We start from the raw sequence: 57,671 nt of genomic DNA, 5'->3' as shown, positions 1-57,671 counted from the left end.
GGCACGGCAATACCTGTTGCAGGCAAGGACATCGTCACCGTGGCAGACCACCATCTGGATATGGATCTGGACTGTGGGTTTTTGTCCCATATTGCCGCCGGACTCGCCGAGACGCAAAGAACGAGGGTGCGATGCAATCCATCGGCCTGGTGGGAACAGGACGTTCTGCACTGGATAACCAACGGTAATCTCGACGGGCCCTGGAACCACGAACAGATCATTGCAGCGGCGGATTCCGATCTGGCAGAGTTCATCTTTGATGTCGATTCCGTCCCGATTTCCGATCTGGAAACGGCCCTCAAAGACCGCCCTTTCAAATCTGCCGTGACAATCTCGGATCTATGTCGGTCCGAGGCTCTGATTCCACAGAAAGACCCAATACTTCTGGGGCATGACGCAACCGCCAGAACCCTGAAGCGGCTGGAAAGAGATATGACCGCCCGTCAAAAGAGAGGCTTGGCGGCGCTCGGGCATGCTCTTGATGCCGCGCGTGAAACCCCTTCGATGATCGCGTTAAAGCAACTGGGGCGAACAGCTGACTCTTTCGCCCCGAGTTGGAGAGGTGATTTTCTGCATGTCGATGCGCATTGCGTCGGCACGTTGGAAACTCCACTGCGCGCGGTGCAGGCACTGACCGACGCATGGAACATTTTGGAAAAGATCGGCTTTCGCGTGCCAAAGCCAAACCGTTTTCTGGAATTTGAACGGCGTTTCCTTGACCGATACGGTGACCGCGCCGTATTGCTGGGTCAGGCCGTGGATGCCGAAAGCGGGCTTGCATATCTCGGCATGCCGCTGCGAATGGATTTCGTTACAGGTACGGAGTCGTCAAGTGACGCCCCCAGGCAAAACCTTCAGGAATTTCCTCTGGAACCCGATTGGGACGCGCGCAAGTGGGTGCTTTGCGCGCAGGATATCGAGATCCTGCATGCCCGCAACACGGACCAGCCCCCTTTCGCCATCCAGGACGGCGTTCTTCTGAGCAAGGTAGGACGCAGTTCCGGGCACAACCCCGTCTGGACGGCCTATCCGGAAGGAATTTTTCCGGGCGGGCCCAAGGCGATTTTCGGCCGTTTCTCAAGGCGAAATCAGTTGATCGCAGACGCGTTGATGCAACACAGCCCCACGCGTGAAGAGGATTCGACAATTGTCGAAGCAGACATCCTGTGCGCCACGGACCCCCGGTCATCAAACATCCTGAGGCGCGCCAGCCTTTCCCGGTATGTCATCGAGATCCTCGGCGACAGCGGGTTACCGTCCGAACAGAGGATTCCGCTGCACGATCTGTGGATTCGTCACGATGGCAGTCGGCTCCGGCTGTTCTGGGGCAGCCAAGGCGTCGAGGTCATTCCACAGCTGCATGCTGCGCACCAAAGCCCTCCCGGGGCGCCCGCTGTCTATCTTCTGCTCATCGACATCGCCATGCACATGCGGCAACCGTCGGTGATCTGGTCGTGGCAATCGCAAAGCAATCGGAACCGGCTGCCCAGGGTCTGTGCTGGAAATGTGGTCCTTGCACCGCAACGGTGGCGGCTTTGTATCCCGACAGAGGTGGTCAGGTCAGGCAAAGCGGAATTCTGGCTGGAAGCAAACCGACAAAAACTGGAATTGCCGCGATATGTGGCCCCTACGGATGAGGCCAGCGACATGGCCACGCCATGGGATCTGGACAACCCTTTTTCCACTGCCAACCTGATCAAGACGTTGAAAAAAGGGCCGCTTTCGATCTGCGAGTACCTTCCGGCGCCCGAGGATTGGTGGATCGACTCGCCGCATGGTCGATTGGCCTCTGAACTGGTTTATGCCCCAGCAAAGCCCGTTGATACGTCCTTTGTCGAATACGATGCCAACCCGACCGCATGGCAACCGCTGGGGCACGGCACTGATGAGGCCGGATCATGGTTGTATCTGCGGCTTTTCGGGGATGCCATAAAGCTGGAACAGTTCCTGAAACTGCAATCGAACAGGTTGACGCTTTGGCAGAAACGCAACCTGATCGAGAACTGGTTCTTCGTAAGATATGCAGACCCGGAACTTGAACTGCGCCTCCGCATCAAGTTTTCAAACGATCATGACAGAGTTCTGAGGAACCGGGTGCTTGTTCACTTGCAGAAAACGGCCGGTGGATTGGTGGACAGGTTTCTTGTTGACGAATACCTGCCTGAAACGGCGCGCTACGGCGGAGAACTGGGGCTCGGCGCATGCGAGAGGATATTCGGCGCCGACTCGATCACTGCGCTTGACGTACTCAACGATCCGAAGATCAGCCGGTCCAGACGGTGGATGGCGTCAGCCGCCAGTATCGATGCCCTGTTCGAAGATTTGGAACTGCCCACAGGTGTTCGGCTGGCGATCTCCGAGCGCTGTTCACAAAACTACGGGGGCGGCCCGGCGTCGCGCCGGATTGCGCGTCGTGCTACTGGAAAGGAATGGAAAAGTGCATGCGTTGTTCTGAGTGAACTCGGTGTAGGCAAAGGCATTCATTCGCGGCCATCGCGCTGGAACGCTCGTGCGGCCAGGCTTTATCCGGATATTGGACGCCTTCAGCGAGAAGAACAGGATGGCCGGTTGGGAAACAGCTTGGCCGACCTTCTGGGAAGCCTCGCTCATATGTCCATCAACCGGATCCTCCACTGGGGAACCGCCGCGGAAGAGGCGGTCATCCACGAGGCGCTGTGTCGACATTATCGAACCAAATTGAACCACGGGTGGAAATCGCCCTAGGCGGCATGCTCATGGCAGCCGGTTGGAACCTGAACCCTCCGTCCGAAACATGGGCTGTCCACACATACCCCCTGCCCCTGAGTGAAGCATCCGGCGCATGAGGTAAGGAAACGTGGATCACTGCGCTTTTGACCGACAGCGGGACACCTCGGAACCTGGATCACACTTTTACAGCACGCGGCGTTTTGGGACCTGTCGACTTACCGCGTAACCTGCAAGCGCCGAAAGCGATTTTGCCACGCCGCCCCGTGGCACGGGGCTTAGCGCCGCTATTGCCTGATCGCGGTATTCTTCGGGCAATTGCTGCCTCTTGATATGGCGCGTGGCCGGAGAAAGCTCTGCCAAAAACCGCGCTGGGTCGCGGTGACTGAGGAAAGCACGGGCCGCTGCGCCCCCCGTTTGCCGCTGGGCTGCCTCGAGAACAGGCACGCTGAACAGGCCGCTCGAGAGGTCTGACGCAAATGGGGTGCTGCCCGGGGGGCGGTCCAGGGCAAGTTCATCCTCGGTCAGCAGGTAAGCCAGGCCAAGATTCTCGCCATAGTCGCGAAGGGCACCTGACAGATCGTTTTGTTCGGCAAGCATCGCACCGAGTTCGCAAGGCAGTCGGAAGAATGCAGCCATGCATTGCCGCATCTGCGCGATGCGCTTTTTGACAGCCATATCCGGGTGCCATGCAGTCCGAAGCTCGGACACTCGGCCTTCACAGGCCGAGGCCATGGCGCTCAGGATTGATGGCACCAGATCCGGGCAGTCCCGTGCGCCGACTTCGTGCGCCTTCGCCAAAAGGTAATCACCTGTGAGTATCCCAAGCTTGTCGCCCCAGTTGGCCGTGGCGTCGGCTGTTGCGGCCGCAGCCTCGATCCCTCGAATGCCGCTTTGGGCAAGAAACCCCAGATACGCGAGCTCCAGCGCCGTGGCCGCGGCACGACGTCGTTTTGCCTCAACATCACCCAGATAGGACGTCAGCAAAAGCAACAGCGAAGGTCGAAACGCAACCATGTCAGCCCGCTTGCCCGCGAAGGACATGCGCGTCAGAAACGGCCAATCGGTGCGTACGATGTGATTGAGGCGCGCACCCACATCGCGCAGGTCGTCCCCAAGCGGCATCTCGGGCACTCGCACAAGGGGCGACACATCGTCCAACATGGCGCTTTCCACATCACCGCCAGTGCCTTCAGGCACCAAAACGGCGCGGCGCAGCATGTTGTGGACCGGCTTTTCGCTTTCGAACGTATCGTCCAACACGCGCCAGATGAACTCGTATCGGCGGCTTGCGCGGTTCCCGAGCGTGAAGTACCCGGCAAAGCGATCCCCCAGCAGAAGCGCATAGTCTTCCGCCGCCACCCAGGGGCCTGCCCCGGTGCGGAGGCACCGATCAGTGGTTTGCGCCGCAAGCGCACCGGATTCCAGCGCAAAGCTAATTCCTTCGCCTGTAAACGGGCTGATAAGACCGGCGGCGTCCCCAACCAGCAACAGACCCGAATGGGCGGCGCGTTCCGGTGCGAAATCGAATCTCAGCGGTGCCCCCAAGGTCATGCCGGACAACTGAATGCCCGAATATTCCGGATAATCCTTGCGGAGCACGTCCAGAAATTGATCGAACAATGTCCTGACATTGGCATCAAACGCCCTGCAAAACAGCCCGACACCGACATTTGCAGTTCCCTTCCCCGTTGGGAACGCCCAGCCATAGGACGGCAACAAATACCGGTCCGTAACATCAGTCAACGGCAGCATTATTTCCAGCAGTGGCGGAGTGTCTCCGCAGCCATCGACATAACCGCGAAGCGCGGTGCCATAGCCTTGTTCCGGTGTTTCCCGCAATCCCGCTGCTTTCGCCAATCGAGACGCGGCCCCGTCTGCGGCGATGACAATGTACCCGGTCAGAACCGCTGTCGTGCCATCCTGCATCCGAGCGGTGACACCTGTGACAGTCCCGCTTTCATCCGTTACCAGATCGTCGGCGCGGCATTTCGGCAAGAAAGCCGCTCCTTCCGCGCGGGCCTGACGCAAAAGACAGTCATCCAGTATCAAACGGGGTACAACCAGCCCATAGTCGTCTTCTCCCTCGTATCGAAAATCCCGGTGGCCCCTGTTGCGCATATGGACACGCACACCTTCGACCTCCTGCTGATCTGTAAGCGCAGGTAGAATACCGAGACGTTTCAGCTGAGAGATACCGGACCGGGTGATCCCGTCTCCACAGCTTTTGTCCCGAGGGAAATCCTCACGGTCGATCAGAATGACCTTTCGACCTCTCCGCGTCAGCTCGATGGCGGCAGCGCTGCCGCCGGGCCCCGCACCGACAATGACGGCGTCCCATGTCTCGACCGCGGCCTCCGCAGGTGTCGCAAACGGCAGATCCTCGGCAAAAGGGCCGTAACCGTCCATGTCAGGCCCTCCTTTCGACCGAAAGCCGGGCGAGGTTTGCCAGCGAGGCGCGCAGCACATGATCATCCAGCCCCGAGATGACCTGTACGGCCGCTTCGGATTTGTCCCGCGCCAACTGTTCCGTGGCTTCAATCGCGCCCGAATTGCGAATGATTTCCACAGCACGCGAAATATCCGCATCCTGCATTTCAGCCAGCCTCAACCTGGCCCGCAATTCATCGGCGGCCTGTCCGTTCTGACCCAGGCACAGGAGCACCGGCATCGTATAGGCCCCTTCGCGCAGATCAGAGGCGGACCCTTTTCCAAGCTCCACGCTGCTTGCAATGTAGTCTAGAACATCGTCGCGCAGCTGAAATGCAAGGCCGAGGCACTTTGAATAGGTGATCAGTGCGTCTCGATCCTGATCACTTACGTCCGCCAACATCGCCCCCAACGATGCGGCGAGAACAAACAGCTCGGCCGTCTTGCCCTCGAGCATTTCAAGATGCTCTTCAATGGTCCAATCGGCGTTGTAGGCGTTTTCGGCTTCGCGCAACTGCCCCAGACACAGCGCAGCGCAGTGTTTGCCAGCCAGCTCAGAGGCCTTTGGGCTGATGGACTCCAACAGGTTTATTGCACGGGCCAGAATGAATGTTCCGGCGAAGCTGGCGATGGGCGAAGACCAGCGACGGTTCACGCTTTCCGCTCCACGCCGAAGTTCGGCCCGGTCCATGACGTCGTCATGATAGAGCGACGCCACATGGATCATTTCGACAGCCGCCGCCGCCTGAATTGCGCGGTTGCGGCCTTCTGTGTCGGTTAGGTTACGCGCGGTAAGCAGCAGAAGAATTGGCCGCAACCGTTTCCCGCCAGCCCCGATAAGCCAGTGGGCTATCTCTTCGAATCCCGGCTGGTCCGAGGCGACGGCATCCAACATGGATGCTTCAACCTGGGGTATCGTGGCCCGGACCTGTTCGTCTTGCAACCAGTCAGACATCCGCAATCTTGCGGAACTGCGCCAGCGTCTTCTGCAAACGCTTCGACCTGAGCGCCGCTTCGGAGTTCCTGATGAAACTGTCGTAGCCCTCGTGCAATGCTGCGGACTCGGCGCGAACGACAATCTCACCACGGTGGAAAGCGTCCATTACGGTCATCCTGCCTTCGGATATGGCCACAAGTGCTTCCGGTGAAATCGCGCCGACGCCCCGGCCTTTCCCTTTGCGCTTTTGGCTCGGGTTGATGAGAACTTCACCGCTCATCACCGAAACGTCGACCGACCCCATACCAAAAACACCAACCGTTGCACTGGCGCCCTCGTACTGCTTGACCAGTTCAGCATATTCCTTCTTGGCGTCCGCCTTGAAACCCGCCAAAGCATCTTCGGCCAGTTTTTCGACTGCCTTTGCACCCTCTTCCGGCTGCATCCGCTGTTCATAGTCTGCCACGTTCGTATCCTCCGTTCAAAAATATCCAAATCAGACCGAGCCGACCGCCGCCCGAGCATCCACACGCCCGGCGCCCTGCTGCGTGGTCGGTGCGCCGATATCGACGGCGGTGGCCATGAGAACTGCCTTGATGTCAGCCGGCAGCAGTGTCGGGTTTCGCTGCAACATCAGCGCCGCGACCCCTGCGACATGGGGGCAGGCCATCGAGGTGCCGCTGGCCTCGAGATGAAGCGGATCTATCACCGTCGCGCCGCCATTCATGTCATTGCCGGTCGCCGATCGCGATGCCACGATATCCACGCCGGGGGCGGTGACATCCGGTTTGTCGCGTCCATCCGGCGTTGGTCCGGGACTGGAGAAACCGGCCATGTTGTCGCTGTCATCGCTTGCGCCGACGGTAATCACGCTCTGCGCAATACCCGGACAGCGAATGCGCGTGTCATAAGTGCCGCAACTGTCATTGCCCTCGTTGCCCGCGGCCACCACAAAGGTCACCCCGGCGGTCGAAGCCGCATCAGCGGCGACACATAAAACGCATGTTCCGTCCGGATCGACCCAATTGCCGTTTCTGTGGGAAAAGCCCCAGGAATTGGAAAGAACATCCATCCCGTCTGCTACGGCCTGTTGGATTGCCGCAACGCAGTTGGGAGCGTTCCCGCTGCCAAACTGATCCAGCAGCTTGTAGTCGTGGATGACCGCCCCCGTGGCGACACCACGGAACGTCGCGCCGTTGCTGGCGACAACGCCTGCGCAATGCGTACCGTGCCCGTTCAAGTCGCCCAACCCCTCGCCGGTAAAATCCTGTTGGGTGCCGAAATTCCCGGCAAGTTCGGGATGTGTCTGGTCCACGCCCGTATCCAGAACGGCAACATCCACTTCGGCACCGTTGATCCCGCTGGCTTCCACGACATCGGCATTGATCAGCGGACGGCTGTTATCCAGGTCGACCAGGATCTGGTTTTTGCAATGAGCCATCTTCAGGACATCGGCGCGCCCTGCGATATCCGTAATGCGCTGATCATCGGCAAGGACAACCAGACTGTGAGTCAGCCAAAACGACCGCTCGACTTCAATCCCCCGCTCTTCAAAGCTTTTGGCGATTTTGCCCACCACGTCTTCACCATGGCGTCGGTGTTGCATGATCGAACGGCGGCGCTGGCGCCGGTCGAACGCACGGGGCGGGCGATCCGGCGATGCCCTGCCGCTGCGCAGCGAGACCAGCACGCGATGCCGGGGAAGCTGGGCGGTTTCCGTTTGGCCAAGCAGGGCGTTCAGGCGCGCCTCTTTTCGGTTGGCCAAGAGGTCGCGCAAGATAATGCTGTCCATCTTCGAAATGGACTCGCTGCCAAACTCGGCACGAAGCTTCTCGATTTCACGACGTTCCGCTCTTTCGAAGCGATCAACGTGTTCCCGGCTTAACTCGGACATTTCGTGCTCCTTTAGATCATGGTCTTATGGGGTTTTCAGGAATGGCCTGACGTTTGGTGGAATGGGTGATCATCACCACGGAAGGATCGTTGGCCATTGTCGCGATGGCCCCGGGCGAAAGTTCAACGGCAACACTGTCTATCAGCCACAGTTCGGCAATCCCGTCACCGCCCAGGTTTTCCAGGGTACCGACCAGGGGCCGTGTGCGTCGGCGGAAATAATCTTCGCGTGCCTTCGTTTCGGCGCGCCGGAAAGAGGGCGCATTGCCTTCGGTGTCTGGCGCCAAGCGCAATATGACCTGCACCGAGTTCCCATCATCGCCGTCTGTTGCGGCCTTCGCCAATTCCGATTGCAGCTGCGTGTCCAGCTTGCCCCAAGCCGCCTCGGACAGGCCGAACGGATGGGGGCTGTTGGTTTCGGTCAAGGTTCTGTCCTCCGTGGTCGTCCTTGCACTGAACATGGCCGGTGCGACGGCACGATCGAAGCGCGGATTCACGACAATGCCGGGCCCCGGTTCAGGCTCTGCCGAGGGCGTACTGCGCGGGTGTTCCGGCCGGAAACACAGTTCGATCAACGCCGCTTCCTGCGCGCGCATGGCGAGGGTCATCATACCGCTCGCCTGAATCTCGATGACCTGTACCCCCTGCTGCTGCGTTCCTGTCTGGGTCGTCAGGACATTGCCCGCCGCATCAAGCGCGATGATCGTTATGGGCTTTCCGCCAGCAAAGCTCAGCTTGAGGCGGGCCCAGTCAGCAACGACCGGCAGATGGGCAAAGACACCGGCGATGGAAAGCAACAGTTTGGGTGTGCCTTGCGGCTGGAACCCGCCAATGATCTGAAGAACGCTGCCCTTGGTCGGCAGGAACCGCACACCGCCGACGTTCAATACCGGATGGCGGGAAGGCAGTTTCTGGCCGCGAAAATCAATGCAACGTTCACGCGGGGGAATTTCCGGATCGGGCTTCGGCTGCTCCGGACAATGCGGCTGAATCGCGATGAAAGCGCAATCATCAATATAGCCAAGCGCATCGTTGCGCGGATCATCTCCACTGAACTCCAGAAATACCGTCACGGCTTCGGCTTCCGCCGTCACGCGGCCCCGCAATTGCCGCCAGGCACCGTCCAGATCGCCGGTCCACCATTCCACCCAGGGCGCCCGCGGATCATCACCACCGCGCGGATCCAACCCCAAAGCATAGCCGCCTGCGTCGCCAGCCTCCTTCGCGAACCAACACGAGAACTCATAATCCCATCCCGGGTTTGAGCCCAGCGATTGCCACAGCCCGACACGAAGGCCGCGCTGTGCGATGACCCGTTGGGACCTGTCCCCGGTCCGGACGATGCAACCTTCGCAGTCAAAGGCATCGGCGGGGATCGGGGCCAATTGCGGAACGGGATTTCCCTTTCCGGCGTGAAAGGCTGCCAAGTCGGTCAGCCATGCATAGGGTGTCCAGAACCGACCGACATTGCCCGCTGGAAGCGAACGGAAACCATCTTCGAAACCGGGGTTCAGCAAATGCACGACCCGGACGGTCAGGTCGTCCTGACCAAAGGCGCCATCGTCATCCATGACGGTACAGACGGCCCGGAAGTCACCACAGTTTTCATAGATATGCGAGGCGGTCGCCGTGCCTTCGGCTGCCGGTGGTTCGTTCGTTTCCTCGATCAGGGCCGTGCGGGGTTCGCTGCAATCGCCGAAATCCCACTTGGCCGTATGCGTGTCGCACCAGCCGGGATCCCGGAAATCGGCGACAAGCGTGATCGGTGTGCAGACATAGGCATAAAGGTCCGGGCCAGCTTCGACCTCGGGCGGAACATTGGTGACGGTGACACGCAAGGTGTCGATGGCCTCGCCGCCGTTGACGTCGCGAATACGCACCGTGACGGTGTATTCGCCATTGTCGCACCAGGCATGGGTCACGGTCGACGTGCCTGTCGCCGCAGGAGGAGCATTGGTTTCAGAAATCACGCCGGGTTTGGGCGCGCGGTGATCACCGAAATACCACATGGACTCGTGGGTGTCGGGGTATTCGACATCTCGGAACCGTGCGACCAGAGTGACCTCTTCACCCTCCTGCACCGTCAGATCAGGGCCGGCATCCACTGTCGGCGGCACATTTTCGACGGTAACAAGCGAGAAACTGCGACTGCGCGCGCCACCCGGCTGGTTGATCGTCAGCGCATGTTTTGCGGTGTAGACACCACTTGCAGCATAGACATGCTGAATCGAGGGCAAGACCGCGGCCGGTGTTCCGTCACCCGGCAACCACTCGTACCCCGCGTCAGGATGTTCATTCGCAGCCGCAAGCGACATGGCCGATGCGGCCGCACCCGACCGTGCCCCGCCCGAATCCGCCGGGACGACATCCGTGGCTTCGCAACTGCTTATAACCGTGAAATCTCCGGCAATTTCAAGACCGTCGGTATCAATCACGATCGGGTCAGAGAAAACCGCTTCGACCCGCCCGATCCTGGCAAGGTTCTCCGGCCAGCCGGTGATACCCGTGACCGTATTCGTAACTTCGTCTGACAGGATTTCACTGCCCATGCTTTCGGCAATTCCCCGGACGACAAGGGCCACGATCACAACGACCAATGCGCCCAGAATTCCGAAAGCGCCGAATGACAATATCGCGGCGATTGCCGTCAGCACCCAAAGCAACACGGATTCTTCGGGATCGACATCGCTGTCGATTTCAAAGTGATCCATTTGCTGTCCACCGGTTGGGCCCAACGAACCGTTCGGCTGCCAGCGCAATCCGACATCATTGAAAAAGTCGGCATCCACATCAATACTGCCCAGGATCGCGTCTACGACCGTCACCTTGCCCGATATTCTGATCGCCCCCGCCCTGAGGCTCACGTCCAGATCGGTCAGCCGGACTTCGCGCCCGTCAGGTGTAAAGGTCTTCGGAAGGTCATCATCCGACAATTCGGCTTCGATGCGCGCCGTTTCAATCGATGCTTCGACCTGGGCCGCGCTGATGGCAATTGCAAAATCCCTGTCAGCAGGAATGAAATTGGCAAGCCCGCCTACGTCACCGCCGCCATCATCGTTCAAGGCGATCGCCAGAAACTCGTTTGTCACGCCGACGGTGATGCTGTCGACTTCAAACTCTTCGTCCGTTGCCTCTGGTCCCCAGATGTAAACGAAATCGCGGGCCTCAAGATCCTGATGAAAAAAGTCGCCGATGAATTCTTCGATCTCGGCTACTGTCGGGGCCGCAATTGTAATCTCGCCCAGCCCACTGGCCAATTCCTGCCCCCGCGACACCAGTTCGCTGGATATCTGGGCGTCAAGGTCAATCGCGACCAACGGGATCGCCGCCAGTTGATCACGGTTGTCGATGTAATTGTCACCCTCTGGCCCATATTCCGGACCGGCAGGGTTGATCGCGTCCACGGTAACGGTGGCAGCGTTCAAATCCGTGCGGAATTCCGAACCGACCCGACTGAAAGGTGCCGTGATGTTGATCCGCGTTTCGATCCCCATGGGGTCCTGCGGATTGAAAAAAAGCTGTACCGTCGGCCCAACGACAATGTTGAACATCCGCAGATAAACCGGCAGCGAAATTGTTATGTCACCGCCTGACACGGTGGTTTCAATATCGTGCGCCGCATCCGAGGCGTCGTTGAAGATTTCCGCATGGACATCCGTCGTCAACGCTCCCAAGGCAAATTGCAACTCGGTTTCATCGATGACATGGGGGATGGAGGGAAAGGCCGGATCGATCGGTCCGCCGGGGCCGCCGTTCTCATAAGCTTTGTCCACGAATTCGCTTGCGAACAACTCGATATTGGACGCAATCGGATCGCCGCTGGTCAGCGTGGCGGACACCTGGTTGCGAGGCAGGCCATCCAACAGCCATCCCACATCCTGACGCCCGGGAATTAGACCAATCGGCGCAGCCGCAGCAAGATCGGCCGTCATCGTCAGCATTTGCGCCGATGGAACCGGGGGGTTTTCGATTTCGATCTGGATCAGGACACCAAGTTGAATTTCGGCACCGGTGATGTCCGGGCGCAAGCTGGCGTCCAACTGGTCTTCGGGAATCTGAACCGACCCGTCAGCTACGACAAAACCGCCAAAGGTTTCACCTGCGGGAACATCCATGAATTCGGGAATGCGGCCTTCATCGCCGGGATCATCGTCGCATTCCGCGGACTTCCACGCCCCCCGAATGACCTTTCGCAGGACCTCTTCCGAGGCTTCGACGACAACTTGATATCCTCTTGTATTTGCCATCCTGACGTCCTCGGTGTGACGGCGCGAGGGAATCGCGCCCGGGTGTCTTCAAGCAGTGCCGGTGACAACGGCGCGGGGCGTGATATTGACCAGCCTACGTTTCCCGGTTCGCACGGCACGATACAGCGCCTCGGTCGCAAAGCGCGGTGTCGATGCATCAAGTTGCCGGTAGGCAAGTAACGGAGCGATGATTTTGTGCGCCTTGCCCAGTGCTTCCAGCGGGTCGGGAATCTTCACGGGCTCGATCAAACTTGGATCGATCCCGGCGACGGATTTGCCTTTGGCTTTCCCGGGAAATCGGCGCGCGATTTCCGATGCCTTGACCCTGGCCACCTTCACTTTGGAGGTGGAATAGCGCACTTTTCGCATCGGCAAGGACAAGGGAGACAGGTCAGGGCGTTTCGAAGCCTCATCGACCAGCTTCAACTCGTCGAAAAGTACCACAGCAAGATCGTGTTCCTGCCCGGGATCAAATTCATGCCCGGACGCGGCGAAAATCTTCTTCCGCAAGCTTTTGCGTTCAACGATCTGTTTCTTGGAGAACCGCGCTCTGTCCTCCAGCTCAAGTCGGCCAGACAGGTCCAATTCGAACCCAAGCTCCTCAAGCGCCAACACGGGGTTAATCAGCGCAGCACGAGCAAGCTCTGGGGTGACATTCAAACGGGCAGCAATATCATGCACTGCTGCTTGAACGTCCTGAAACGTAGCCATAGCAGCCTTCCAATTACGAAATAAACGTAACTCTTGAACGCTTGGAACTGATAGATAGATACTTTGGGATTCTTCCTTCACGATATATTTTTAAAGCGATTCCGTCAATGAGCCGGAGACGCAGCAAGGCTGACTTCAACCCGATCGCGTAACGGTATTTGTCGCGTCGCTGGTTTTGTCGGACGGGTTTGTCGTGAAATATGCGGCCCGGAATACAGGCCCTGACCATCTATCGACAATGGCAGTGCGGGACCTTCCCGCGCCACGGCCAGGGGTGGTGGTTTCAAGCAAAACCGCCAATCGGGACGCCGCCACATTGTGCGAGCATCCCGCGGCCCCACGCCTTCAATCCGTCCACAACACCTCGCGCCCCTCTTCCCCCGGACCACATCACCTGCCATAATGGGGGAAACTCAAAAACAAGAGCAGCACCCATGCCCGACGATCTGTTGACGCCAGAAGCGACCACAACTTATGACGCCTCCTCGATCGAGGTGCTCGAAGGTTTGGAACCGGTCCGCAAGCGACCTGGTATGTATATCGGCGGCACGGATGAACGCGCTTTGCACCATATGGTGGCCGAGATCCTCGACAACTCGATGGACGAGGCAGTGGCAGGCCATGCCAACCGGATCGAGGTGGAACTTCACGCCGATTACGCCCTGACCGTGCGCGACAACGGGCGCGGCATTCCGATCGATCCGCACCCCAAGTTCCCCGACAAATCCGCACTCGAGGTGATCCTGTGTACCCTGCACGCGGGCGGCAAATTTTCGGGCAAAGCGTATCAGACCTCGGGTGGTCTGCACGGCGTGGGCGCCTCGGTGGTGAATGCGCTGTCGGATTCGATGGTCGTTCAGGTGGCCCGCGACAAGCAACTTTATGAACAACGTTTCTCGCGCGGTGTCCCCTTGGGCCCAGTGGAAAAGGTCGGCGCCGCCCCCAACCGGCGCGGCACCACAGTCACCTTCCACGCTGACGACCAGATCTTTGGCCACCACCGGTTCAAACCCGCCCGCCTGTTCAAATCCATCCGGTCCAAGGCCTACCTGTTTTCGGGCGTCGAGATTCGCTGGAAATCCGCCATCGATGACGGCGAGACGCCCACCGAGGCCACCTTCCACTTCCCGGGCGGGCTGTCGGACTACCTGAAAGAGACGATGAATGGTTCGTCGACCTATGCCGAGCAGCCCTTTGCCGGAACCGTGGATTTTCAGGAGAAATTCGGAACCCCCGGCAAGGTCGAATGGGCGATCAACTGGACGCCCTCGCGCGACGGGTTCATCCAATCCTACTGCAACACCGTCCCCACGCCCGAAGGGGGTACTCATGTGGCCGGGTTTTGGGCCGCGATCCTCAAGGGGATCAAGGCTTATGGCGAGTTGATCAACAACAAGAAAGCCGCCCAGATCACGCGGGAAGACCTGATTGCAGGGGGCTGCGCGCTGGTCTCGTGCTTCATCCGCGAGCCGGAATTCGTCGGTCAGACCAAAGACCGCCTTGCCACGGTCGAGGCGCAGCGGCTGGTCGAAAACGCGGTGCGCGACCATTTCGACAACTGGCTGGCCGCCGACACGAAATCCGCCGGCGCGATCCTCGACTTCCTGATCCTGCGGGCCGAAGAACGCCTGCGCCGCCGTCAGGAAAAGGAAACCCAGCGCAAATCGGCCACCAAGAAACTGCGCCTGCCCGGCAAGCTGGTGGACTGTTCCAGTTCAACACGCGAAGGCACCGAACTATTCATCGTAGAGGGCGACTCGGCGGGCGGCTCGGCCAAAATGGGGCGCGACCGCAAAACGCAGGCCCTGCTGCCCCTGCGCGGCAAGATCCTCAACGTGCTGGGCGCAGCCAGTTCGAAACTGGGCACCAATGCCGAGATCAACGACCTGACGCAGGCGCTGGGCGTTGGGCTGGGCAGCAAGTTCAACCTCGACGACCTGCGCTATGACAAGGTCATCATCATGACCGACGCGGATGTGGACGGGGCGCATATCGCGTCCTTGCTGATGACATTCTTCTTCACCCAGATGCGCCCGATGATCGACGCGGGCCACCTGTACCTGGCCTGCCCGCCCCTGTATCGTCTGACCCAAGGCGCCAAACGCGTTTACTGCCTGGACGAGGCCGAGCGCGACGAGTGGCTTGAGAAAGGTCTGGGCGGCAAGGGCAAGATCGACGTGTCCCGCTTCAAGGGTCTTGGTGAGATGGACGCCAAGGACCTGAAAGAGACCACGATGGACCCCGCGTCCCGGAAATTGATCCGGGTCACTATTGATGAGGACGAACCCGGCGAGACCGGCGATCTGGTCGAGCGTCTGATGGGCAAAAAGCCCGAACTGCGATTCCAGTATATTCAGGAAAACGCGCGGTTTGTGGAGGAGTTGGATGTTTAAACGAAAAAGGCTCAGCACTCGCTGAGCCTTTCGTATAGCCTGACAAAAGGTTCAGGCCGCTTTTTGATCTACTTGTTCGCCGCGATCCACATTTCGAATGAACAGAGTAGTTTTCTTCAAATTCTCTATCCCAGCGGACTTGATGGACTGAAGGAACGCGCCGTAAAGTTGCGCTTCCCGTTGGTTAGCATTCATAGCAGCCTCTCCAATGTTTCCACGTAACACTATACCTTGCACAGGTTACGCTTTGCTTACAAATAGCCATGACCCTACCATTTTAACAGTAGAAAAATGACTCAGTTTGTCCAATTTCGTGGCAAATTCACGAAAAATCGCAACGTCAGCAGGGCTACGGAAGTGAACCTTTACGTGTGGGCACTTCAATTCCGAATCGGAAACTTTCAAAACGCTTTCGAAAACGTTCGCAAGCAGCCGTGCATATTGATCTTCACTATAATCACCAAAATCGTATTTCGGTGCCAATATGAGATGCCTAACTCTCAGCACCCTTCCTGTAAACTTTGGAATGAAGGCACCATTTAGAAAGCAAATAGCTTCGTACTCATTTTCGCCATTGGTAACGGCATAGACACCACTCCATTTTTCATTCTCGCAATCGACGATCTGCTCGCCGAGCATAGGCATGGTTGTAGGTACATACGAAACAAAGTCTTCTTCAAATTCACGGCATTGCTTAGCCCAGTTGTCCTGCAAATCACGCCAACTTCCGTCGTGATGAGATAGTCTCTTCATAATCCCTCTCTTTTCAACTTATGCTTGTTGCGTAGCGCCAAAATTCATGTGTCTCAAGTGCCAAACCTGCAATCACAATTCGAATTAACGAGCACTGCAACCAGAATGGATGCGAACACCTGTCCAGTCCAAGATCGGTTCAAACAATGGTGAGGAACGCGCCCGCCCATGCAGGTGAGCCACACACCTACGCGACCATTCATCCCACGCAAAGGATGAACAAGGACACCCCAACACCACACGCGCCCTCAAAAAACCAAAATCTACTGCAATTCAAACATCTTCGGTTTACTAATCAAACCAAGAACCGGCTTCCGTGTGACAAGCTGGCTTGGATTTAACGATTAAGGATTTGCAATGGCCCGCCTTTATGACAGTCGAAAACGTGTTCTCGTAACCGGTGGGGCCGGGTTTCTCGGCTCGCATCTGTGCGACCGGCTTCTGGATCAGGGGCATGAGGTTTTGTGCGTCGACAACCTGTTCACGGGCACCAAGCGCAATATCGACCATCTGCACAACAACCCGCGGTTCGAGTTCATGCGCCATGATGTGACCTTCCCACTGTTTGTGGAAGTGGACGAGATCTATAACCTCGCCTGCCCGGCCTCGCCCGTGCATTATCAGCACGATCCGGTGCAGACGACCAAGACCAGCGTTCACGGCGCGATCAACATGCTGGGTCTGGCGAAGCGGCTGAAATGCAAGATCTTTCAGGCCTCAACCTCCGAGGTTTATGGCGACCCGACCATCCATCCGCAGACCGAAGATTATTGGGGCAACGTCAACCCGGTCGGCCCGCGATCCTGCTATGATGAGGGCAAGCGCTGCGCCGAGACGCTGTTCTTCGACTATCACCGGCAGATGGGGTTGGAGATCAAGGTCGCCCGCATCTTCAACACCTACGGGCCCAGAATGCACCCCGCAGATGGGCGCGTCGTGTCGAACTTTATCATGCAGGCCCTGACGGGTGATCCGATCACGATCTTTGGGGACGGTACGCAGACCCGGTCTTTCTGTTACGTGGATGATTTGATCGAAGGGTTCATCCGGCTGATGGAGACCGGCGCGGACGTGACCGGCCCGGTCAATCTGGGCAATCCTAACGAATTCTCGATGAACGAGTTGGCCCGCGAAGTGCAGGCCCTTGTGGGGGCCGAGACCCCTGTCAGTTTCAAGGAATTGCCAGAGGATGACCCGAAGCAGCGCCAGCCCGATATCACACTGGCGCGGACCCTGCTGGGCTGGGAGCCCAAAGTGCAACTGAAAGAAGGGTTGCACGCAACCATCCGGTATTTCCGCGATCTTCAGGCCGAGGTCGAGACCTAGGGCCAAGGCCCGGTTTAGAATCCGGGCACGCCCCCAGCCCCTGTCCTGCCCCGGCGCTTGCAGAACCTTCGCAAAGCATAGCCTTATTCGAAATCTGCCTGATCCAGCAGCGTATAGGTGAACTTGTTGCCAAACGCATCGCGCCCGGCTTCGCATTTCAGCAGAAACTCGGCAAAGTGACGCTGATCGGCGAATACCTGACACCCGGCGGAATAGATCGTATTCGCAGTGTCATCGTCACCGTTGTTTGGCCCCTTGTGCAGATTTATGCCGAACATCCCGCTTTGAGGATTAACAAGGTTCAGGTTTCCATCCCTGTTGTTGTCCCGAAACACGGTAACGTTTCCCAGCCTTTGACACAGCGCCTTGTGGCCTCCGGGCCGGCCTCGTTTATGAATATCGATCTTGTAGCAGGACCGATATTGCCCCGGCGCCAGAATGGCCGTCCCATCCGGGTTTATCGGGTTCTTCAGGTAGTGATCGCTGGGATCGGCCGTCATCGGGTAATACGCTATATCCCAAACGCCAAGAAACCGGTGGAACACCGTCATGACATCATCGAATTTCTTGGGTGAAACCGGGTGGGCGCGAATGCCCACTATGTTCAGGTTCCAATCGACAGTGGGGGTGTCGAAAACCACAAAACCTTTTTGGGACATGACGTCCATAATCGCTTGCACAGAGGGTCTGAACATCTCTCAATTCTCCTTAAACAATGCGGCCATGTTACCACAGAAGTGACCGACCGTAAAAATCGCCCCCTTGGCTTGTCGCTGCGCGTGTAGGATTTTCGTTGCCTAACCCGTTGATCTCGTTCAAACTTGCTGAAACAAGAAACCATGATTGAGGTCCGGGCGTCCAAACCCTTTTTGATCGACAACAGATTTGCAGGACGAGAGGACGACATGAAAACACTGACCTATGGGCTGGCCTTTGCCATGCTGGCAACCCAGGCCCCGGCGCAACAGACGCTTAGCCTGGCATCTCCGATCCCGGACGGGGCGGAAACACGGTTTTGCTATTACAAGGGGCTGGCTTATTCCCCGGATTCCTTCATCGTGATCTTTGGCGACAACACCGTGACTGACACGATCAACACGCGCGAGGAACGCCTGCTGCGATGTGTAAGCAGCGACAAGGGCACCATGCACTGGAAGCCACAAAGCACGTTTCAGGTCGGCCGCTAAGCCAGAAATATCACTGTCGCCCAGGGCTTTTCAGCCGGATCAGACCGCCAATCCGATCAGGGCGACACCCACGGCCATGAGCACCGCGGCACCCATCCGTCGCGCCCAGTTGCCTTCCTTGAGGAATACGAACCCGATCAGTGCGGCAAAGATGACCGAAGTTTCCCGCAGCGCCGAAACCGCGCCCAGCGGTGCGAAGTTCTTGGCGTACAGCACCAGACCATAAGCTGTCATCGATACCAGCCCGCCAAGAATGCCGATCATCCACACTTTGGCTGGCAGGTCTTTCAGGGTCGCACGTTTCCGCACCCCGACAAATCCGGCAATGAACAGGTGCAGAAACGCACCCCACGCCCAATAGCTGAGCGTGTTACCCGACAGCCGAACACCGATCCCGTCAACGACCGAATAGACCGAAATGCAGAACCCGGTACCCAGCGCAAACATCAGTGCGCTGCGCCCAACGCCCGAGCACAGAGCTTTCCAACTGCTCAGCTGGATACCCAGGGCAATCAGGGCGATACCGGTCCAGGCCTGAAAAGGCAGCACTTCTCCGACCAAGGCCATTGCCCAAAGCGAAACCAGCGCCGGGACAATTCCACGGGCGATGGGGTAGACCACACTCAGATCACCATGCTGATAGGCTTTTCCCAGCATGAAGTAATAGCCGAAATGCACAACGGTCGAGAGCAGGATGTAAACATAGCTCTCTGGGTTAGGCAGCGGCAGGGCCATCACCATGACCGCCGCAGGCAGCACTTGACCCAAAGCGACCAAACCCAGCATGGTGGTTCGATCCGCCGCTGTCTTCACGATTGCATTCCACACCGCGTGCAGCAAAGCAGCCGAAAGAATAATAAGGACAACGAACAGGGTCATGTCCGGACCTTTCCCGCAGAGATTTCGCGCCAAAAGGGTCAACTGCCCCATTCAATTGGCGCCATGTCTGCAAAGGGTGGATCGTTGTCAAGCCCGTTTCAGATCACCTGGGTTGTCAGCCATTTCTCGATCTTCGAGGCCGGCCCTTCCCAACCCGGCTCCATGAACAGGAAATGCGCATGATCTTTGACCAGCAAAAAGGTTCCGCGATCCCCATAGCGCGTTGCCAGTGCGCGGCAGGTATCGGGGTTAACAGCCCTGTCTTCTGCTCCCGAGACCACCAGAACCGGGCAGTCAACCTTGTCGAAATCAACCTTGATCGCGTGATGGTCATCGAACATCCAAAAGAACATTTCAAACATCACGCGCCCGCTTTCCGCGCCCAATTGATCGAATACAGCGTGCTGCTGCGCCTCATCCATCTTGTTCAAGGCGAATGGGGCCATCAAATCGAACCCGACCCGCATCGGCTGCTTCCAGAATGGGCCGCCTTCCATCAAGGTGCGCGGTACAGCCCGTTCATCATCGGTCTCGGGCAAGGTGCCCCAAGGCGCATTGGGATTGATCAGAACGATGGCACTGGCCAAACCACGAGACGCCACTTGTTGCGCCACCACCCCAGCAATGGCATGCCCCAAAATGACAGGTTTGTGGTCCAGTCCCTGTACAAAATCGGCGATGTCATTGGTGTAGTCCATGACACTGGTATCGGTCAGACCCGGGTCGGGGTCCGCTTTCGGATCACCGTCATGGTAACGCAAGGCAGGAACGTGAACCGTCCAACCTTGGCCCCGAAAGAAGGCCGCGTAATCCTGCATGCACCAAGGTCCGGCAAATGCTCCGTGGATAAGAACGATTTCTTTGGTCATCGAAGTCCCCCCCTGCGCTGCCTACAGTATGGGGATATGGTAAGACGTTACAACTGCCCGTGATCCCTGTTGCAGGACGGGTCACAGGTCCTAAGATTGGACGCATGAGTTTTGTGACCGACAATCAATTGCCGCTGCTGATCCTGTTCTTTGTCATCGGCTCAATCGGCACTGCCTTTCTGTTTCGCAAACCGGCAGGGCACCGGGCGTGGAAACTGGCTGATCTGGTATGGGTTGTGCTGGGTGGCATCGGGGCATTGGTGGCTGTTTTGGCCGGGCTTTACACCTCGGACAGCTCGCGACTGGACCGACAGATCGACGTGGCCTATGCCGCGACGCTGGCATTTGACAGGGATGCGGCCCGGTTCCGCCTGCGGTTCTGTGATCCGGCCTATGATCCGGATTCCGCCGTTTTATGCGAAAAGGTTGAATTCCTTTCGGCTTCGACCGCCAGCAACTCGGAACTGCCCCTGTTCATCGCGGTCACGAACGAAGTGGCCCCCCTACAGGGGCTTCACTTCTTGGTTGGGGGTCAGTCCAAGGACGAAAAGGACGAAATACGTGACATGGCCGCCAAGGCCGATGCCTTTGACATCGACCAGTTCCTTGTCTTCACATCACTGGACGAAAACACACAGACCGCAATTGACAACATGCGTCGCAAGGTTCCCGCGATTGCGGGCGACTACCTGATACTTGCGCAGAGCTACGATGACCTGATCGCGCAGGTCGGGAAGCTGAAAGAAGAATGGGAATACCTACAGGACAATGCTCATATTCTTGTCCTGCAAATCGTGGCCCTATGCCTTGTCAGTTTTGCGGCACCGTTTCGGCTAGGGAAATCCGTGGTCGAGTTGCGCACCACGCTCAGCGACGATACGTCTGCGCCAAAGCTTGCGGGTCAGCCCCAAGAAAGTAACGCAGAAGAGTCCACAGGTTCCGAGCACCGCGCCGAATCCACCCCGCCCGCTCATACCGCTCCGCACTCGTAAAGGCGCGTGTGTTCAGAACAGTTACCTTTGGCAACGCGCGCACCAAAGCCACATCTTCCATCAACGGCTGGTCGGGAAACCCGCCTGCCGCTTGATAGGTGTGACGCGGAACCAGCAATCCCTGATCTCCGTAGGGCAATCCCAGCATCCTGCTGCGCAGATTGGCCCAGCCAGCCACCCAGGCCGGCGCAATCCCGCGCGCGCGGAACGCCAGCTGAAACGCGGCAGGTTTGGCTGAAGGCAGGTGGGCGCTGACGGTCTCGCTCCACCCCTGTTGCAGCACTGTATCCGCATGAAGAATCAGCAGCCAATCCCCTTTGGCCTGCGCGCACCCTCGGCGCAGCTGGCCGCCTCGGGATGGTGGGCCGGTCACGACCGTCGCACCGGCCTCTTCCGCAATATCCGGCGTGTGATCGGTTGAGCAGGCATCGCTGATGATCAATTCCCGAATCAACCCGGCATGCACCCCTTCCATCAAAGCCCCAAGACATTCGGGCAAAGCATCGGCGGCGTTGAGGGTCGGGATTACGACGGTAATAGGCGCGGGCACGTCTGATAACCTCTGGTCTTGGCATCGGAACTTCCTATATCACGAGGCCTGAGGAAATGACGAGGACCAAGCCATGCCCACCCGCCGCATTCTGCGCCTGTCCGGCTCGGATACCGAAAGCTTTTTGCAGGATCTGATTACCAACGACATTAAGGGGTTGGACAACGGGTTGGTCTACACCGCTCTGCTTACTCCGCAGGGAAAGTACCTGGCGGATTTCTTCCTGAAACGAGATGGCGACGGAGTTCTTCTGGATGTGGCCGAACACCTTGCGGATGATCTGGTCAAACGTCTGACGATGTACAAGCTGCGTGCGGATGTGACGATCGAGGGAACCGATCTGAACCTGCAACGTGGCACCGGAGCCGCGCCGGAAACCGTCCTGCCCGATCCCCGCCACCCGGACATGGGCTGGCGCAACTACTCCCCCGAACCCGAAGGTGATGATGGAACCGACTGGGATGCACTGCGCGTCCGGCACTGCATTCCCGAGTCAGGCATTGAACTGACCCCGGACAGTTACATCCTGGAATCAGGGTTCGAAGCGCTGAATGGCGTGGATTTCAAAAAAGGATGTTATGTCGGGCAGGAAGTGACCGCGCGCATGAAGCACAAGACCGAATTGCGCAAAGGTCTGCGACGCGTCGTTGTCCAGGGCTCGACCCCGGTGGGGACCGAGATCAGTGCAAATGGCAAACCTGTCGGAACATTGTACACACAGGCCGGCGGAAACGGGATCGCGTATCTGCGATTTGATCGCGCAGGCCCTGAGATGCAGGCCGGAGACGCCACGGTGCGCCTGGAGGACTGAGCCCACCTTGTTGCCAAATCGGCACGACCCGCGCATCAGCTTGTATCGAAAAGTTTGAACCCGTTGTCCTGCACTGCCAAAGTGCAGGCAAACAGGACGAACCGGATACCCGCATGTTTCGACTTTATTCCGCGATCTGGCGCGCCAGTGCGGGGCGGCAGATCATCCTCATCATGCTGTCCGTCGCAATTGCGGGCCTTGCCGCCGTGCCGCTTGAGTTTCAGCGCGACATCGTCAACCACCTGACATCCGACGATGTCGGGACCGAAAAACTGATCCAACTGGGCATCGGCATGATGGCCGTCATCCTGCTGAGCCTCGCCCTGAAATGGGTACTGGGCTATCGCGCCGGAACCTTGGGCGAAGACATGATCCGGCTGATCCGCCAACGCCTGCTTTGGCGTTCGACCGACCTGAAGGATTCAGACGAAGGCCTGCGCAAAGGCACCATGACCACCGCCATTTCGGCCGAAGCCGAAGAGTTGGGCAAGTTTGCCGGTGGAGCCTTTTCGGATCCGGTCGTTCAGATTGGAACGCTGATCAGCGTCATCGGCTATATCTCGTCCACGCAACCAGGTCTGGGGCTGATTGCGTTGTCAATGATCGTGCCGCAAATCATCATCGTTCTGGTCTCGCAGCGCAAAGTGAACACTTTCGTGGCGGAACGGGTTCGCATTCTGCGCGGTGCCACCGACCGACTGACGACCGAGGATATCGAAGCCGTTGAGCGGGATATCAACATCATGTTCGATGACATTTATGACACGCGGCGGCGGATGTTCCTGTGGAAACTTTCGGCAAAGTTCCTGCTGAGCGTGATCAACGGGGCCGGCACCGTCGGCATCCTGATGCTGGGGGGATATCTGGTCTTGCAGGGCAAAACGGATGTGGGCACCGTGGTGGCCGCCACCAGTGGGCTCAGCCGCATTCAGGGACCCACTGCCTTTCTGATCGCATTCTATCGTCAGGTCAGCGCCAATCGTATCAAATACGAATTGATGCTGGAATTGTTCGGCCCGGATCCAACCCGCTATCGCTATCGACCCAACGCATAAGAAAAAACCGCGCGGCGGGCGCCTGCGCGGTCTGATGCGTAACGTGACGAAACGTCACGCGCGTTCGGAATATTCCATCGTTTCCGTGTTCACGACGATCATTTCGTCCTGGCCGATGAAGGGGGGAACCATGACTTTCACGCCATTGTCCAGCACCGCGGGCTTGAAAGAGTTCGCCGCCGTTTGACCTTTTACCACCGGTTCGGTCTCGACGATCTTGCAGGTCACTTTCTGCGGCAACGTCGCGTTCAGCGCCTCGCTTTCGTAGAATTCGACAACAATGGTCATGCCATCTTGCAGAAACGGACGGCGGTCACCCAGTAATTCTGCTGGTAATTCAATCTGTTCGTAGGTTTCTGAATCCATGAACACCAGCATTCCGTCGGATTCATACAGGAATTGCTGATCCTTTTGCTCCAGACGCACGCGTTCGACCTTGTCCGCCGAGCGGAAGCGTTCGTTCAATTTCGAGCCATTGCGCAGGTTGCGCAGTTCTACCTGTGCAAAAGCCCCGCCTTTGCCCGGCTTAACATGGTCGACCTTGACCGCTGCCCACAGGCCACCGTTATGCTCAAGCACATTGCCGGGGCGAATTTCGTTCCCATTTATCTTGGGCATTACATAAATCCTTCACAAACGGTTGATGCATCAGTTGCGGTCCCTATATCTGGCGGGATCACACCTGACAAGACAACGACACCTAGTGCTGCAGGTGCAGCGAGCCATGCAAGTGACGCAACGCAACTATGCATTTTAGCTGTATCCGAATCGCACCTAATCGGTCATAAGGACCCTCACGCCGAAAATGCAAGAGCAAGAACAACAAGGAAGACGAGATGAGAGATTTCGTTGACGGCACTGCCTTTAACAATGAGCAAGGCAATCGTGCGCGCAAACTTTTCGCGGCCGTTGTCCTGGCTGCGCTTGATGATGCTATCGCCGATGACAAGAAATACGGCAATGGCCCCGAACAAATCGCCCGCTGGGCGCGTTCGCGCGATGGGCGCGAAGTTCTGTCCTGCGCAGGAATTGACCCGAACGAACGGGTTGTAAGCGGATTGATGGAATTCGTTGGACGCGGCGTCCGTACCTCGGTCGCCCTGTCGCGGGAAGAAAGCGAACGCCGCAACGCTGCACAGCAGGCCGAAGCTGCCTGAACCAAGGTAGATTTGGATTGAACAAACGCGCTCTGCCTGTCAGAGCGCGTTTTTCTATACCTGATCGTCAGGTATGAAGCCAATGGCTCAAAAGAACAACAACCATTGACGCACCACCCAGAATTCAGCCGCCAGCATGGTTGCGAATAGGGCTTTGCCCCAAACCGGCAATCCACGCTGCCACAGCAGAACATATGCAGCCAGACAGACAAAGGCTGACACCGGTGCCACCCACAAAGCATGATGGTCGCTGTCCCAATAGCTGACAGGGCTTTGGAACACCCAGTCGCTGATGGGCCAGAACTGTGGCCGTCCGTCGCCCGCATGAAGCAGGAAATCTGTCGCAAGATGCAACAGACCCGCCGCTGCACCGACAGCCAGAACATGCCAACCTCTCCAGACTGCCAGCAGGAATGCCAGCCCCCATAGGATAAAGGAATTGTCTATGGCGAATACGGTCTGCCACGCCGGGGAAAAGTAAAGCTGCCCGAAGACCACCTGCTCGGGGATGCCCAGAACAAACAGGGATACGCCCGCCATCACGTATAGGGACAGATCCGGCAATAACGCTCCCAGCAGCGCAGCCCAGAGGACAGGCCCTTGCGGCGGCCGGGCGAACACGGCAGCCCCGATCAAAAGATGCGCAGGCGTATTCATCCGGGGCTTTCCCTTTCGGCTCAAATCAGATCATCTGCGCCCAGACTTATAGGAGACAAGGCATGGTTCGCGCCATCATGATTCAAGGGACCGGCAGCAATGTCGGAAAATCGGTTCTGGTGGCGGGGCTGGCGCGCGCCTACACGCGCCGGGGCCTTCGGGTCGCGCCGTTCAAACCACAAAACATGTCGAACAATGCAGCCGTCACCGAAAACGGTGGCGAAATTGGCCGCGCACAAGCCCTTCAGGCCCGCGCGGCAAAGCGGGCAACACACACGGACATGAACCCTATTCTGCTCAAACCCGAGACGGATACCGGCGCGCAGATTATCGTTCAGGGACAGCGCGCCGGCACGATGAAGGCCGGTGACTATCGCAAGGACAAATCCAAGCTACTGGGCGCAGCGCTGGAAAGCTTTGACAGGCTCTGCGCCGACGCTGATCTGGTTCTGATCGAGGGCGCTGGCAGCCCGGCTGAGACCAACCTGCGCAAAGGTGACATCGCCAATATGGGATTTGCCCAAGCAGCGGACATTCCTGTTGTTCTGGTCGGGGACATCCATCGTGGCGGGGTGATTGCGCAGATCGTTGGGACTCAGGCCGTTCTGGACGAAGGCGACGTGGCGCAGATCAGGGGTTTTGCCATCAACCGTTTCAAGGGCGACGTGTCCTTGTTTGATGAAGGCCGTGATGATATCTCGGCCCGAACAGGCTGGCCCTGCCTTGGGGTTGTGCCCTGGTTTCACGACGCCTGGAAACTGCCGGCCGAAGACATGATGGACATCCGTTCCCATACCGGCGGCGCGTGCAAGGTCGTTGTGCCCCAACTGGAGCGTATGGCCAATTTCGACGATCTCGATCCGTTGTCTGCCGAGCCCGGCGTGAGCGTCGAGGTCATTCCAGGCGGACGTCCCCTGCCCGGCGATGCGGATCTGGTTCTACTTCCCGGCAGCAAGTCCACGATCGGAGATCTGAGCTATTTTCGTGCACAGGGCTGGGATATCGACCTGTATGCACATGTTCGCCGCGGTGGACATGTCCTGGGGTTGTGCGGCGGCTATCAGATGCTGGGCAAGACCATTTCCGATCCTGATGGCGTGGACGGCCGGCCGGGCAAAGTTGATGGATTGGGGTTGCTGAACGTCGATACCGTAATGGTCGGGCAGAAACAGGTCATCCTGCGTTCCGCCCATGCCCTACCAGACCGAGAACCGGTCAGCGGATACGAAATCCACATGGGCCATACCGACGGCCCGGACCGCGCCCGCGCATGGCTTGAGGTCGAAGGCAGACCAGAAGGCGCCGCCAGCAGCAACGGCCGGGTCAAGGGCAGTTATCTGCACGGAATTTTCTCGTCAGACGCATTTCGTGCCCGCTATTTGTCAACGCTGGGCGTGACGTCGGACATTGCCTACGAAGATGGAGTAGAGCAGGCGCTGGATGATCTGGCCGATCATCTGGAGCGCCACATGAATCTTGACTTGATGCTGAGCCTGGCCCAGCCACCGCAGCGCGGCTGAATCTTATCCCAGATCTTTCGCGGTGAGCGCGCGCGCGATTTCCCGCCGAACCATTTTGCGCACGTTTCGCGTGATCCGCTCGCCCATCGCGCCTTGCAACTCCTGGCGGACAACTTCCGCGATCAGCTCACGCAATGTTTCTTCATCCAAATCCGTTGTCGAAACGTCTTCAACGACTTCAGTGGCACGATCGGATTCAGCCGGTCGTCCCGCCCGGATGAACTCTGCGTTTTGTATCGAAGCGGACTCGGGTTGAGGATCGTCCGTATCTTCCTGATCAGTCAGAACGACGGTCCTTGCGGCCGCAAACTCCTCTTCGACGTTCCACGGCAGGGAATGCGTCGGCGTGCCGGAATAGGCGTCTGCGCTGTCGCCATCCGGCTCCCATTGATCCTCGGTTTGCGCAATCGCCGCTTCCAGCGCTTCGATCTTGGCGCTCAGACTGATCGCGGGATCATCGGTTGAGCCGGTTTCCGCGGAATGTCCCTCGGTCGCGTCATCCGCAGTGTTGGCAGGATCACCTGCCCTAACGATGTCGCAGGCACGCAGCAGCATCGGCTTGGCCGAGTCGGCAACATCAGGAGACGGCTTGGCGGGCATGATCTCGGGCTGAGCGGGTTTGCTGATGCGCAGCGCGTCCGTCAGCACCAAACGCCCCGGCTTGCGCGTTGCACCCTGTTGATCCGAGGAGGATTTACCGCGACTGTCTTCACTGACCAGACGTTTGACCGAAGACAGAACGTCTTCGATCCCTGCTTTCACGACATTATCAGACATTGTTCTCTACCGCTCTATCGTTGGATCGAGTGTAGCCAAACAATCCGAGCCCTACAACAAATAGTATTGCCGGTTAGTCCCGACGCAACGCTTTGAGGACTCGATCCAGATCCTTGCTCTGTTTGCTGACACGCGCGGGGGCTTTCTTGACCAGATTATAGTACAAAGTCGGGTCATAGATCTGAACCGCCAGGCCAAGACGTTCTGCCGTCAAAAGGCCCTGCGCCTGCAACAGCTGATACGCTGCGCGGGATCGTTCCGTTCGCGACGCCACTTCGGCCAGCTGCGCGTCCAGCAAATCTTGCTGAGCATTCAGAACGTCCAAAGTGGTCCGGGCACCCAAGGTCGCTTCTTCCCTGATGCCATCAAATGCCACCTGCGATGCGCGAACCCGTTCGGTCGATGCCCTGAGGCTGGCACTGGCTGCCTGAAACGCTGCATACCGGTCCGTAACGCCCTGTGTGATATTCTTTTGTACGTTCAGAAGATTCGCACGAGACGCATCCCGGTTTGCCATAGCGCGCCGTACATTCGCGGCCAACCGGCCACCGGCGTAAATCGGCTGTGTAAAGTCCAGCGACACGGTCGCGTCATTCACATAGTCGTTGTTGTCATAGCTTTCACGCACACCCGCATCCGCGTTCAAACTGACATTCGGCCCAAGGTTGGCCCGCTGCTGCTGGACAATCAGATCAAAAGCGCGGACCTGATGCTGCGCCGACAGAATCGCCGGGTGGTTGCGTTGCGCGAGGCTGATCGCTTCTGCCTCACTTCGTGGCAGATTGGGCAGGCTGGGTTGACCGGCCGTCCTCCCTGGCGCTTTGCCGACCGCATTGACGTATTCAGCCTGCGCGATGCTCAGTTCACCACGAGCGACCGCCAGATCAGCTTGAGAACTTGCCAACTGCGCCTCGGAAAGCGCCACGTCCGTGCGCGTCACTTCGCCAACCTCGAAGCGATCATTCGATGCGCGAAGCTCTTCCGCCGAAACATCCACGTTGTTCTGGCGAATTGCGACTGTTTCTTCCTGTAGCAGCACGCCCAGGTAAGCATTTGCAGCGCGGATAAGCACCTGTTGCTCAATGTCGATTAAGGTTTGCCGGGTCGACAGAACCGTCTCCTGCGCCGATTGCTTGCCCAGAACCGAAGCGCCACCATCATACAGAAGCTGAGTTAGCCCCAGACCGGTGAAAAACCGGGACGGCTCGGTCGTTGTGACCACATTGTTGGTCCGAGACCGGGTATAATCCTGGCTGACCTGTACAGTCCAGTTGATGATTGGCCGCAATGCAGAAAGCGCGATTGCCACGTCTTCATCTGCCGCGCGCAGCAGCGCCCGGTTCTGCTCCAGCAAGCCGCTTGTATTATACGCGCCGATGAAGGCGTCTGTTATGTTGTCAGCCCACACCGGACGCCCTGGCATAACGCTGATGGCAAGTCCTGCGGTCACTGCGAATGCCCTGACCAGCTTGCCTGTCGCTGAACCACGCATACCGAAATCCTCTCAAACGAAATTACACTGCCCTGAAGGCAGTTTGCGGTCTTCTTTTCAACTAATCAAGGCGCCAGCAGAATCTATCGGCGAACTATAGCGAAAATGCACACTCCGCCGAAAAGCTCTCTAGTATCGGTGCACTGGCGTTGAACGCATCCCGCCAGCTGACCCGGCCTCCGGTCTTTCGACCGATCCGCACAGTTCCAAGATTGCCTTCAACAAACAGGCATGCAATCCGGCCATGTTCCTTGAGCTGATCCAACAGCGCGTCGGGAATCCGTTCAACACCGCCCTGCACCATGATCGCATCGTAAGGACCGTGCTCAGCCGCACCCTGATCCAAAGGACCGGCGTGGATAATGGCATTGTCCACATCGGCCTCAGCCAACAGGCTTTGCGCCTCGGACGCCAGCGAGTCGTCGCTTTCCACACCAACAACCAACTGGGCCATACGCGCGGCAACCGCAGTGGAATACCCCGTCGCCGGAGCGATATCGAGAATCATCTCGTCGTTCGAAATGTTGAGCGCATCCAGCATTTTAGCAAGCGTTCTCGGCTCGAGCATACAGCGCCCGTTGCCCAGATCGATCACACTGTCGGCATAGGCGGCCTCACGCTGTGCGTCAGGCACGAAGTTTTCGCGCGGGACGTTCAACATCGCCTCAATTATCGGGAACTTTGTAACATCCGAAGGCCGGATTTGCGTATCAACCATAGTGCGGCGCCGGGCAGCGAAATCTGTCATAGGATCTCTCGAGTCATTCCCAAAGTTACCCGGCTTTTGCCACATCCTGAAACGCCCAGCAACGGCCCTGTTGACGCAACCCCCCTACGCCCATGCGTTTGCGGTTGCGGGCTTCGGCAAATTTCAATCTCGTCGACAAAATTGCGCGCAATCCTCTGGACGCCCCTTGGGAAAGCTGCTAAAACCCCACGCACACCACGGCAAGTATTTGATTTTACTTGTAAAGGCGAGTTGGCGGAGTGGTGACGCAGCGGATTGCAAATCCGTGTACACCGGTTCGATTCCGGTACTCGCCTCCATTTTATTCTAAATCATTGACTTAGCCCTGTGGTGCTCGGGTGTGACACAAAGTGGGACACACCTACAATGATGCAGTCATCCTACCTAAGCCTTTCAAGACACGGCGTTTATTACTTCCGGTGGCCTATCCCTCCGTCCTCTGAGCAAAAGAGAACATCTGTAAGAATATCGCTGCGTACTCACTGCCCGCATAGGGCTGGTGATCTGGCGCGCTTTCTTGCATCTTGCGGTCGATTAATACCGGATCAAACTAACGTGCCCCGACTAAGACAAGACCAAATCCGATCAATGGTGCATCGGTACTTCAAGGCTTCGCTCGACAAGTATTTGGAACGGCTAAACGACAAAGGCTTTCCAGATGGATCAATCAGTGCGATGCAGCAAGAGATTGATATCCATGAAAACGCTGCAGAAGGCGAGGACCTACTGTCTGACCTTTATCTCGACAGAAATGCGTTTTGCAAAGCCTCTGAAATAAGCCCACAGGATTGGGAAGATAACGAGATGGATCTTCGCCGGGAGTGGCGAAAGGGGCGTAGAGATATGCTCAGGCGCGTTCTGGAGGTCGTAGAACGCCTTGAACACTATTCTTATAAAGACGCCCCAGCCGTTACTGTATCGCCGCCCGCCAAGACGCTCCCCGCCTCTTCGCCAATAGGCACGGCAATTGATGACTTTATCACGGAACATTCGCGTCAGTGGGCTGAAAAAACAATCGGTCAGAACCGCGCTTACTTGAACATCCTTATTGAGTACTTCGGGCCAGACAGGTTGCTGGGCACGATTACGAAGCAGGATGCGAACGAAGTTAAAAAGGTTCTGCAAGCCCTACCATCCAGTCGAAACACCAAGCCCGCACTTAAAAACATGCCTTTGATGGACGTCATCAAGCTGCCGGGTCAGAAGAAGATCGCCCCCAAAACGATCAATAGCCACATACAGATGTTCAAAGGGTTTTTTGATTGGGCCGAACGACACGGATACTCACCGCATAGCCTCTTCGACGGCATGAAGGTGGCAAAGGCCAAAAACAGCGCCACCGAGCGCAAACCCTTCAAGCCCGACCACGCCCGTACGATTTACAAAGAACTAACAGAAAACTCGTCTGGGCTGGTGCGCAAGGAATGCCACAAGTGGGGTATGCTGCTAGGAATGTTCACTGGTGCGCGCCTGAACGAGGTATGCCAACTAGAAACTGCTGATGTGCAGCAGGATTACGGTGTTTGGTATCTGAACATCACCGATGAAGGAGATGACAACAATAAACGCGTTAAGTCTGACGCAGGGAAACGCAAGGTACCCCTACACGCCGAATTGCTTCGCATGGGATTCTTGGATTTCGTGGAGAGTAGAAAGCCAGGCAAAAGACTTTTCCCTGAATACAGCTACAACGTGAATGGTGGCTATGGGCGCAACCTAGGCCGCTGGTGTAATGAGAGTTTCCTGAAAAAGTTGGGAATCAAGGAACCGGGTTTAGTGTTTCACAGCTTTCGCCACACTATCGTTACGCGACTAAGCCAAGCCGGAGTATCTGAGCCAATTGTTCAGTGCATAGTTGGCCACGCCCGATCTGGCGTAACGCAAGAGGTCTACAACAAGGAAGGGTACACTTTAACCCAACTGAAAGACGCAATCGACAGTTACCAGATTGAACAAAATATTTTGCATCTCGGATCCACTGCATCGTAAGTCGGCTTTTTGTGTTTAAGTGGCAAGGCCGAACCTTGCCGCTTTCAGTCCCCTATTGAAGTAAAAAGCACCAATTTTTTACCCCAGCCGACCAAAGGACAAGCCAAGCATGAGGCTTGCAATCCTGTAGCGAAAGCAGCTCAATCTGTCTTCTTTCCAAATTCTTCTCAATGTTATTTTCTACTTAGATTTGATGCGAACCCTCGTGTCCGAACGAATGATCGCCATTGCTAAATATACGCCAAATTGTTGCCTGCCAAACTTAGTCTGCCGTGCTTGACCTGCGCCGTTCAAAAGCATAGCAAAGCATTGATTTATATCCTTAAGCTTTTCTGCAGGTCATTCGTGAGTAACGCCTCAACTCAACTCAACCCCGACGCACCCATATCTAAAACTGATGAGGATAAATTTGCCTTCTCGCCATTTGCGGAGGGGTTAGCAGGAGTAGTAGCAGACTATGATCGTTCAAGTAGTTTTACGATTGGAATTTGCGGCCCTTGGGGATCAGGTAAAACTAGCCTAATCAACCTAACAAGAGACGCCTTAAAAGAAAAACTGCGGAATGGCGATCACAACGTCCACGCTGTAGTTTTGCCGTACTCACCTTGGCTCATTGGCAATAGGGATGCATTGTTGCGTGGATTGTTACCCGCAGTTGCAAACGGCATTCGTCGTAGCGTCCCTAGAAAGAAAAGAACCAGTGATCTCAATCGTGCTATCAAGACACTGGACTTGTACGGGCGGGCCATCAAAGGCGTTGAAATGGGTTTGACTGTGGGCGCAGCGACCGCCACCGCATTTGGGCTTGCGGTCGCTCCTTGGCTTGCGCCTGTGGTAGCCGCATTTTCAGGATTAGGGAAGATCCTTGGACTCGTTTCTGATAAGCCTGCCACTCTTGATGAGCTGCGTGATGCTGCGCAAAGGGCTCTAAGAAAAGCTAAAGTAAGGGTGTTAATTGTAATTGATGACCTTGACCGGCTTGATCCAACTGAAGTTGTCGAAATGGCGAGGCTTGTGCGCTCAACGCTTGATCTTCCACATGTTACGTTTTTGGTAGCATACGATAGACAACAGGTGGCTAATTCTGTCCGAACAGTATTGGGCGTAGACGGTGACGCCTACTTGGAGAAAATCGTCCAACTGCAAGTGAATGTACCCGCGTGCAACTCCTACGACCTTGCGCGTGCTCTGGCAGAAGAACTGCAATCTGTTTTCGGAGACCTTAGCGAAGAAGAGACCAATAGTGTGCGCTCTGCTATTTGGGCTGGAGCACGACAACTATTTCTCGACACGCCGCGAGATATAGCGCGTATCACAAACTCATTGAGCTTTGGGTGGTCCATGCTTCAAGGAAGCGTGGACGCCGGTGATCTACTTTTGGTCACTTGCCTACGTCTAAAGACTCCAGAACTGTACGAATGGTGCAGAAGGTATTGCGAGGAATACTTTGTAAACAGGCCTCAACGGATGTGGGGGGACGGGCCAACAGGTTTGTTCAGTCAACACCTTACTCAAGCTTGTGAAACTGCTGGGGTTGAACAGGATACTCTCTTGTCGGTCTTGGAGAACCTGCTACCAGGGATTTCAATGGTACCAACGCCTGACGATACTCCATCACTGTTCGGGGACCAAGAAGATGCAGATGCTGCTGTCAGAAACCGTAGACTGAGTAGCCCAGAACACTGGCGTAAGTACTTTGACCTGGTGGAAGGCAGGTACGGAATTACTGATCAAGGGTTTGCTACATTCATCGAAGACGCCAAAAACAATCCGCAAGTTGCGGTATCAACGTTTTTAGAGCACTCGCAAAGAACGGACCCATCGGGCACAAACTCGGGAGAGAGATTGCTGGACAGGCTACGTGCGGAAGCTCGCGGTGCTAGCTTAGATACTGAACAACGCATCGGTTTGATCTCGGTTTTGGCTAACTCAGCCGATGAATTGGATCGTAACCTTGGACCCGCCTCGTTCTTTGGGGCAACAGCTTATCAAATGGCCAGCTGGACATTGCGGCCTCTGTTGTGGCCGCTTAGTCCTGAACATCGCGAACTTGCATTGAGAAACGCTGCAAGTGACGGCACCTCAATTGGCTGGATCAGCTACGTGCTTAGAGGAGAGTTGTTTGACCATGGAATTATTGGTCGGGGACAGCGGGAAAGAGAACCAATGCTCGACGAGAATGCGTTGCGAACCGTGAATGGAATTCTTGTGGAGCGCATTCAAGACACCGCTGATCATGGCTCACTACTCGAACTGCACTCGTTGCCCAATTGTTTGCTCTTCTGGAGAGATGCCTCTGAAAACCCTGAATTGGTCAGAGCAAGAGTTAGTCACTCAGTATCTACTGACGCTGGCTTAGTGCTTTTCCTTCATGCGTTGAAGCAGATGGTGCGCTCGTCTGCGGGAGATTATTGGAAGATTGATCGGGACTTGGTTGCGGAATTCTATGACGTTGAGATGGCTATAGAACGTCTTAGACAAATTCAATCGGAGGAGAATGGAGAGTTGTCATCCAAAGCAACCGATGCCTTGGAGATGTTGCGAAGAGACCGAGACTAAACATTCGCCCCTACTTCGCTTATTCGAGTTCGGCTCAGTAAATGTCTCAGCATTTCTATAGATTCAAAATTTGCCGCATAGGCGGTTTGAAATCAACACTACACAACTTAGCCGAGCAGCACTCTACCTGCAAAATCGCACTTTTTCAGCATGCAGCATTCATTGCAACGTGGGTTTCTAGCTCTACATAGCCCCGCTGCAAAATCCAGAACAGCCCAGTTGACCCGAATTGGGTTGGCACACTTAACCAGCCAATGAGCGGCCTCTTGGAGCCATGGGTCGTGACGAATGTCCGCAAGCCGGCGAGGTCTCAAATATCTCTCCAAAACCCTTGCCATATTGACGTCTACCAACGGCCTAGGCTGACCGTGCTGGAAGAGTAGAATCGCGTTGCCCACGTATTGACCAACGGCTGGAACCTTAGCGAGTGCGCAGGGATTTGAAGGGAAATGACCGTCTTGCTCTGCGGCATAGGATGCCAACGCGCGAAGCGAACGTGCCCTTCTCCTCCACAAGCCAATTGGCTTCAGAACACACTCGAGCTCTTCTACCGGCGCTAGGGCAATGGCATTCCAACTCGGATATCGAGAGAAGAAATTTCGATACATGCCCGCCACGGTTTCAGCACGCGTCCGTTGTAATAGAACCTCTACACAGATTCTCTCGAATTCATTTGCATCAAGGGAGCGCCAAGGCAGGTCACGTCCGTTCTTGTCGAACCAACTCAATAAATTAACGCGAAGGTGTGAAATCCTTAACTTCTCAGACCTAGTTAATTTGCTCGATTTAGAGGATCTGACTAACGGCATTTTGGTTTTCTCGTATCCACATTCCTCTACGCCTAAAATACCTGCGCCTCGAACTTAACCAGCTTGGTCGATTGCCTAAATTCGATCACGTAGAATTGCCAATCAACCGACAGCTTCTTCCAATATCTGCCTAAAGTGAGCACTAACCGCCTCTGCTAGGCCGACAGGAACAGCGTTTCCAATTTGGGTATACTTCGGCACTTCCCGATCAAACACGCCCTCACGAGGATTCCCAGCGCGTCGTAGTCCTCCGGTAGTTCGCTTGCCACGGAACTGATACCAGTCCGGGAAAAGTTGCAGCCGCGCCCATTCCCGAACTGTTGGAACACGTGGTTGCGAGAAGTGAACGTAGTCATCCGGGAGCGATGTCGCAGTTATGGTCGGTTCACCATTTCCCCAGCTGGCAGGAAGCAACTTCTGTGCGAACTTCTTGGTCTTAAACTCCTCAGGAATCTCCCCGTTGTTTGCATGCATGGCAATGAACTTTGCGACTACGCGCCGATTATGCCGACTGTATTCCTGCTCCGTGAGTGCGAGCTTCTTCCCGCGCATCCATGATGGTTTGGCCCTAAGCCGGCGCTGAATGACTGTAAGCGGTTTCGGCGATGGGTAGACAAGCGACTCGAGCTTTCCACTCGGATACTCGCCGCTTCTCAGGAGCGCATCCACTTCAGGATCCACCAAATCGCCAAGCAAATCCTCTAGGTGAGGGAATGACATGGCACGTGGTGCCGGCAGAAACCCAGCTTCTACGGCATCTCCCTTGCGCAAAACATGCTCGCTTTTGAAAGTCGACGGTTCCAGAAAACTGCACGCTTCGAACACGTCTTTGCGTATTCCAACAACGAGAACTCTTGGCCGGTTCTGGGGAACACCGTAATCCTTTGCATGCACCAGCGACCAACGAACTTCGTAACCGGGGATTGCCTTGAAGCGTTTCAACACGTCAGGGAAAATTAGCTCACCACCCGACTTCGTCCACTTGGCATGTAGTAGCCCTCGAACATTTTCAAACAGGAAAATGCGAGGTCGCAGCTCCTCTATGACATTTGCCATTTGTTCGTAGAGCTGGTTTGACGGGAGCTCTTTTTTGTCAACGTCGTATGACCTGCGTATACCGATTCCAGAGAAACCTTGGCAGGGCGGTCCACCAGCTAACACGTCGATGTTGCTACCGCCACCTTTAGACCAAGACCTAGCGCGTTCTTTCGAATACCCGAGCTCAGGAAGCGCCGCCAAGTCTGCCTCCAGTTTACGAAGCCGGTTGCCCACCAGCTCGTGAGCATCCTGGCAATGCAGGTCTTCGTTTTCAGCGAAACGCATACCGCCTAGGCTATGGTGACGGTTCGCCAAGTAAGTCGCCCGGGCATCATCGTTGAGCTCGTTTACGAACACTGGGGTAAAACCCGAGTTCTCAAATCCAAGCGACAGACCACCACAACCGGCAAATAGGTCTACCACCGATAGCAGGCGATCTCCACCGCCTTTGCGCTTCGGGTTGTCGGCGTCATCGACCGCGACACCTTGGAAAGAGTTATTGTCTCGTAAGTTGTTCACGTTTTCCTCTAGATCCCGGTCGATTCCCTGGCCTCTGACCATATATGCCTCAGCCGTGCAATCAAACTACCAATTGTTGTGCTAGCGGTCCAGGCCTGAGAGCCACCATCAAGACAAAATTCTCAAGGGTAAGCCGGTATTTTCGCCAAGACTACACTCCACCTCTTAAAAAATTTGCTTACGGACTTCGTGAAAGCCTCTATATCCTCAGTAGATCAAGGCTAGGCGAAGAAGGAAACAGCGCTTCCACGTTGCTTGGCTTGATCTTAAACAACGGGCCTTTCTCAACAGTCTTCCCGCCCCGGTCGCTGATTAGGTGATCGACCGTAACGGTTCCTGTCTCAAGCAACCGGCCCAGTTCCCTTACTCGTGGCCGAGCCGTGAACGTCACATACCGATAGTGAAAATAGTCCTTGCCAACTTGTTTGCTGGGAACCGCGACGATCCATGCCGATGCTGGCTGCTTTTGGATCAAGCGTTGCTCGAGATCCGACATGTTCCAAGCAACGAGGTCTCGCGCTCCCGTTTCCGGCAAGATTTGCTTCTCGCGTAGCCAACCGTTGGCATAATCAACCTCGAGAAACAGGCCTTGGCTGTTCGGAAGCCTTGCACGTACCGTGCAATTCAAGCGGCGCTCCCCGTCTCGATCATATCCGCACTTATCAAGTAGTTCTCGGGTGCTCTTGCAAGAACTGATGTCCCAATCAGGGACCTTTGCAAATAGGTTAACCCGGTTCAAATCCTTGGCCTTGCTACCCCGCCTAGCGGTTATTACGACTCCCTTGTACTGGGCCTTTGAAAGCGATGTCATCGGCACGTCGAGATGGTGAAGCAAGGTCATTCCCACGCTCGTGTCGCCATGGCCCATCGCTTCCACGGGCCCCTTGCCTGCCAAGGTCTTCAGTTTTTGGAGCAACTCCTGCGCTTCGGGCTCGAGAGATTGAATATCTTGCATTAAAAGTCCTCTCCACCCGGGAAGCGCAAACGAGCACCGTCTTCGGCGTCCTCGACGTCCGCGACATCCGCGAGGTACTTGTTAAAGAATTCCGCGGGTTCATCGTTGTCGAACTTCACGATTTCGCCGTCTCGGTACCGCACGATCTCTATGCCCGAACCTTTTTCCTCGGCATCGCGGTTCATCGACAAGCCAGCCGCAAGTCGCCGAATGTCAGCAACGAAATCGAGTACGAGAACCCGGTCCTTTTTATCGTTCACCCTCAGGCCGCGGCCGAGTTGCTGTAGGAAAATACGCCGACTGTGGGTTACCCGCATGAAGGATACCAAGTTGACATCCGGCACGTCGATGCCTTCGTTGAGCATCTCGATCGAGATCAGCAAGTCGATCTCGCCCATGCGGAACGCCGAAAGGTTCTTGAACCTTTGTTCACGTGGCAACCTGCTATGCATCAGCGCGGCTCTCACCCCTTGCGCCGAGAATAGTGGCCTAAGTCGCTCTGCGTGCTCAATGGACCGGCAAAAAGCCAAGGCGCGCGGGTCGGACATTTCAGCCATTTTCTCGCAAATGGTCTTGACCATCGCGAGGTCGCGCTCCGGAACAAGCAGTTTTTGGTTGAGGTCCTTTATAGTGAAACCTTGCCGAGATGCCCGGGACACTTCTTCCCAGTTAATACCGTCGGTGAGCATCCGGTAGTCGACGTCCGCCAGGAACCCGCGCTGCATGCCATCAACGATGTCCATGGAGAACGCCGGGTCGCCGAAAAGCTCGGTGATATCCCTGTCATCTCCGCGCCAAGGGGTCGCTGTCAGGCCGACGAGGAAGTTTGGTTCCAGCTGTGCAATTAGACTGCTAAAGCTCTCGGAAGGTGCGTGGTGAGCCTCGTCTACGATCACCAGGCCGAACCTACCTGCTAGGTCATCCCCTCGATTGATCGCCGAGCTAACGGATTGCCAAGTGGCGAATACGACGCCGCCCGGGTATGCGGGTCGTTCGCCGTCCGTCCAAAGGTGCGTGGAACACTCCTTGGGCAGCTGCGCCCAACTCGAGACTTCCAATTGCTTAACCAGGTCACTCATGTGGGCCATTACCAAGACTTCTTGCCTTGGGTTCCTGGCGAATTCCTGAGCGATAAGCTGGTTGGCAACCATGGACTTTCCTAGCCCCGTTGCCATCAACACGAGCGCGCGGCTGTCGCCCCGTCCCCTCTTAGCCTCTACCGCGTTGATCGCCTCGTGCTGGTAGTCCCTCGGCTCGCGCCTCTCCATCGAAACCGATGGCAGTTGATCGTAGAATTGCAGCAGGTGGTTTCCATTCCAGGCACGCAGGTCGATGCCGGCGTTTTCCTGCGCTTTGATGAAGTCGTAGGCGCCCGGGTAGAATTCCTGGTTTGTCGCTGCGACCGCAGTGACCGCGTCGTACTTCCCGAGGGCCCACGCGGCTTCTTTTGCGCCTGCCTCGTCGACACTTCCGTGCGTGCGGTATTTCGCTTGGAATACCCACCTTTGCCCCTCCATGACACCCACGACGTCTGCGCCGTGGTCACCCGAACCGCCGACGAGGGCAACGTCCTCGAAGCCGGCGTGCTTGGCAAGTCGCGCAATCATGCGCTCGAATGCCTGCCATGGCCCGTAGGCCAACCTTTCAACGCTTACGAACCCGGGCATCTACGCCTTCCAGGACTCGAGCAGCTTGAGCGAAGCGAGCGCGCGCGCGAATCTCAAGCGCCAATCTAGGTCCTTGTTCAAGGCGGATGCCCCTTCGTCCACCAGCCAGGTCGCGTCGTTTAGGCCCTCGATGACTTGCAGCACGGAGTCTTCTCTTTGGTCCGGCGAGAGGTGTTCGTAAGGCCGGTCAAAAAACGCGCCATCCATGACGAGCTTCGGCCATCCTCTAACCAGCTCGGCTAGGTAGTCCTCGGAAACGAAGCGGGCGAACTCGCCCTTGCGGACAAGTTCCTCGACCTCGCCAGGCGAAAGGGAGGCAGACTTGTATGCGGACCGCTTTATGCTTTCTAGCTCGTGCTGTGACAATTGACCCGGTTCGATGGGCGCAGCGTTGGGAAGCTTCTCGTCCAAGAAGAGCTTCAACCCTTCAAGGAGGTTGGACGCGACACTAGCAGCACGCGACACGTCACCCGCCTCTTCGGGGAAGTATTTTTCACGCAACATTCGGCTTACCCGCGAAACGGGAAAGTTTCTCGGCGTTTCGGCGGACAAGGTAAGAAAGTGATGGGCCAAGTCGACCAAGAGGTAATCAGCCGGTGTAACCACGCTTTCTTCGAAGTAGGGGGATGACCCGTTGTAATCGAAGCGGAAAGTGTACCCGTCCGGCTTCACGCGGAAAGGCTGGCCATCGAGGTCAGCCTTGTGGCGAAAGGCCGAAACCTTGACGACGACATCACCGGGCAATTCAGAAAGCTCGTAACTCTGGGAGAGCGATAGGTCTAGTTCAGGTTTAGCCGTGCTTGGCTGCTTGCCGTTTACCGGTGCATCCCCACGTGCCTGTGGATCGGGCTTTACGCCCGAATCGTCGATGTCGGTGGTTGTCTTTTTCCCGGCAATCGGGAACTTGCCGGCAAACTTGTCGGCACCGCTTCCACCGCCTCGCTTGGCCCTTTCCGCTTGCTCGACGAGTTCGTACCACTTGTCGTCTTCCTGGTAGTCGGGATCACCCTCGTAGAACTTGTCCACGTACTCCTTGATGAGGCCTGAGTTTAGCCCGGTTCCCTCGGCCGTTCCCGGTACAAGAGCCGCGAGGCCTGCAGTGCTTTTTCGATAACCCGTGAACAGGCGCGCCATGGGGCTATCGTTCTTGGCCATGCCCATGCGGGTCGCGACTTGAGGCTGCATGGGCGATGTCCCGCGGACGAGCTCCACAACTTTTTTCCACTCGGGATCGAGCTTGTCGAATGAATCTTTCTGGTGCGATACGCGAACGAAATCGATCTCGAGTTCACCAACGATACGACCACCCCAGTGGATGGCGTCGATCGGGTACTCCAAGAAAGAGTCCCCGTCGACACCGCGAAAAGTGAAAAAGGACTTGTCCAGTTCCTCGATCACACGCCCGTTTCGTATCAGGTCGATCCCGAAATTTTCCTTGTCGAAGTACCGCTGGATCCCGAGCCACCCTTTCAAGCGCCTAGTCCTCTTTACGACGTTCTCATCGTGTCCACAGGCCGAGCACACGTCCTCGTTCTCGAGTAGCCACACCCAGCAAGTCGAGCAGAATTTCCGGGAGTCGAGCGTCTTGTCGATCTCGACCCTGGCCGGGACCCTACCAAAAGCTTGTGTTTCAACCGACCTCGTCTCGCTCCAGACGCAATGCTTCATGGGCTTCACGACGTCACCATCGTAGTTCAGCTTAATATCAAGCCGCTGCATGACGCGCCCGTAGATCTTGCCGAGCCGGTCGCGGGTTCTTTTCTTTCCGATACCCCAGATGAGCGGGCGGACCCGGTCTGCCTCGAGCCTCGAGATCTTGATCTCGGTACCGTGAACACCGTCCGCCATCTCCTTCTCGGACTTGGCTCGCGTTTGCACCGGGGCAATAAATGTCTTTTGCTTTTCCAAGAGGTCAAAGTCTATGACGAGACCAATCCACTCGGGATCTTCCGGCCGCGTCGTCCAGACCTCTGTTCGCCTGCCCATCCGTGCCGTTGAAATGTTGAAGCCCATCCCGAACAGGCCCATTTTCTCGACCGGGTCGTTTCCCGAGTACCCTGCCCTTACGGCGTCCTGCAGTGTTTCAAGCGACATGCCGATGCCGTTATCGAGCACGGAGATTTCCCCGTTACCGGCCTTTAGCTCGGTATCGCTGGGCAGACGGATCCAAATCCGCGGGTCAGTGGCGGGCTTGCCATCGCGGGACTGGTCGATAAACGCGTCAATTGAGTTGTCGACGAGTTCTGCCAGGCACTGCCAAGGAGCGAAGTCAATTTGACCCAACATCCTGAGAACCCTCGGTGACGGCGTGATATCGACTGTTGTCATTGACTGCTCCCCTCGTGGCGTGTTTTCAATTTCTTAACTTGGCGCCTAGTGGAATTCTAGGCCGCCCAATCATTTTATGGTTGCGCCCAATTCCCAGCTGTACGGGCTTCATGTGATAGGCTTCTCCATACGGGCAAACTACCCGGGAAATTAGGTAGCGCTCGCAAACACGACAATTTGCGCGAGATGTACAAAGGCTTCTTATTCGCCCCGGTAATGGTTGAGTATCAGTTGGAAAGGGAAGCTGCACTCATCCCGATTTTATCGCGGAAGCTTTTACTGTCACTTCTGGGAGTTGATCATACTGGTTGTAAAACTTTTCTTTCATGACAGAAACGAGCTCGTCCAGTAGATGCGCCTGCACGATAAAAGCATCATGAATAGGCAGTATCGAATGCCCTTGTTGGACAAAGTGTAGCATGACACTCTCTGCCAGATCACTTTCTTCGCGTTGCAGCTTTAAGCCCGCATTTTGGCCAATCAATTCCCCGACCATTGGGTAGGCATCCAGAACGGCTTGCCGGAATTCGATAGCAGTCATTCCATGCTTGCGTTCATCAAATCCTCTAGGCTCGGCGATGTGTTTGGTCGGGGCATTAAGTAGAGCAGCCAATGTGGACTTGGCATGATCACGAAGTATGTCACTGGCAGCAACACCCTTTATTGCTGAGTATGGGTCCGCGGGTATAGTGGCATTTGCCTTTGCCAATAGTACTGCAGGATTAAAGCCTCTGTAGTCGACTTCTACAGTTTCCTCACCATTGATCCTCACCGTACGCCTCACATGTTTGCGCACGTACTGCCACCATCCTCCATGGAACCTACCACCCTGTTCAAACTTGCCGTTGTTGAAGATGCGGCGCATGTATTTTGCATTCTCTGAAAACGCTAGGTCCGCGTAATCCTCGCTCACGTCTTTGTACCCCAAAGGCTTTATTGAGGTAATGTCGGCCTGCCCATTCACCTCATTGATCAAGTGAAGTGCCGCCCTCATGGCATGGGTCTGTCTGGTGTCAGGATACTTTATGGGTTGCTTTTCGCTATCCCTTAGTATCAGCACCTCATCTGGCTCTGCAGTTTTGAAGGCACTTATGGTCAACTGTTCTGTGTACAGTGCCTGTATCGACTTTGAAGTCATTGCAAAACGGGTGAGCTGTGCATTGTCCCCGTATTGGTATCCATCCGCGGTGATGCAAATAAGGTCTGTACTCAACAGCCAATCAAGTGCCATGCGGAAGCGATGGGCAGTCATGTATGCCGGTCTGTACCTGCTCTCACGATCAAGGCGCTGCTTCTGCCGTCCTATTCCTACGGACATTCCGCACTTTTTTACATGGGCCCGCAACACATTGACAAGCACAGTCCCTGCGCAGTCACTGAACTTTTGCTGTTCTCGTTGATTGCGTTTACGCGCATAGCTTGCTTGCCACTGCGCGCAAAGCCAATCTAGCGTGGTATCCAATCTACCTTGCGCTTGCTCATTGTTAAGTTGCAGATACGGCTCGAAAGCCCAAGACTGCGCCGCACCTTGATCGGGTAGGTTAGCCTCTTCTATAGCTTGCCTGATGTGCCTCAGAAACTCTTGGCTCCGGTCTTGGTTCATTACAAAAATCCGACATATTTTTGCGCGCACCTATCTATCTTCTTTGTCGAACCCACTTCCCCCATACCCCTCACTTCTGACCGTGTTGTTTGCTTGGCTCCTTAGCCGGGCCTCTGGGAAGTATCTAGCCCATCAGACTTTGACACTAGAGGTTAGCACCTTTTGCCATCTCTTTTTGGGCGTTGACAATACCCGCACCAATCTCCAGCTTGTGTGACACAAAGTGAGACACACAAGCCAACCTCGCTCCCGGTAACTTTGGGTATTCAATGGCTTAGAAAAACGGTAGCGGGTCCGGTACTCGCCTCCAGTACCTCCAATGACTTGCGGTACTTTTTCCCTCCTCGAGGTTCAATATCCAACCAACTATTGGATTTTTCGTGTTGCGATCTGGTTCTGTTCCATCCGACTGCGAGCATTCTTGGCATATGCCGCCAGCTTGCGTTCAGGCAACACCTCGCCGTACTTCCTTGGCAATTTCATCTCGAAATGTTCAGAATTGGTGACCTGAACCATTGTTCCGGCCCTTTCAGATGTATACCATTCTTGTAGTCAGATTGCGATCAGGGACGGCCAAGCAGGCCCTTTAAGCGGTTCAGGCAGCGGCAGAATGGTGCCGCAAACAAAGCTGTCGGATTGTCTGTCGTCCATGGCTGGAATTGACCTGCCATTACCTGTGCTGCTTCGACTTGGTTGGAACGGCATCGCACCCGCTCGAAACGTGCAGGCTGCCTCATGCAATTTGTCCAATCCTTCTTTCTGACGTGTTCGTCAAACGGGGTTCCCGAAAGCATTGCTCAAACAACAGCCCTTGAGCAATATTATGTCTCACCATCGCCGAAAAACGAAACTTCATGACAACTCGGGAAGGATGAACTAGGACTCTAACAAAGAAAAAGTTCTGGACGTATTGTGGAACACATTGCCTTTACCTTCGAGATGGGGGTCGTTTGCACCCTGCTGGCTTTCACCGTTTTTCTGTTCGTTTCCGAGATCATAAGGATCGACCTTTCCGCCATATTGGTTCTGGTTCTCATAGGCTTGCTCAGCTACGCGCCCGGGCTGGGAAATCTGGCGGATGTCACCCTTCTGTTCGACGGCTTCGCATCCAATGCCGTCATCTCGATCATTGCGGTCATGATCGTCGGGGCCGGTCTGGACAAGACGGGGATCATGAACAAGGTGGCTGCCGTCATCCTCAAATACGGCGGCAAATCCGAAGGCAGGGTTGTACCAATCATTTCCGGCACCGTTGGCGTCATATCCTCGTTCATGCAGAATGTCGGCGCCGCTGCTCTGTTTCTGCCGGTTGTCAGCCGAATTTCCACACGGTCGGGCATACCACTGTCGCGCCTGCTCATGCCGATGGGATTCTGCGCCATTTTGGGCGGCACCATGACGATGGTGGGGTCGTCTCCTCTTATCCTGCTGAACGATCTGATCCTGACGGCAAATGACAGTCTGCCGGCCTCTCAGAAAATGGAGCCCTTCGGCCTGTTCTCGGTCACGCCGATCGGTGCGGTTCTGATCCTGACGGGAATTGGTTACTTTCTGCTGTTGGGACGTTGGGTTTTGCCCGAGGCTGAAGGGCCTGACAATACGGGTACCGGACAAGGGACACAGGAGTACCTGCAAAGGGTCTATGGCCTCAAAGCCGATGTGTTCGAAGTCGTGGTGCCCGAGGACAGCCCTTTGGTCGGCGAGATTCTGGCCGACATCAACCACGAAAACCACCTGTACATCATTTCCACCTTCTATCGCGGCAAAACCTCGATGGTTCAGGTTTTGACAGCGGAAATAGCAGCGCCGTGTCGGCTGGCCATCGTCGGCCGCCGTTGGGAGGTCGAGAAGTTCGCCGAGAAATACGGGCTGACCGTTCTTCCGGATTTGGACATTTTCGTCGAAGAGTTCGCCCCAACCAATGCAGGCGTGGCCGAGGTGGTCATCACGCCCGACAGCAAGCTGATCGGCAAATGCCCCCGCGAGCTTTTGTTTCGCAAGACCTACGGGATGTCGCTGCTGGCCATTCACCGCGGCGAAGAGACGCTGAGCCATGTCGAGACCGAGGATCACGAATCCACTCAGATCGGGCTCGAAAAGTTTCAGGCGGGCGACATGCTTGTGGCGCATACCAGATGGGACAACCTGATGCGGATCAAACGAGATCCGGATTTCGTCGTTGTGACGACGGACTTTCCTCAGGACGAGTTGAGGCCGCAAAAAGTCGGCTGGGCCCTGGCATTCTTCGCCATTTCGCTATCGTTGATCCTGTTCACGGACGTCCGGCTTTCACTCTGTCTTCTTACCGGCGCGGTGGGCATGATGCTGACCCGTGTGCTCAGCGTGGACGAGGCGTACCGCGCGGTCGGATGGAACACCGTATTCCTGCTCGCCTGCCTCATACCTTTGGGACAAGCCGTGCAGAACACAGGCACGGCCGCGTGGATCGCGCAGCAGATCATGATAATTCTGGACGGCTGGCCGCTCTGGTCGCTGCAAACCGGCATCGCCATTCTGGCGACGGCCTTTTCTTTGGTCATGTCCAATGTGGGGGCCACGGTTCTGCTGGTGCCTCTGGCGGTATCGATTGCGGTGGCGGCGGGTGGAAACCCGGCCGTCTTTGCCCTGACGGTCGCCATATCGACCTCGAACAGCTTCATCATCCCAACCCATCAGGTAAACGCGTTGATCATGGGTCCGGCCGGATACAAGGTGATGGATTTCGTCCGCTCCGGCGGAATAATGACGGCGCTGTTTCTGGTCGTCTCGCTGCTCATGATAAACGTCATCTATTAGCGCAAGAGGATCCAGGGTGTTCGGTGGTCTTTTCCCATCATCTGGACAGGTTCAGCCGAGGCACCCGTTCACCATAGTCTACGCCCCTTGCTGAAATACCGTTCGTCGCCGGGCCCACCTCAGGCTGGGTCCCGGCACACCATGCCGCCCATCGACGCCCACAGGTCGCTTTCCATGCCTCTGCATCATTGTTGCACGCGACTCGCTTGACAAGCAGGCCAGCGGTGCCGCATGTCCCTTTCGTTGGTGTCGGTGAGAGCCGATGAAAAGGGAATGCGTCAACGGTCTTGCCGCCAAACGCAGCCGCCCCCGCGACCGTGAACGGAGAGGATGCCCAATGCCACTGGCCCGAAAGCCGGGAAGGCGGGACATCCGACAGAGGCCCGCCTCTGGCATCCGCAAGCCGGGAGACCTGCCAACAACCGAAGTTGAAACCGGGCGGGGTGTTCCGGTGTCGGGTCCATGACCACTTGTGGCCCGCATGAAACCCCGTCCCCCGCGAAGAGGATTTGGGGGGATGAGAGACATGACCGAGACCGCACCAGTCGAGTTGCTGGTCTGTACTACCTGCCGTCGCGGCCTGCCTGTCGAAGATGATGCGCAACGCCCGGGCGCTTTGTTGCACAAGGCCCTGGAACAGGCAGACCTGCCCGACGGTGTCACCCTGAAAGCCGTTGAATGCCTGTCAAACTGCGATCAAGGCTGTTCGATCGTGTTGCGCGGGCCGGGCCGCTGGACATTCGTGTATGAAAACCTGAACGAAACAGATCATGTCGACGTCATCGTCGACGGCGCGACCAAGTATCTGGCCACGGAAGATGGTTTGGTGAAATGGCGCGAACGCCCCGAACACTTTCGCAAGAACTGTGCCTCGCGCATTCCCCCGATTGGAGCCTGACATGTCGAACCTCGAAAAACTCCCCGTCACAGTGATCACCGGCTTTCTGGGCTCGGGCAAGACCACTTTGGTGCGTCACCTGATGCAGAACCCACAGGGCAAGCGCCTTGCTGTCGTGGTCAACGAGTTCGGCGATGTGGGCGTCGATGGCGACATCCTGAAATCCTGTGCCATTCCTGATTGCCCGGCGGAAAACATCATGGAACTGGCCAATGGCTGCATCTGCTGCACCGTGGCAGATGATTTCATTCCTACCATCGAGGCCCTGATGGCGTTGGAGCCGCGCCCGGATCACATCCTGATCGAAACCAGCGGTCTGGCCCTGCCGAAACCGCTGCTCAAGGCATTCGACTGGCCTGACATCCGCTCGAAGATCACCGTCGACGGCGTGATCGCCTTGGCCGATGCCGAGGCTGTGGCCGCAGGCCGTTTCGCGCCCAATGTCGAAGCGGTGGACGCCCAGCGCATGGCCGATGACTCGATCGACCACGAAACGCCCCTGTCCGAGGTGTTCGAGGATCAGATCTCGTGCGCCGACATCATCCTGCTGACCAAGCCCGACCTCGCCGGCCCCGAAGGCGTGGCCAAAGCGCGCGAGATCATCGCCGCCGAGGCGCCGCGCCCCCTGCCCGTCGTCGAAGTGGCCGAAGGTGCCGTGGACGTGCGCGTTGTGCTGGGTCTGGAAGCCGCCGCCGAGGATGACATGGACGCCCGCCCCTCGCATCACGACGGCCATCACGATCACGAGCATGACGATTTCGAAAGCATCATCGTCGAGCTGCCCGAGCAGACCGATCCGGCCCAACTGGTCGCCAATATCGAACGCCTCGCCAATGAACTGAACATCCTGCGCGTCAAAGGGTATGCCGCCGTTCAGGGCAAACCCATGCGCCTGCTGGTTCAGGCGGTAGGTGCCCGCGTGCGTCACCAGTATGACCGCCCGTGGGAACCCGGTGAAGACCGTCGTTCGCGTCTGGTCGTCATCGCCGAGCATGACGATATCAAAGAGGCGGAAATCCGCGAAATCCTCGTGGGTGTGCGTGAGGCTGCCGAGTAAGACACATGCACGTCGTCTTCCGCGAAAGCCACGGGCTCGAGGAAACCGAGACCCCAACCGAACTGGGCCAGAGCCCGGCGGATCTGGTGGTGCTGTCCTTTTCGGACAGCGATCTGGGGGCTTTCGCGGCTGGCTGGCATCGCGGCGGCGGACCGGAAGGGCGAATGCCGACCCTGCGGCTGGCGAATTTGACGGCGTTGAAACACCCGTTGTCGGTCGATACCTATGTCGAGCAGACGCTGGAGGGCGCCAAGGGCATTCTGATCCGGCTGATCGGCGGCGTCCCCTACTGGCCTTATGGGTTGCAGCAGGTTCTGGCGCTGGCGCAGGCCAAGGGCATCGCGCTGGCGGTACTGCCCGCTGACGGGCGCGAGGATACGCGGCTGGATGACTATTCCACCCTGCCGGTCTCGACCCTGCGACGTCTGGCGCATCTGTGCGATACCGGCGGCGAGGTCGCGGCACAGGCGGCGCTGGCACAGATGGCTTTGGCGGCGGGGCTTTATGCCGGTCCGGTGATGGGCGCCAAGACCTTGCCCGAATGTGGTACGTGGTGTCCGGATCGCGGCGTAATCCCGGTGGAAACCGCATTCGAAAGCAAGGCCAAACGAATCCTCGTCACCTTTTACCGCGCTTACCTGACCTCGGCAGACACCGCCCCGATCGCCGTCCTGATCCGCAGCCTGCGCGCCCGTGGATTCCAGGCGGTGGGCCTGTTTGCCCCGTCTCTCAAGGCGCCTGTGGCCGCCGACTGGTTGCGGGAACATGTTGTTGCGCTGAACCCATCGGCCATTGTCAACGCCACTTCGTTTTCGGGAAAAGGCGCGTCGGGAACGTCGCCTCTGGACGCGGCAGGCGTGCCGGTGTTTCAGGTCGCTCTCGCCACCTCCCGCCGCAAAGCCTGGGCCGAGGCGGAACGCGGATTGTCCCCGGCCGATCTTGCCATGCATGTGGTACTGCCCGAGGTGGATGGACGGATCTCGGCGGGAATCGCGTCTTTCAAGGAACCCGGCAAACGCGATCCGCATCTGGAATACGCGCGCTTTGCACATCGGCCCGAACCGGACCGGATCGAAGCGATCATCGACCGTGTATCGGGCTGGCTTGCATTGAACGACAAACCCAAGGCAGATCAGATTCCTGCGTTGGTCCTGTCCACCTATCCCGGCAAAGACTGGCAGATGGCCCATGCGGTTGGCCTCGACGCGCTGGCCTCGGCCGAGGCGATGCTGTCCGATCTTGACGAAGAAGGCTATGACATCGCGACAGGCGAGCTGATTGCCGACACTCTTCTGGACGCACGGATTTCGTGGTCGCTCGGGGATTATCAGGATGCGCTTGCGGAATTGCCCGAGACCCTGCGCGCTGATCTGCACACCGTTTGGGGCGCGCCCGAAGATGATCCGGCCTGTGCCCATGGGGCCTTCCATTTCAACGCGCTTCGGCGCGGCAAGGCGCTGGTCGCGCTGCAACCCGAACGCGGCTCGCCCGAGCTGCGGGATGACGACTATCATGACCTCTCGCGCACCCCGCGCCACGGTTATGTCGCCTTCTATCTGTGGCTGCGCAAAGGCTTGGGTGCCGATGCGCTGATCCATATCGGCGCGCATGGAACGCTGGAATGGTTGCCCGGAAAATCGGTCGCCTTGTCAGCCGATTGCTGGCCCGAGGCGCTGATCGGCGATCTGCCAGTGATCTACCCGTTTATTGTGAACGACCCGGGCGAGGCCGCGCAAGCCAAGCGCCGGATCGGAGCCGTCACGCTGGGCCACATCCCACCCCCGATGAAGGACAGCGGCACGCCGGATCGGATGGTGCGGCTTGAATCGCTGCTGGATGAGTTTTCCAACGCCGACGGGCTTGACCCCAAACGCCGCGACCGCTTGCAGGAAGATATCCGTGATGAAGCGCAGGCGATAGGGCTGGAAAGCGATCTTGGCCTCGATCAGGCAACCTGCACCGCCGAGGCCATCACCCGCATCGATCGCTTTGTCTGTGACATCAAGGAAAGTCAGTTTGGCGACGGGCTGCACATCTTCGGGCGCGTGCCCGAGGTGACGGGCAGTTTCGATCCGGCCCCTTCGGCCCACGCCGAACGCGACGCGCTGATCAAAGCGCTCGAAGGCAAGCGGATTGATGCCGGGCCTTCGGGGTCCCCCTATCGTGGCCGGTCAGATGTTCTGCCCACCGGGCGGAACCTTTACACCACCGATCCGCGGTCGGTTCCGACCCGTGCGGCCTATGCTCAGGGTGTGAAACTGGCCGAAGAACTGGTGCGGCGCCATCTTCAGGAAGAAGGCGATTACCCGAAGGGGCTGATCGTCGATCTGTGGGGGTCAGCCACGATGCGCACGGCGGGCGAGGAATTCGCCATGGCCCTGCACCTGCTGGGCGTCAAACCCGTGTGGGACAAAGGGTCCGAGAGGGTTTCCGGCATCGAGGTTCTGCCGATTACCGACCTGAGCCGCCCGCGCCTGGACGTGACCCTGCGGGTCTCGGGCCTGTTCCGGGATGTTTTCCCGACGCTGTCCGCTTTGTTTGGCCAAGCGGTGCGCGCATTGTCCGCGCGTGATGAGGCAACGGATTGGAACCCCTATGCCGGGCAGGAGCCGGCAGCGCGGGTCTATGGACCTGCGCCCGGAAGCTATGGCGTGAATATGACCGAACTTTCCGAGGTGTATACCGACGAGGCCCGTGCGCAGGCCGGTGAAGCGTGGCTTGAGGCCAGCTCTTTTGCATTGGAAGGCGAACACATCTCGCAGGACAAGGACGGCATCACCCAACGCGTTGCAAATGCGGACAGCTTTGTCCACTTGCAGGACCTGACCGAAACCGATCTTCTTCTGGCCAACGATTATGCCACACACGAGGCGGGTTTTGCCGCCGCCAAGAAGATCGCCGGCGGAACCGCGCAGCTTTACCATCTGGACAATACCAACCCCGAAAATCCGCGTGCCCGTACTTTGCGCGAAGAAATCAGCCGAGTCGTCCACGCCCGTGCCGCCAACCCCGGCTGGATCGCCGGGATGCAACGCCATGGTTTCCGGGGGGCGGCTGAAATCGCGGCAACGCTGGATCATATGGCTTCTTTCGCGCATCTGTCTGGCACGGTCGCACCACATCTTTTTGACCTCTACCACGATGCCACTCTGGGCAACGAAGAGGTCGACGCGTTCCTGCAAGAGGCCAATCCCAAGGCGCGCCAGGCCATGCAGGACCGGTTCCGCGCGCTGCTTGAGGCCGGGCTTTGGAACACGCGCCGGAACTCTATCCGGGCTGATCTGGAGGGATTGAGATGAGTGCACCAATTGTTCAGGGCTGGTGCCCGGGCGCCCATCGTCCGATGATGTCCGGTGACGGTCTGGTCGTCAGGGTCAGGCCCCGGCTGGCGCGTCTGGAGGCCGATCAGGCACTGGGACTGTGCGATCTGGCGGACCGCTTTGGCAACGGCTCGATCGATTTGACCAATCGCGCCAATCTGCAATTGCGGGGCGTGGAAGAGGAAGACCATCAGCCTCTGCTCAAAGAGCTTGCCGCGCTGAACCTGCTGGATGCGGAACCCGGTATCGAAATACGCCGCAATATTCTGGTTACGCCGCTCTATCAGGCGGGCGATTTGACTGCTCGACTGACCCATGAACTGATTGATCGGCTTGCGGAGCTGCCGGCCCTGCCGGCAAAGTTCGGCTTTGCAATCGACACGGGCCGCGAACGTCTGCTGGCGTCGGATTCGGCTGATATTCGTCTGGAAACCGGTGCAGGCGGCCTGATCCTGCGCGCCGATGGCTGCGAAACCGGGCGGAGCGTGACCGAGACCGACGCCATTGACCACGTGATCGCGCTGGCAATGTGGTTTGCCGAAACCTACACACCCGAGACACGCCGCATGGCGCATGTCATCGACGCCCTGCCGCAGGAATGGAAGGGATGTGCGCCCGGTTCTGTTAGCGCAAAGCTTCAACCGGGCCGCTGTGAACTGGGCGCCCTGTACGGCGCGGCTTTTGGGTCGCTGCCTGCGCGCAAGCTGTATGACCTGATCGAGGACAGCGGCGCTTGCGCCCTGCGCGTCACCCCGTGGCGGCTGATCCTGCTGGAAGGCGGGGCGGCGATACCTGCCCCGGCGTTTGTCGAAGATGGAACCGATCCGTTGATGACCACCGACGCCTGCCCCGGCGCGCCGTTCTGCCCGCAGGCGCAGGCAGAGACGCGCGACATCGCCCGGGCGTTGGCTTCGCGGGTTTCCGGACGCCTCCATGTTTCAGGCTGTAGCAAGGGATGCGCTCGCATGGGTACTGCGGACATCACATTGGTAGGCGATAACGGACGATTTGATCTTGTCAAACAGGGCCGCGCGGGGGATGAGCCCTGCCAGCGCGGGCTTGACCCCCAAACACTCATGACCATGGACTTCACCTGATGCCCTATACATACGAAACCGATGGCGCAGCGATCTACAAGGAGAGCTTTGCCACCATCCGGTCCGAGGCTGATCTGGCCCGGTTTGATGCCGATGAAGAGCAGGTTGCCGTTCGCATGATCCACGCCGCGGGTATGGTCGGGCTGGAAGAGTTCGTGCATTTCTCGCCCGGCTTCGTGCAAACGGCCCGTACTGCATTGGAAAACGGTGCACCGATCCTGTGTGATGCGCGCATGGTCAGCGAAGGCGTCACCCGCTTCCGCCTGCCCGCCGACAACGAAGTGATCTGTACCCTGCACGATGAACGCGTACGCCCGCTGGCCGCCGAGATGAGCAACACCCGTTCCGCCGCTGCGCTGGAGCTGTGGCGGCCGCATCTGGAGGGCGCGCTGGTCGCCATCGGCAATGCGCCCACCGCACTGTTCCATTTGCTGAACATGCTGGAAGACCCGGATTGCCCGCGCCCTGCCGCGATCATCGGCTGCCCGGTTGGCTTTGTCGGCGCGGTGGAATCCAAGGATGCGCTGTGGCAGGCGCAACCGGTGCCGTCCTGCATTGTCAAAGGTCGTCTGGGCGGCAGCGCCATCACGGTGGCGGCCGTCAACGCCATCGCAAGCCGGGCGGAATGAAGATGGGCACCATATACGGTGTGGGCCTTGGCCCCGGCGACCCGGATTTGATGAGCGTCCGGGCTGATCGCCTGCTGCGCAATGCAAAGCATGTGGCGTTCTTCCGCAAACCCGGTCGCAGCGGCCAGGCCCGCAAGATCGTCAACGGGATGATCCCCGAAGGTGCGATCGAGTTCCCTATGGAATATCCCGTGACCACCGAGATCCCGGTCACAGATCCGCGCTACAACGAATTGCTGGCGGCGTTCTACGAAGACTGCACCAAGCATCTCAGGGCCCTGTCCGAACAGGGTGAGGACGTGGTTGTTCTGTGCGAGGGTGATCCGTTCTTCTATGGCTCGTTCATGCATCTTTACAGTCGCCTGCGCGAAGACGCGCCGGTCGAAGTTGTACCCGCCATTACCGGCATGTCCGGAGCCTGGACAGCGACAGGGGACCCGATCACCTGGGGTGATGACGTTCTGACCGTGCTGGTTGGCACTCTGCCCGAAGACACGCTGGCTGAACGCATGGCTCAAACCGATGCACTGGTCGTGATGAAAATCGGGCGCAACATCGACAAGGTGAAACGCGCCCTGAAGACCGCTGGCCTGTATGACCGGGCATGGATCGTGGAATATGCGCAGATGCCAAACCAGACGGTGACCAAGCTGTCCGAAGCCTGCGAGAAGATCACCCCGTATTTCTCGATCATCGTCGTGCACGGTCAGGGGCGGCGACCATGAGCGGCTGGGTCAAAATTGCCGGTCTTGGGCCGGGTGACGAGGCGCTTGTTACGCCGGAAGTAACGGCCGCACTGGCCGAAGCCACCGATGTTGTGGGCTATATCCCATATGTGGCGCGTATTGCCGAGCGCCCGGGCCTTACGCTGCATGGCAGTGACAACCGGGTCGAAATCGACCGCTCGCAACACGCGTTGCAAATGGCCGCAGAAGGCAAACGCGTGGTCGTTGTGTCCTCGGGTGATCCAGGCGTGTTTGCCATGGCGGCAGCCGTCTTCGAAGCGCTGGAATACGGCCCCGTGGAATGGCGCGATCTTCAGATCGATGTGCTGCCGGGGATCACGGCGATGTTGGCTGCATCCGCGCGCGCGGGCGCCCCGATGGGGCATGATTTCTGCGCCATCAACCTCAGCGACAACCTCAAACCATGGTCATTGATCGAAAAACGCCTGCGCCTTGCTGCACAGGCGGATTTCTCGATGGCCTTTTACAATCCACGCTCGAAGTCCCGCCCGGAAGGCTTTGTAAAGACGCTGGAAATCCTGCGTGAAGAGTGTGAGCCCGAACGTCTGATCCTGTTCGCCCGCGCCGTATCGCGGGCCGATGAACAGATGCGTATTTCGACATTGGCCGAAGCCACGCCCGACATGGCGGATATGCAGACCGTGGTGATCGTGGGGTCATCCCGCACCCGTGTGATCGAACGCAACGGCGCACCGATCGTCTACACGCCGCGCTTCACCCCTGATAAGGATCAGGGATGAAGCAGCCAGTCCAGAACCTGTGCGACCTGCGAAAACTCGGTCCGCTTCGGCAGAACCGGGCGGTCGATCATCAGCACGGGCAGGCCCAGCGCCCGCGCCGCGTCCAGCTTGGCGCGCGCGCCCGTGCCGCCGGCGTTCTTGGACACGACCAGCTGCGTACCATGGCGCTGCATCAACGCCCGGTCGTCGGCTTCGGTAAACGGCCCTCGGGCGACGACCACCTCTGCATTCGGCAAGGGCAAAGTGTCGGGCTCATCCACAAGGCGCAGCAGATAACTGTGTTGAGGTCGGGTCGAAAAATCTTCAAGATGCATGCGGCCAACGGCAAGGAAGACACGCTGAGCATCGCCGGACAATGCGTCCACGGCGGCAGCCATGTCGGGCACGTGACGCCAGACATCGCCGGGCTGCGACACCCAGGCCGCGCGAGTCAACGCGGCCAATGGCGTCCGCGTCGCGGCGCATGCCTCGGTCGCGTTCCGGCTCATCCGGGCCGCAAATGGATGGGTCGCGTCCACGACATGGGTGATGGCGTTCTCATGGATATAGGCGGCCAGACCTTCCGGACCGCCGAAACCGCCAACCCTTACCGGCAAGGGCTGCGGACGCGGGTTTTCCACCCGTCCAGCGTAGGAATACACAGCCGCAATCCCTTGTTGCGAAACAGCTTTGGCCAGCGCGTTGGCCTCGGTCGTGCCGCCAAGGATCAGGAGGGTTGTCATGTCTGAATCTCCGTGGCTGACCGTTCTGGGACTGGGCGAAGATGGGTTTGATGGCCTGTCGCCAACCAGCCGTCAAGTGCTGGACCGGGCCGAAGTGATCATGGGGCCGCCGCGCCACCTGTCATTGCTGCCCGAAACAGGGGCGGAACGTGTCGAGTGGCCTGTGCCGTTCTCGGAAGGGCTGCCGATCCTGAAGGGATTGCGTGGCCGGCAGACGGTTGTTCTGGCCTCGGGCGATCCGTTCTGGTTTGGCGCGGGTTCGGTCATTGCGCGCAATTTCGATGCCGGTGAATGGACCGCCCTGCCCGGCCAATCCACCTTCTCGCTGGCCGCTGCCCGGCTCGGCTGGCCTTTGGAAAGCACATTGACCTTCGGCCTGCACGCCGCGCCGCTGACCCGTTTGCGTCCTCATCTGGCGCCGGGAGCGCACGCGATCTTGTTGCTGCGTGACGGAAAGTCCGTGGCGGAACTGGCACGGTATCTGACCGAGACAGGCTTTGCCGACTCGGCCCTGCATGTGATGCAGGCGCTTGGCGGTCCGCGCGAAAACACCCGAACAGTCACGCTGACCGAGGCGCTGTTGAGTACGTTCGACCACCCGGTCTGCGTCGGTCTGGAAGTTTCCGGTGCAGGACCTGCCCTTTCCAAGGCGTCTGGCAAACCGGACCACATCTTCGAGACGGACGGGCAGATCACCAAACGCCCGATCCGCGCGCTGACACTCTCGGCGCTTGCTCCGCAAAGGGGCGAGCACCTGTGGGATATCGGAGGGGGCACCGGCTCGATCAGCATCGAATGGCTGATGTGCGATTTGACCCTGACCGCAACCAGCATTGAACCCCGTGCTGACAGGGCTGAGCGCATTCGTCGGAATGCCGATGCACTGGGTCAGGATCGGCTGAACGTCATCCATGGCACCGCGCCCGCTGCGCTGGATGGGTTGGAACTGCCCGACGTGGTGTTCATCGGAGGGGGGCTTGATCCAGACCTGCTGCACTGGCTGCACCAGAACCTGTCTTCCGGAACCCGCCTGGTTGCCAATGCCGTGACTTTGGAAAGCGAGGCCACATTGGCCCAGTGGCATGAGAAACTGGGCGGAGAGCTTCTGCGGATCGAACTCGCGCAGTCGGCGCCGCTTGGACCGCGCCGCGGCTGGAAATCCGCCTATCCGGTCGTGCAGTGGAGCGTGACGCTATGATCGTTGCCGGTTTGGGATTCTCGTCCGCCGCCACGGTTGACAGCTTGCGCGCCGTATTTGACGCGGCGGCCGCAAACCACGATGTCGCCGCCCTGGCAACCGTTGCCGACAAGCAAGGCCATTCGGCCCTGACGACCTTTGCCGAAGAACTGTCGCTTCCCCTGCATTTCGTTGCCGCCGCCGATCTGGCCGGTCAACGTACACTCACCTGCTCGAACCGCAGCCGCGCAACCTATGGCACCGGAAGCGTGGCCGAAGCATCCGCATTGGCGGCCGCCGGAAAACTTTTTGGCCCGGGTGCGCGGCTGCTTTCACCCAGACAGATTTCAGACGACCGGCTGGCGACCTGCGCCATAGCCATCGGAGGACAGACATGACCGTTCATTTCATCGGCGCCGGACCGGGCGCCGCCGACCTGTTGACGCTGCGCGGGCGCGACATCATCGCATCCTGCCCCGTTTGCCTTTATGCGGGTTCCCTGGTTCCGGAAGAAATTCTTGGCCACTGCCCCGAAGGCGCAAGGATCGTGAACACCGCGCCAATGGATCTGGATCAGATCATGGCCGAGATCGAGGCCGCACATCAGGCCGGCCAGGATGTGGCCCGTTTGCATTCGGGCGACCCGTCGGTCTGGTCGGCGATGGGGGAACAGATCCGCCGCCTCAAGGAAATGGGCATCCCGGTCAGCGTAACCCCAGGCGTTCCGTCCTTTGCGGCGGCTGCGGCGGCTTTGGGAACCGAGCTTACTCTGCCCGGGCTGGCGCAATCCGTGGTTCTTACCCGGACGCCGGGCCGTGCATCTTCCATGCCCGAAGGCGAGACGTTGGAGAATTTCGCACGCACAGGGGCGACACTTGCCATTCACCTGTCCATCGGCAATCTGGACAATGTCATTGCCGATCTGACCCCGG

General features: G+C 57.7%; 45 protein-coding genes, 1 tRNA gene, 1 pseudogene and 1 riboswitch (2 of these 48 running past the window's edge). Of the genes and pseudogenes, 24 read left to right on the top strand and 23 right to left on the bottom strand.

The window, feature by feature from the left end:
• On the top strand, positions 1-2,724 hold the 3' portion of the coding sequence (locus GOW31_RS12375) for a thiopeptide-type bacteriocin biosynthesis protein (RefSeq protein WP_171170448.1). It extends 1,566 nt beyond the left edge of the window; only the last 2,724 of its 4,290 coding nucleotides appear in the window; its start codon lies beyond the left edge, outside the window; it ends in the stop codon at positions 2,722-2,724.
• Positions 2,725-2,892: 168 nt separating this feature from the next.
• On the opposite strand, the gene GOW31_RS12370 is transcribed toward GOW31_RS12375, so the two are convergent.
• Genes GOW31_RS12370 through GOW31_RS12355 form a run of 4 tightly spaced genes read right to left on the bottom strand, consistent with a single transcriptional unit; the run spans position 2,893 to position 7,514 of the window.
• Positions 2,893-5,115: a geranylgeranyl reductase family protein gene (locus tag GOW31_RS12370; protein ID WP_171170446.1), complete on the bottom strand. Its 2,223-nt coding sequence runs from the start codon at positions 5,113-5,115 to the stop codon at positions 2,893-2,895.
• A 1-nt stretch (position 5,116) separates the two neighbouring features.
• Complete coding sequence (locus GOW31_RS12365) at positions 5,117-6,091, bottom strand: polyprenyl synthetase family protein (RefSeq protein WP_171170444.1); 975 nt, start codon at positions 6,089-6,091, stop codon at positions 5,117-5,119.
• A complete protein-coding gene (locus tag GOW31_RS12360) occupies positions 6,084-6,539 on the bottom strand; it encodes a hypothetical protein (protein WP_171170442.1) in 456 nt (151 codons plus the stop codon). The genes GOW31_RS12365 and GOW31_RS12360 overlap by 8 nt, the downstream gene beginning before the upstream one ends.
• A 30-nt stretch (positions 6,540-6,569) precedes the next feature.
• Entirely contained in the window at positions 6,570-7,514 is a 945-nt protein-coding gene (locus GOW31_RS12355) for a S8 family serine peptidase (protein ID WP_171119474.1), read from the bottom strand.
• Between GOW31_RS12355 and GOW31_RS12350 the strand changes: the two genes are divergently transcribed.
• Positions 7,506-7,958: a hypothetical protein gene (locus GOW31_RS12350; protein ID WP_171170439.1), complete on the top strand. Its 453-nt coding sequence runs from the start codon at positions 7,506-7,508 to the stop codon at positions 7,956-7,958. The two genes, GOW31_RS12355 and GOW31_RS12350, sit on opposite strands and share 9 nt — an antisense overlap.
• A 25-nt stretch (positions 7,959-7,983) precedes the next feature.
• Here the strand turns inward: GOW31_RS12350 and GOW31_RS12345 are convergent, their stop codons facing one another.
• Together GOW31_RS12345 and GOW31_RS12340 are read right to left on the bottom strand one after the other, a co-directional pair.
• Positions 7,984-12,213 carry a PKD domain-containing protein gene (locus GOW31_RS12345; RefSeq protein WP_171170437.1) on the bottom strand — a complete coding sequence of 1,410 codons (4,230 nt, stop codon included), beginning with the start codon at positions 12,211-12,213 and terminating at the stop codon, positions 7,984-7,986.
• Positions 12,214-12,261: 48 nt separating this feature from the next.
• Positions 12,262-13,005, bottom strand: a complete 744-nt coding sequence (locus tag GOW31_RS12340; protein ID WP_171170435.1) for a hypothetical protein — start codon at positions 13,003-13,005, stop codon at positions 12,262-12,264.
• Positions 13,006-13,358: 353 nt separating this feature from the next.
• Between GOW31_RS12340 and parE the strand changes: the two genes are divergently transcribed.
• Positions 13,359-15,317: a DNA topoisomerase IV subunit B gene (gene parE / locus GOW31_RS12335; protein ID WP_171170433.1), complete on the top strand. Its 1,959-nt coding sequence runs from the start codon at positions 13,359-13,361 to the stop codon at positions 15,315-15,317.
• Positions 15,318-15,557: 240 nt separating this feature from the next.
• Here parE and GOW31_RS12330 read toward each other — a convergent pair whose 3' ends face one another.
• Positions 15,558-16,070, bottom strand: a complete 513-nt coding sequence (locus GOW31_RS12330) for a hypothetical protein (RefSeq protein WP_171170431.1) — start codon at positions 16,068-16,070, stop codon at positions 15,558-15,560.
• A gap of 357 nt (positions 16,071-16,427) precedes the next feature.
• Between GOW31_RS12330 and GOW31_RS12325 the strand changes: the two genes are divergently transcribed.
• Entirely contained in the window at positions 16,428-17,396 is a 969-nt protein-coding gene (locus GOW31_RS12325; RefSeq protein WP_171170429.1) for a UDP-glucuronic acid decarboxylase family protein, read from the top strand.
• Positions 17,397-17,479: 83 nt separating this feature from the next.
• On the opposite strand, the gene GOW31_RS12320 is transcribed toward GOW31_RS12325, so the two are convergent.
• Positions 17,480-18,091 carry a hypothetical protein gene (locus GOW31_RS12320; RefSeq protein ID WP_171170427.1) on the bottom strand — a complete coding sequence of 204 codons (612 nt, stop codon included), beginning with the start codon at positions 18,089-18,091 and terminating at the stop codon, positions 17,480-17,482.
• Between the two features lie 210 nt (positions 18,092-18,301).
• On the opposite strand from GOW31_RS12320, the gene GOW31_RS12315 reads away from it, so the two are divergent.
• Positions 18,302-18,583, top strand: a complete 282-nt coding sequence (locus tag GOW31_RS12315) for a hypothetical protein (RefSeq protein ID WP_152457476.1) — start codon at positions 18,302-18,304, stop codon at positions 18,581-18,583.
• A 39-nt stretch (positions 18,584-18,622) separates the two neighbouring features.
• On the opposite strand, the gene GOW31_RS12310 is transcribed toward GOW31_RS12315, so the two are convergent.
• Both GOW31_RS12310 and GOW31_RS12305 read right to left on the bottom strand, forming a co-directional pair.
• A complete protein-coding gene (locus tag GOW31_RS12310; RefSeq protein ID WP_171170426.1) occupies positions 18,623-19,462 on the bottom strand; it encodes a DMT family transporter in 840 nt (279 codons plus the stop codon).
• A 98-nt stretch (positions 19,463-19,560) separates the two neighbouring features.
• Positions 19,561-20,331, bottom strand: coding sequence for an alpha/beta hydrolase (locus tag GOW31_RS12305; protein WP_171170424.1), 771 nt, complete (start codon positions 20,329-20,331; stop codon positions 19,561-19,563).
• Positions 20,332-20,435: 104 nt separating this feature from the next.
• On the opposite strand from GOW31_RS12305, the pseudogene GOW31_RS12300 reads away from it, so the two are divergent.
• Positions 20,436-21,191, top strand: a pseudogene (locus GOW31_RS12300) (hypothetical protein); the annotation flags it as partial.
• Positions 21,192-21,198: 7 nt separating this feature from the next.
• On the opposite strand, the gene GOW31_RS12295 reads toward GOW31_RS12300, so the two are convergent.
• Positions 21,199-21,873, bottom strand: coding sequence for a TIGR04283 family arsenosugar biosynthesis glycosyltransferase (locus GOW31_RS12295; protein ID WP_171170422.1), 675 nt, complete (start codon positions 21,871-21,873; stop codon positions 21,199-21,201).
• Positions 21,874-21,946: 73 nt separating this feature from the next.
• Between GOW31_RS12295 and GOW31_RS12290 the strand changes: the two genes are divergently transcribed.
• Both GOW31_RS12290 and GOW31_RS12285 read left to right on the top strand, forming a co-directional pair.
• Complete coding sequence (locus tag GOW31_RS12290; RefSeq protein WP_171170419.1) at positions 21,947-22,684, top strand: folate-binding protein YgfZ; 738 nt, start codon at positions 21,947-21,949, stop codon at positions 22,682-22,684.
• Positions 22,685-22,797: 113 nt separating this feature from the next.
• Positions 22,798-23,739 (top strand): ABC transporter transmembrane domain-containing protein, encoded by a 942-nt coding sequence (locus GOW31_RS12285; protein ID WP_152457471.1) that lies wholly within the window; start codon positions 22,798-22,800, stop codon positions 23,737-23,739.
• A 54-nt stretch (positions 23,740-23,793) separates the two neighbouring features.
• On the opposite strand, the gene efp is transcribed toward GOW31_RS12285, so the two are convergent.
• Positions 23,794-24,357, bottom strand: coding sequence for an elongation factor P (gene efp / locus GOW31_RS12280; RefSeq protein ID WP_152457470.1), 564 nt, complete (start codon positions 24,355-24,357; stop codon positions 23,794-23,796).
• Positions 24,358-24,575: 218 nt separating this feature from the next.
• On the opposite strand from efp, the gene GOW31_RS12275 reads away from it, so the two are divergent.
• A complete protein-coding gene (locus tag GOW31_RS12275) occupies positions 24,576-24,896 on the top strand; it encodes a DUF6280 family protein (protein WP_037310273.1) in 321 nt (106 codons plus the stop codon).
• An 87-nt stretch (positions 24,897-24,983) separates the two neighbouring features.
• Here GOW31_RS12275 and GOW31_RS12270 read toward each other — a convergent pair whose 3' ends face one another.
• Positions 24,984-25,553: a cobalamin biosynthesis protein CobQ gene (locus GOW31_RS12270; RefSeq protein ID WP_171119461.1), complete on the bottom strand. Its 570-nt coding sequence runs from the start codon at positions 25,551-25,553 to the stop codon at positions 24,984-24,986.
• A gap of 62 nt (positions 25,554-25,615) precedes the next feature.
• Between GOW31_RS12270 and GOW31_RS12265 the strand changes: the two genes are divergently transcribed.
• Positions 25,616-27,073, top strand: coding sequence for a cobyric acid synthase (locus tag GOW31_RS12265; protein WP_171170418.1), 1,458 nt, complete (start codon positions 25,616-25,618; stop codon positions 27,071-27,073).
• 3 nt (positions 27,074-27,076) lie between these two features.
• Here the strand turns inward: GOW31_RS12265 and GOW31_RS12260 are convergent, their stop codons facing one another.
• The 3 genes from GOW31_RS12260 to GOW31_RS12250 form a co-directional block, all read right to left on the bottom strand.
• Positions 27,077-27,850: a hypothetical protein gene (locus GOW31_RS12260; protein WP_171170417.1), complete on the bottom strand. Its 774-nt coding sequence runs from the start codon at positions 27,848-27,850 to the stop codon at positions 27,077-27,079.
• A gap of 73 nt (positions 27,851-27,923) precedes the next feature.
• Positions 27,924-29,342 (bottom strand): TolC family outer membrane protein, encoded by a 1,419-nt coding sequence (locus tag GOW31_RS12255; protein ID WP_171170416.1) that lies wholly within the window; start codon positions 29,340-29,342, stop codon positions 27,924-27,926.
• 94 nt (positions 29,343-29,436) lie between these two features.
• Positions 29,437-30,090 (bottom strand): protein-L-isoaspartate O-methyltransferase, encoded by a 654-nt coding sequence (locus tag GOW31_RS12250; protein ID WP_171170415.1) that lies wholly within the window; start codon positions 30,088-30,090, stop codon positions 29,437-29,439.
• Between the two features lie 225 nt (positions 30,091-30,315).
• Between GOW31_RS12250 and GOW31_RS12245 the strand changes: the two genes are divergently transcribed.
• The 3 genes from GOW31_RS12245 (at position 30,316) to GOW31_RS12235 (ending at position 34,638) form a co-directional block, all read left to right on the top strand.
• A tRNA-Cys gene (locus tag GOW31_RS12245) sits at positions 30,316-30,389 on the top strand.
• Between the two features lie 289 nt (positions 30,390-30,678).
• Complete coding sequence (locus GOW31_RS12240) at positions 30,679-32,079, top strand: site-specific integrase (RefSeq protein ID WP_254441711.1); 1,401 nt, start codon at positions 30,679-30,681, stop codon at positions 32,077-32,079.
• A 345-nt stretch (positions 32,080-32,424) separates the two neighbouring features.
• Positions 32,425-34,638, top strand: a complete 2,214-nt coding sequence (locus GOW31_RS12235) for a P-loop NTPase fold protein (protein ID WP_171170412.1) — start codon at positions 32,425-32,427, stop codon at positions 34,636-34,638.
• Positions 34,639-34,745: 107 nt separating this feature from the next.
• On the opposite strand, the gene GOW31_RS12230 is transcribed toward GOW31_RS12235, so the two are convergent.
• From GOW31_RS12230 to GOW31_RS12205, 6 genes are all read right to left on the bottom strand, one after another.
• Positions 34,746-35,447: a hypothetical protein gene (locus GOW31_RS12230; RefSeq protein WP_171170410.1), complete on the bottom strand. Its 702-nt coding sequence runs from the start codon at positions 35,445-35,447 to the stop codon at positions 34,746-34,748.
• A 102-nt stretch (positions 35,448-35,549) separates the two neighbouring features.
• Positions 35,550-37,046 (bottom strand): DNA cytosine methyltransferase, encoded by a 1,497-nt coding sequence (locus GOW31_RS12225; protein WP_171170408.1) that lies wholly within the window; start codon positions 37,044-37,046, stop codon positions 35,550-35,552.
• A 157-nt stretch (positions 37,047-37,203) separates the two neighbouring features.
• Positions 37,204-37,959, bottom strand: a complete 756-nt coding sequence (locus GOW31_RS12220) for an MvaI/BcnI family restriction endonuclease (protein WP_171170406.1) — start codon at positions 37,957-37,959, stop codon at positions 37,204-37,206.
• On the bottom strand, positions 37,959-39,626 hold the full coding sequence (locus GOW31_RS12215) for a DEAD/DEAH box helicase family protein (protein ID WP_171170404.1): 1,668 nt from the start codon (positions 39,624-39,626) through the stop codon (positions 37,959-37,961). Before GOW31_RS12215 ends, GOW31_RS12220 begins: the two co-directional genes overlap by 1 nt.
• A complete protein-coding gene (locus GOW31_RS12210; RefSeq protein WP_171170402.1) occupies positions 39,627-41,954 on the bottom strand; it encodes an ATP-binding protein in 2,328 nt (775 codons plus the stop codon).
• 250 nt (positions 41,955-42,204) lie between these two features.
• A complete protein-coding gene (locus GOW31_RS12205) occupies positions 42,205-43,557 on the bottom strand; it encodes a hypothetical protein (protein WP_171170400.1) in 1,353 nt (450 codons plus the stop codon).
• A 939-nt stretch (positions 43,558-44,496) separates the two neighbouring features.
• Here GOW31_RS12205 and GOW31_RS12200 point away from each other — a divergent pair.
• The 8 genes from GOW31_RS12200 to cobJ all read left to right on the top strand — a co-directional run bounded on the left by GOW31_RS12200 (position 44,497) and on the right by cobJ (position 54,840).
• Positions 44,497-46,353 carry an SLC13 family permease gene (locus GOW31_RS12200; protein ID WP_171170677.1) on the top strand — a complete coding sequence of 619 codons (1,857 nt, stop codon included), beginning with the start codon at positions 44,497-44,499 and terminating at the stop codon, positions 46,351-46,353.
• A gap of 227 nt (positions 46,354-46,580) precedes the next feature.
• Positions 46,581-46,788: riboswitch (cobalamin riboswitch) on the top strand.
• Positions 46,789-46,879: 91 nt separating this feature from the next.
• Positions 46,880-47,251 carry a DUF1636 domain-containing protein gene (locus tag GOW31_RS12195; RefSeq protein WP_152457464.1) on the top strand — a complete coding sequence of 124 codons (372 nt, stop codon included), beginning with the start codon at positions 46,880-46,882 and terminating at the stop codon, positions 47,249-47,251.
• Position 47,252: 1 nt separating this feature from the next.
• Positions 47,253-48,308 carry a cobalamin biosynthesis protein CobW gene (cobW, locus tag GOW31_RS12190; protein WP_171119456.1) on the top strand — a complete coding sequence of 352 codons (1,056 nt, stop codon included), beginning with the start codon at positions 47,253-47,255 and terminating at the stop codon, positions 48,306-48,308.
• Positions 48,309-48,313: 5 nt separating this feature from the next.
• On the top strand, positions 48,314-51,607 hold the full coding sequence (gene cobN / locus GOW31_RS12185; protein WP_171170398.1) for a cobaltochelatase subunit CobN: 3,294 nt from the start codon (positions 48,314-48,316) through the stop codon (positions 51,605-51,607).
• A complete protein-coding gene (locus tag GOW31_RS12180) occupies positions 51,604-52,725 on the top strand; it encodes a cobalamin biosynthesis protein CobG (protein WP_171170396.1) in 1,122 nt (373 codons plus the stop codon). The genes cobN and GOW31_RS12180 overlap by 4 nt, the downstream gene beginning before the upstream one ends.
• The gene (locus GOW31_RS12175) at positions 52,725-53,354 is read left to right on the top strand and encodes a precorrin-8X methylmutase (RefSeq protein ID WP_171170394.1); all 630 of its coding nucleotides are present in this window, start codon (positions 52,725-52,727) and stop codon (positions 53,352-53,354) included. The genes GOW31_RS12180 and GOW31_RS12175 overlap by 1 nt, the downstream gene beginning before the upstream one ends.
• Positions 53,351-54,079 carry a precorrin-2 C(20)-methyltransferase gene (locus GOW31_RS12170; RefSeq protein ID WP_170347200.1) on the top strand — a complete coding sequence of 243 codons (729 nt, stop codon included), beginning with the start codon at positions 53,351-53,353 and terminating at the stop codon, positions 54,077-54,079. The genes GOW31_RS12175 and GOW31_RS12170 overlap by 4 nt, the downstream gene beginning before the upstream one ends.
• Positions 54,076-54,840 carry a precorrin-3B C(17)-methyltransferase gene (gene cobJ, locus GOW31_RS12165; RefSeq protein WP_171170392.1) on the top strand — a complete coding sequence of 255 codons (765 nt, stop codon included), beginning with the start codon at positions 54,076-54,078 and terminating at the stop codon, positions 54,838-54,840. The genes GOW31_RS12170 and cobJ overlap by 4 nt, the downstream gene beginning before the upstream one ends.
• On the opposite strand, the gene GOW31_RS12160 is transcribed toward cobJ, so the two are convergent.
• Positions 54,831-55,562 carry a cobalt-precorrin-6A reductase gene (locus GOW31_RS12160; RefSeq protein WP_171170390.1) on the bottom strand — a complete coding sequence of 244 codons (732 nt, stop codon included), beginning with the start codon at positions 55,560-55,562 and terminating at the stop codon, positions 54,831-54,833. The two genes, cobJ and GOW31_RS12160, sit on opposite strands and share 10 nt — an antisense overlap.
• Here GOW31_RS12160 and cbiE point away from each other — a divergent pair.
• The 3 genes in view from cbiE to cobM are tightly spaced (each overlapping or abutting the next) and all read left to right on the top strand, a layout consistent with a single transcriptional unit that may run on beyond the window.
• The gene (cbiE, locus tag GOW31_RS12155; protein WP_171170388.1) at positions 55,561-56,760 is read left to right on the top strand and encodes a precorrin-6y C5,15-methyltransferase (decarboxylating) subunit CbiE; all 1,200 of its coding nucleotides are present in this window, start codon (positions 55,561-55,563) and stop codon (positions 56,758-56,760) included. The two genes, GOW31_RS12160 and cbiE, sit on opposite strands and share 2 nt — an antisense overlap.
• A complete protein-coding gene (locus GOW31_RS12150) occupies positions 56,757-57,137 on the top strand; it encodes a cobalamin biosynthesis protein (protein ID WP_171170675.1) in 381 nt (126 codons plus the stop codon). The genes cbiE and GOW31_RS12150 overlap by 4 nt, the downstream gene beginning before the upstream one ends.
• Positions 57,134-57,671: the 5' portion of a precorrin-4 C(11)-methyltransferase gene (cobM, locus tag GOW31_RS12145; RefSeq protein ID WP_171170386.1), read on the top strand. 257 nt of this gene lie beyond the right edge of the window; only the first 538 of its 795 coding nucleotides appear in the window; it begins with the start codon at positions 57,134-57,136; its stop codon lies beyond the right edge, outside the window. The genes GOW31_RS12150 and cobM overlap by 4 nt, the downstream gene beginning before the upstream one ends.

This window comes from Ruegeria sp. HKCCA0370 (genome assembly GCF_013033705.1).
Taxonomy (GTDB): Bacteria; Pseudomonadota; Alphaproteobacteria; order Rhodobacterales; family Rhodobacteraceae; genus Ruegeria.
The sequence above is the reverse complement of the archived record's forward strand: the minus strand, read 5'-3'. Positions and strand labels throughout refer to the sequence as shown.

Excerpts from the sequence above, each read along its gene's own strand:
- GOW31_RS12370 (WP_171170446.1), bottom strand. The coding sequence starts at position 5,115 with ATGGACGGTTACGGCCCTTTTGCCGAGGATCTGCCGTTTGCGACACCT.
- GOW31_RS12365 (WP_171170444.1), bottom strand. The coding sequence starts at position 6,091 with ATGTCTGACTGGTTGCAAGACGAACAGGTCCGGGCCACGATACCCCAG.
- GOW31_RS12350 (WP_171170439.1), top strand. The coding sequence starts at position 7,506 with ATGAGCCATCTTCAGGACATCGGCGCGCCCTGCGATATCCGTAATGCG.
- GOW31_RS12355 (WP_171119474.1), bottom strand. The coding sequence starts at position 7,514 with ATGGCTCATTGCAAAAACCAGATCCTGGTCGACCTGGATAACAGCCGT.
- GOW31_RS12345 (WP_171170437.1), bottom strand. The coding sequence starts at position 12,213 with ATGGCAAATACAAGAGGATATCAAGTTGTCGTCGAAGCCTCGGAAGAG.
- parE (WP_171170433.1), top strand. The coding sequence starts at position 13,359 with ATGCCCGACGATCTGTTGACGCCAGAAGCGACCACAACTTATGACGCC.
- GOW31_RS12330 (WP_171170431.1), bottom strand. The coding sequence starts at position 16,070 with ATGAAGAGACTATCTCATCACGACGGAAGTTGGCGTGATTTGCAGGAC.
- GOW31_RS12325 (WP_171170429.1), top strand. The coding sequence starts at position 16,428 with ATGGCCCGCCTTTATGACAGTCGAAAACGTGTTCTCGTAACCGGTGGG.
- GOW31_RS12320 (WP_171170427.1), bottom strand. The coding sequence starts at position 18,091 with ATGTTCAGACCCTCTGTGCAAGCGATTATGGACGTCATGTCCCAAAAA.
- GOW31_RS12315 (WP_152457476.1), top strand. The coding sequence starts at position 18,302 with ATGAAAACACTGACCTATGGGCTGGCCTTTGCCATGCTGGCAACCCAG.
- GOW31_RS12310 (WP_171170426.1), bottom strand. The coding sequence starts at position 19,462 with ATGACCCTGTTCGTTGTCCTTATTATTCTTTCGGCTGCTTTGCTGCAC.
- GOW31_RS12305 (WP_171170424.1), bottom strand. The coding sequence starts at position 20,331 with ATGACCAAAGAAATCGTTCTTATCCACGGAGCATTTGCCGGACCTTGG.
- GOW31_RS12290 (WP_171170419.1), top strand. The coding sequence starts at position 21,947 with ATGCCCACCCGCCGCATTCTGCGCCTGTCCGGCTCGGATACCGAAAGC.
- GOW31_RS12285 (WP_152457471.1), top strand. The coding sequence starts at position 22,798 with ATGTTTCGACTTTATTCCGCGATCTGGCGCGCCAGTGCGGGGCGGCAG.
- efp (WP_152457470.1), bottom strand. The coding sequence starts at position 24,357 with ATGCCCAAGATAAATGGGAACGAAATTCGCCCCGGCAATGTGCTTGAG.
- GOW31_RS12275 (WP_037310273.1), top strand. The coding sequence starts at position 24,576 with ATGAGAGATTTCGTTGACGGCACTGCCTTTAACAATGAGCAAGGCAAT.
- GOW31_RS12270 (WP_171119461.1), bottom strand. The coding sequence starts at position 25,553 with ATGAATACGCCTGCGCATCTTTTGATCGGGGCTGCCGTGTTCGCCCGG.
- GOW31_RS12265 (WP_171170418.1), top strand. The coding sequence starts at position 25,616 with ATGGTTCGCGCCATCATGATTCAAGGGACCGGCAGCAATGTCGGAAAA.
- GOW31_RS12260 (WP_171170417.1), bottom strand. The coding sequence starts at position 27,850 with ATGTCTGATAATGTCGTGAAAGCAGGGATCGAAGACGTTCTGTCTTCG.
- GOW31_RS12255 (WP_171170416.1), bottom strand. The coding sequence starts at position 29,342 with ATGCGTGGTTCAGCGACAGGCAAGCTGGTCAGGGCATTCGCAGTGACC.
- GOW31_RS12250 (WP_171170415.1), bottom strand. The coding sequence starts at position 30,090 with ATGACAGATTTCGCTGCCCGGCGCCGCACTATGGTTGATACGCAAATC.
- GOW31_RS12240 (WP_254441711.1), top strand. The coding sequence starts at position 30,679 with ATGGTGCATCGGTACTTCAAGGCTTCGCTCGACAAGTATTTGGAACGG.
- GOW31_RS12230 (WP_171170410.1), bottom strand. The coding sequence starts at position 35,447 with ATGCCGTTAGTCAGATCCTCTAAATCGAGCAAATTAACTAGGTCTGAG.
- GOW31_RS12225 (WP_171170408.1), bottom strand. The coding sequence starts at position 37,046 with ATGGTCAGAGGCCAGGGAATCGACCGGGATCTAGAGGAAAACGTGAAC.
- GOW31_RS12220 (WP_171170406.1), bottom strand. The coding sequence starts at position 37,959 with ATGCAAGATATTCAATCTCTCGAGCCCGAAGCGCAGGAGTTGCTCCAA.
- GOW31_RS12215 (WP_171170404.1), bottom strand. The coding sequence starts at position 39,626 with ATGCCCGGGTTCGTAAGCGTTGAAAGGTTGGCCTACGGGCCATGGCAG.
- GOW31_RS12210 (WP_171170402.1), bottom strand. The coding sequence starts at position 41,954 with ATGACAACAGTCGATATCACGCCGTCACCGAGGGTTCTCAGGATGTTG.
- GOW31_RS12205 (WP_171170400.1), bottom strand. The coding sequence starts at position 43,557 with ATGAACCAAGACCGGAGCCAAGAGTTTCTGAGGCACATCAGGCAAGCT.
- GOW31_RS12200 (WP_171170677.1), top strand. The coding sequence starts at position 44,497 with ATGGGGGTCGTTTGCACCCTGCTGGCTTTCACCGTTTTTCTGTTCGTT.
- GOW31_RS12195 (WP_152457464.1), top strand. The coding sequence starts at position 46,880 with ATGACCGAGACCGCACCAGTCGAGTTGCTGGTCTGTACTACCTGCCGT.
- cobW (WP_171119456.1), top strand. The coding sequence starts at position 47,253 with ATGTCGAACCTCGAAAAACTCCCCGTCACAGTGATCACCGGCTTTCTG.
- cobN (WP_171170398.1), top strand. The coding sequence starts at position 48,314 with ATGCACGTCGTCTTCCGCGAAAGCCACGGGCTCGAGGAAACCGAGACC.
- GOW31_RS12180 (WP_171170396.1), top strand. The coding sequence starts at position 51,604 with ATGAGTGCACCAATTGTTCAGGGCTGGTGCCCGGGCGCCCATCGTCCG.
- GOW31_RS12175 (WP_171170394.1), top strand. The coding sequence starts at position 52,725 with ATGCCCTATACATACGAAACCGATGGCGCAGCGATCTACAAGGAGAGC.
- GOW31_RS12170 (WP_170347200.1), top strand. The coding sequence starts at position 53,351 with ATGAAGATGGGCACCATATACGGTGTGGGCCTTGGCCCCGGCGACCCG.
- cobJ (WP_171170392.1), top strand. The coding sequence starts at position 54,076 with ATGAGCGGCTGGGTCAAAATTGCCGGTCTTGGGCCGGGTGACGAGGCG.
- cbiE (WP_171170388.1), top strand. The coding sequence starts at position 55,561 with ATGTCTGAATCTCCGTGGCTGACCGTTCTGGGACTGGGCGAAGATGGG.
- GOW31_RS12160 (WP_171170390.1), bottom strand. The coding sequence starts at position 55,562 with ATGACAACCCTCCTGATCCTTGGCGGCACGACCGAGGCCAACGCGCTG.
- GOW31_RS12150 (WP_171170675.1), top strand. The coding sequence starts at position 56,757 with ATGATCGTTGCCGGTTTGGGATTCTCGTCCGCCGCCACGGTTGACAGC.